The organism is Curtobacterium sp. MCPF17_002, assembly GCF_003234115.2.
Classification (GTDB): domain Bacteria; phylum Actinomycetota; class Actinomycetes; order Actinomycetales; family Microbacteriaceae; genus Curtobacterium.
Genome location: NZ_CP126251.1, coordinates 1,070,375 through 1,125,914, shown reverse-complemented (window position 1 = coordinate 1,125,914; position 55,540 = coordinate 1,070,375). Strand labels below are relative to the sequence as shown.

55 protein-coding genes, 2 tRNA genes and 1 riboswitch (2 of these 58 cut by a window edge) are annotated in these 55,540 nt (G+C 71.1%); of the genes, 27 read left to right on the top strand and 30 right to left on the bottom strand.

The window, feature by feature from the left end:
- Positions 1-374: the 5' end (the start) of a peptide ABC transporter substrate-binding protein gene (locus tag DEJ28_RS05410; RefSeq protein ID WP_258368034.1), read on the bottom strand. Its footprint begins 1,219 nt before the window's first position; only the first 374 of its 1,593 coding nucleotides appear in the window; the start codon lies at positions 372-374; its stop codon lies off the left edge, out of view.
- A gap of 177 nt (positions 375-551) precedes the next feature.
- Here DEJ28_RS05410 and DEJ28_RS05405 point away from each other — a divergent pair, with 177 nt between their 5' ends.
- Both DEJ28_RS05405 and DEJ28_RS05400 read left to right on the top strand, forming a co-directional pair.
- Entirely contained in the window at positions 552-1,205 is a 654-nt protein-coding gene (locus tag DEJ28_RS05405) for an FMN-binding negative transcriptional regulator (RefSeq protein ID WP_111115401.1), read from the top strand.
- Positions 1,202-2,695 carry an amidohydrolase gene (locus DEJ28_RS05400; protein ID WP_111115400.1) on the top strand — a complete coding sequence of 498 codons (1,494 nt, stop codon included), beginning with the start codon at positions 1,202-1,204 and terminating at the stop codon, positions 2,693-2,695. Before DEJ28_RS05405 ends, DEJ28_RS05400 begins: the two co-directional genes overlap by 4 nt.
- A 134-nt stretch (positions 2,696-2,829) precedes the next feature.
- Here the strand turns inward: DEJ28_RS05400 and DEJ28_RS05395 are convergent, their stop codons facing one another.
- From DEJ28_RS05395 to DEJ28_RS05385, 3 genes are read right to left on the bottom strand one after another with little or no spacing between them, the layout of a single operon-like run.
- Entirely contained in the window at positions 2,830-3,759 is a 930-nt protein-coding gene (locus tag DEJ28_RS05395) for an Fpg/Nei family DNA glycosylase (RefSeq protein ID WP_111115399.1), read from the bottom strand.
- 35 nt (positions 3,760-3,794) lie between these two features.
- The gene (locus tag DEJ28_RS05390) at positions 3,795-4,283 is read right to left on the bottom strand and encodes a ribose-5-phosphate isomerase (protein ID WP_111115398.1); all 489 of its coding nucleotides are present in this window, start codon (positions 4,281-4,283) and stop codon (positions 3,795-3,797) included.
- Between the two features lie 22 nt (positions 4,284-4,305).
- A complete protein-coding gene (locus DEJ28_RS05385; RefSeq protein ID WP_111115397.1) occupies positions 4,306-4,944 on the bottom strand; it encodes a helix-turn-helix domain-containing protein in 639 nt (212 codons plus the stop codon).
- Here DEJ28_RS05385 and DEJ28_RS05380 point away from each other — a divergent pair.
- Positions 4,943-5,470, top strand: a complete 528-nt coding sequence (locus DEJ28_RS05380; RefSeq protein ID WP_111115396.1) for a GNAT family N-acetyltransferase — start codon at positions 4,943-4,945, stop codon at positions 5,468-5,470. The two genes, DEJ28_RS05385 and DEJ28_RS05380, sit on opposite strands and share 2 nt — an antisense overlap.
- 142 nt (positions 5,471-5,612) lie before the next feature.
- On the opposite strand, the gene DEJ28_RS05375 is transcribed toward DEJ28_RS05380, so the two are convergent.
- The 5 genes from DEJ28_RS05375 to DEJ28_RS05355 all read right to left on the bottom strand — a co-directional run bounded on the left by DEJ28_RS05375 (position 5,613) and on the right by DEJ28_RS05355 (position 9,291).
- Positions 5,613-6,662 carry a hypothetical protein gene (locus DEJ28_RS05375; RefSeq protein WP_111115395.1) on the bottom strand — a complete coding sequence of 350 codons (1,050 nt, stop codon included), beginning with the start codon at positions 6,660-6,662 and terminating at the stop codon, positions 5,613-5,615.
- Positions 6,655-7,113, bottom strand: coding sequence for a hypothetical protein (locus DEJ28_RS05370; RefSeq protein ID WP_111115394.1), 459 nt, complete (start codon positions 7,111-7,113; stop codon positions 6,655-6,657). Before DEJ28_RS05370 ends, DEJ28_RS05375 begins: the two co-directional genes overlap by 8 nt.
- Entirely contained in the window at positions 7,110-8,318 is a 1,209-nt protein-coding gene (locus DEJ28_RS05365) for a hypothetical protein (RefSeq protein WP_146248840.1), read from the bottom strand. The genes DEJ28_RS05370 and DEJ28_RS05365 overlap by 4 nt, the downstream gene beginning before the upstream one ends.
- 8 nt (positions 8,319-8,326) lie before the next feature.
- The gene (locus DEJ28_RS05360; protein WP_146248839.1) at positions 8,327-8,539 is read right to left on the bottom strand and encodes a hypothetical protein; all 213 of its coding nucleotides are present in this window, start codon (positions 8,537-8,539) and stop codon (positions 8,327-8,329) included.
- A 191-nt stretch (positions 8,540-8,730) separates the two neighbouring features.
- Positions 8,731-9,291 carry a mycothiol-dependent nitroreductase Rv2466c family protein gene (locus DEJ28_RS05355; protein WP_111115466.1) on the bottom strand — a complete coding sequence of 187 codons (561 nt, stop codon included), beginning with the start codon at positions 9,289-9,291 and terminating at the stop codon, positions 8,731-8,733.
- 204 nt (positions 9,292-9,495) lie between these two features.
- Between DEJ28_RS05355 and pepN the strand changes: the two genes are divergently transcribed.
- The 3 genes from pepN (at position 9,496) to DEJ28_RS05340 (ending at position 13,741) form a co-directional block, all read left to right on the top strand.
- Positions 9,496-12,075 carry an aminopeptidase N gene (gene pepN / locus DEJ28_RS05350; RefSeq protein ID WP_111115391.1) on the top strand — a complete coding sequence of 860 codons (2,580 nt, stop codon included), beginning with the start codon at positions 9,496-9,498 and terminating at the stop codon, positions 12,073-12,075.
- A gap of 77 nt (positions 12,076-12,152) precedes the next feature.
- Complete coding sequence (locus DEJ28_RS05345) at positions 12,153-13,226, top strand: mechanosensitive ion channel family protein (RefSeq protein ID WP_111115390.1); 1,074 nt, start codon at positions 12,153-12,155, stop codon at positions 13,224-13,226.
- Positions 13,227-13,330: 104 nt separating this feature from the next.
- Positions 13,331-13,741, top strand: a complete 411-nt coding sequence (locus DEJ28_RS05340; RefSeq protein ID WP_111115465.1) for a globin — start codon at positions 13,331-13,333, stop codon at positions 13,739-13,741.
- A 132-nt stretch (positions 13,742-13,873) separates the two neighbouring features.
- Here DEJ28_RS05340 and DEJ28_RS05335 read toward each other — a convergent pair whose 3' ends face one another.
- Positions 13,874-14,575, bottom strand: coding sequence for a DUF8185 domain-containing protein (locus DEJ28_RS05335; RefSeq protein WP_111115389.1), 702 nt, complete (start codon positions 14,573-14,575; stop codon positions 13,874-13,876).
- A gap of 47 nt (positions 14,576-14,622) precedes the next feature.
- Here DEJ28_RS05335 and DEJ28_RS05330 point away from each other — a divergent pair, with 47 nt between their 5' ends.
- On the top strand, positions 14,623-15,480 hold the full coding sequence (locus DEJ28_RS05330) for an acyl-CoA thioesterase (RefSeq protein ID WP_111115388.1): 858 nt from the start codon (positions 14,623-14,625) through the stop codon (positions 15,478-15,480).
- 34 nt (positions 15,481-15,514) lie between these two features.
- On the opposite strand, the gene DEJ28_RS05325 is transcribed toward DEJ28_RS05330, so the two are convergent.
- Positions 15,515-15,970, bottom strand: coding sequence for an acyl-CoA thioesterase (locus DEJ28_RS05325; protein WP_258368033.1), 456 nt, complete (start codon positions 15,968-15,970; stop codon positions 15,515-15,517).
- Positions 15,971-15,999: 29 nt separating this feature from the next.
- Positions 16,000-17,685 (bottom strand): energy-dependent translational throttle protein EttA, encoded by a 1,686-nt coding sequence (ettA, locus tag DEJ28_RS05320; RefSeq protein ID WP_111115386.1) that lies wholly within the window; start codon positions 17,683-17,685, stop codon positions 16,000-16,002.
- Between the two features lie 133 nt (positions 17,686-17,818).
- Here ettA and DEJ28_RS05315 point away from each other — a divergent pair, with 133 nt between their 5' ends.
- Positions 17,819-18,541, top strand: a complete 723-nt coding sequence (locus DEJ28_RS05315; protein ID WP_146248838.1) for a hypothetical protein — start codon at positions 17,819-17,821, stop codon at positions 18,539-18,541.
- A gap of 29 nt (positions 18,542-18,570) precedes the next feature.
- On the opposite strand, the gene DEJ28_RS05310 is transcribed toward DEJ28_RS05315, so the two are convergent.
- The 3 genes from DEJ28_RS05310 to msrA all read right to left on the bottom strand — a co-directional run bounded on the left by DEJ28_RS05310 (position 18,571) and on the right by msrA (position 20,157).
- Positions 18,571-19,272, bottom strand: coding sequence for a single-stranded DNA-binding protein (locus DEJ28_RS05310; RefSeq protein ID WP_111115384.1), 702 nt, complete (start codon positions 19,270-19,272; stop codon positions 18,571-18,573).
- A 115-nt stretch (positions 19,273-19,387) separates the two neighbouring features.
- A complete protein-coding gene (locus DEJ28_RS05305; protein ID WP_111115464.1) occupies positions 19,388-19,591 on the bottom strand; it encodes a methyltransferase in 204 nt (67 codons plus the stop codon).
- Positions 19,592-19,629: 38 nt separating this feature from the next.
- Entirely contained in the window at positions 19,630-20,157 is a 528-nt protein-coding gene (msrA, locus tag DEJ28_RS05300) for a peptide-methionine (S)-S-oxide reductase MsrA (protein ID WP_111115383.1), read from the bottom strand.
- 162 nt (positions 20,158-20,319) lie between these two features.
- On the opposite strand from msrA, the gene DEJ28_RS05295 reads away from it, so the two are divergent.
- Positions 20,320-20,586 (top strand): hypothetical protein, encoded by a 267-nt coding sequence (locus tag DEJ28_RS05295; protein ID WP_181433687.1) that lies wholly within the window; start codon positions 20,320-20,322, stop codon positions 20,584-20,586.
- A gap of 121 nt (positions 20,587-20,707) precedes the next feature.
- Entirely contained in the window at positions 20,708-22,063 is a 1,356-nt protein-coding gene (locus DEJ28_RS05290; RefSeq protein WP_111115382.1) for a hypothetical protein, read from the top strand.
- Positions 22,064-22,190: 127 nt separating this feature from the next.
- Here DEJ28_RS05290 and DEJ28_RS05285 read toward each other — a convergent pair.
- Together DEJ28_RS05285 and DEJ28_RS05280 are read right to left on the bottom strand one after the other, a co-directional pair.
- Positions 22,191-22,263: transfer RNA gene (locus tag DEJ28_RS05285), tRNA-Arg, on the bottom strand.
- Positions 22,264-22,277: 14 nt separating this feature from the next.
- On the bottom strand, positions 22,278-22,838 hold the full coding sequence (locus DEJ28_RS05280; protein WP_111115381.1) for a P-loop NTPase family protein: 561 nt from the start codon (positions 22,836-22,838) through the stop codon (positions 22,278-22,280).
- A 107-nt stretch (positions 22,839-22,945) separates the two neighbouring features.
- Here DEJ28_RS05280 and DEJ28_RS05275 point away from each other — a divergent pair, with 107 nt between their 5' ends.
- The 3 genes from DEJ28_RS05275 (at position 22,946) to DEJ28_RS05265 (ending at position 26,141) form a co-directional block, all read left to right on the top strand.
- Positions 22,946-23,731 carry an acylneuraminate cytidylyltransferase family protein gene (locus DEJ28_RS05275; protein WP_111115380.1) on the top strand — a complete coding sequence of 262 codons (786 nt, stop codon included), beginning with the start codon at positions 22,946-22,948 and terminating at the stop codon, positions 23,729-23,731.
- Entirely contained in the window at positions 23,728-24,600 is an 873-nt protein-coding gene (locus tag DEJ28_RS05270; RefSeq protein ID WP_111115379.1) for an N-acetylneuraminate synthase family protein, read from the top strand. The genes DEJ28_RS05275 and DEJ28_RS05270 overlap by 4 nt, the downstream gene beginning before the upstream one ends.
- Positions 24,601-24,716: 116 nt before the next feature.
- Positions 24,717-26,141, top strand: coding sequence for a DUF6716 putative glycosyltransferase (locus DEJ28_RS05265; RefSeq protein WP_146248837.1), 1,425 nt, complete (start codon positions 24,717-24,719; stop codon positions 26,139-26,141).
- Here DEJ28_RS05265 and DEJ28_RS05260 read toward each other — a convergent pair.
- Together DEJ28_RS05260 and DEJ28_RS05255 are read right to left on the bottom strand one after the other, a co-directional pair.
- On the bottom strand, positions 26,085-26,357 hold the full coding sequence (locus tag DEJ28_RS05260; protein WP_349774945.1) for a thioredoxin family protein: 273 nt from the start codon (positions 26,355-26,357) through the stop codon (positions 26,085-26,087). The genes DEJ28_RS05265 and DEJ28_RS05260 overlap by 57 nt on opposite strands.
- A gap of 17 nt (positions 26,358-26,374) precedes the next feature.
- Entirely contained in the window at positions 26,375-26,665 is a 291-nt protein-coding gene (locus tag DEJ28_RS05255) for a hypothetical protein (protein ID WP_111115376.1), read from the bottom strand.
- A 61-nt stretch (positions 26,666-26,726) separates the two neighbouring features.
- On the opposite strand from DEJ28_RS05255, the gene DEJ28_RS05250 reads away from it, so the two are divergent.
- From DEJ28_RS05250 to DEJ28_RS05230, 5 genes are all read left to right on the top strand, one after another.
- A complete protein-coding gene (locus DEJ28_RS05250; RefSeq protein ID WP_111115375.1) occupies positions 26,727-27,209 on the top strand; it encodes a MarR family winged helix-turn-helix transcriptional regulator in 483 nt (160 codons plus the stop codon).
- A complete protein-coding gene (locus DEJ28_RS05245) occupies positions 27,206-28,444 on the top strand; it encodes an MFS transporter (RefSeq protein WP_111115374.1) in 1,239 nt (412 codons plus the stop codon). The genes DEJ28_RS05250 and DEJ28_RS05245 overlap by 4 nt, the downstream gene beginning before the upstream one ends.
- 532 nt (positions 28,445-28,976) lie before the next feature.
- Entirely contained in the window at positions 28,977-29,615 is a 639-nt protein-coding gene (orn, locus tag DEJ28_RS05240) for an oligoribonuclease (RefSeq protein WP_111115373.1), read from the top strand.
- A 75-nt stretch (positions 29,616-29,690) separates the two neighbouring features.
- Positions 29,691-29,766 (top strand) — tRNA-His (locus DEJ28_RS05235).
- A 180-nt stretch (positions 29,767-29,946) separates the two neighbouring features.
- Positions 29,947-30,291, top strand: coding sequence for a metallopeptidase family protein (locus DEJ28_RS05230; protein WP_111115372.1), 345 nt, complete (start codon positions 29,947-29,949; stop codon positions 30,289-30,291).
- A gap of 73 nt (positions 30,292-30,364) precedes the next feature.
- Here the strand turns inward: DEJ28_RS05230 and DEJ28_RS05225 are convergent, their stop codons facing one another.
- The gene (locus DEJ28_RS05225; protein WP_111115371.1) at positions 30,365-31,711 is read right to left on the bottom strand and encodes an acyl-CoA dehydrogenase family protein; all 1,347 of its coding nucleotides are present in this window, start codon (positions 31,709-31,711) and stop codon (positions 30,365-30,367) included.
- Positions 31,708-33,183: an LLM class flavin-dependent oxidoreductase gene (locus tag DEJ28_RS05220; protein WP_111115370.1), complete on the bottom strand. Its 1,476-nt coding sequence runs from the start codon at positions 33,181-33,183 to the stop codon at positions 31,708-31,710. Before DEJ28_RS05220 ends, DEJ28_RS05225 begins: the two co-directional genes overlap by 4 nt.
- Before the next feature lie 102 nt (positions 33,184-33,285).
- Between DEJ28_RS05220 and DEJ28_RS05215 the strand changes: the two genes are divergently transcribed.
- The gene (locus DEJ28_RS05215) at positions 33,286-34,677 is read left to right on the top strand and encodes an MFS transporter (RefSeq protein ID WP_111115369.1); all 1,392 of its coding nucleotides are present in this window, start codon (positions 33,286-33,288) and stop codon (positions 34,675-34,677) included.
- 138 nt (positions 34,678-34,815) lie between these two features.
- Here DEJ28_RS05215 and DEJ28_RS05210 read toward each other — a convergent pair whose 3' ends face one another.
- The 5 genes from DEJ28_RS05210 to DEJ28_RS05190 form a co-directional block, all read right to left on the bottom strand.
- On the bottom strand, positions 34,816-35,346 hold the full coding sequence (locus tag DEJ28_RS05210) for a nucleoside/nucleotide kinase family protein (RefSeq protein ID WP_111115368.1): 531 nt from the start codon (positions 35,344-35,346) through the stop codon (positions 34,816-34,818).
- Positions 35,339-36,067, bottom strand: coding sequence for an energy-coupling factor transporter transmembrane component T family protein (locus tag DEJ28_RS05205; protein ID WP_258368032.1), 729 nt, complete (start codon positions 36,065-36,067; stop codon positions 35,339-35,341). Before DEJ28_RS05205 ends, DEJ28_RS05210 begins: the two co-directional genes overlap by 8 nt.
- A gap of 92 nt (positions 36,068-36,159) precedes the next feature.
- Positions 36,160-38,025 (bottom strand): ABC transporter ATP-binding protein, encoded by a 1,866-nt coding sequence (locus DEJ28_RS05200; protein WP_284180772.1) that lies wholly within the window; start codon positions 38,023-38,025, stop codon positions 36,160-36,162.
- On the bottom strand, positions 38,022-38,660 hold the full coding sequence (locus DEJ28_RS05195; RefSeq protein ID WP_111117057.1) for an ECF transporter S component: 639 nt from the start codon (positions 38,658-38,660) through the stop codon (positions 38,022-38,024). Before DEJ28_RS05195 ends, DEJ28_RS05200 begins: the two co-directional genes overlap by 4 nt.
- Positions 38,657-38,766: riboswitch (TPP riboswitch) on the bottom strand. Its footprint overlaps the gene before it by 4 nt.
- A gap of 100 nt (positions 38,767-38,866) precedes the next feature.
- A complete protein-coding gene (locus DEJ28_RS05190) occupies positions 38,867-39,190 on the bottom strand; it encodes a hypothetical protein (RefSeq protein WP_111117058.1) in 324 nt (107 codons plus the stop codon).
- A 128-nt stretch (positions 39,191-39,318) separates the two neighbouring features.
- Between DEJ28_RS05190 and glgX the strand changes: the two genes are divergently transcribed.
- Genes glgX through treZ form a run of 3 tightly spaced genes read left to right on the top strand, consistent with a single transcriptional unit; the run spans position 39,319 to position 45,724 of the window.
- A complete protein-coding gene (gene glgX, locus DEJ28_RS05185; protein WP_111117059.1) occupies positions 39,319-41,556 on the top strand; it encodes a glycogen debranching protein GlgX in 2,238 nt (745 codons plus the stop codon).
- Positions 41,553-43,973: a malto-oligosyltrehalose synthase gene (gene treY / locus DEJ28_RS05180; RefSeq protein ID WP_111117060.1), complete on the top strand. Its 2,421-nt coding sequence runs from the start codon at positions 41,553-41,555 to the stop codon at positions 43,971-43,973. The genes glgX and treY overlap by 4 nt, the downstream gene beginning before the upstream one ends.
- The gene (gene treZ / locus DEJ28_RS05175) at positions 43,970-45,724 is read left to right on the top strand and encodes a malto-oligosyltrehalose trehalohydrolase (protein WP_111117061.1); all 1,755 of its coding nucleotides are present in this window, start codon (positions 43,970-43,972) and stop codon (positions 45,722-45,724) included. Before treY ends, treZ begins: the two co-directional genes overlap by 4 nt.
- Before the next feature lie 138 nt (positions 45,725-45,862).
- On the opposite strand, the gene DEJ28_RS05170 is transcribed toward treZ, so the two are convergent.
- Positions 45,863-46,654 (bottom strand): polyprenol monophosphomannose synthase, encoded by a 792-nt coding sequence (locus DEJ28_RS05170; RefSeq protein WP_111117062.1) that lies wholly within the window; start codon positions 46,652-46,654, stop codon positions 45,863-45,865.
- Positions 46,655-46,861: 207 nt separating this feature from the next.
- Positions 46,862-47,866, bottom strand: a complete 1,005-nt coding sequence (locus tag DEJ28_RS05165; RefSeq protein WP_111117063.1) for an aldo/keto reductase family protein — start codon at positions 47,864-47,866, stop codon at positions 46,862-46,864.
- Between the two features lie 552 nt (positions 47,867-48,418).
- Between DEJ28_RS05165 and DEJ28_RS05160 the strand changes: the two genes are divergently transcribed.
- The 4 genes from DEJ28_RS05160 to DEJ28_RS05145 all read left to right on the top strand — a co-directional run bounded on the left by DEJ28_RS05160 (position 48,419) and on the right by DEJ28_RS05145 (position 52,155).
- Positions 48,419-49,351 carry a putative endonuclease domain-containing protein gene (locus tag DEJ28_RS05160; RefSeq protein WP_146248917.1) on the top strand — a complete coding sequence of 311 codons (933 nt, stop codon included), beginning with the start codon at positions 48,419-48,421 and terminating at the stop codon, positions 49,349-49,351.
- A 125-nt stretch (positions 49,352-49,476) separates the two neighbouring features.
- Entirely contained in the window at positions 49,477-50,037 is a 561-nt protein-coding gene (locus tag DEJ28_RS05155; RefSeq protein WP_111117065.1) for a YceI family protein, read from the top strand.
- A 541-nt stretch (positions 50,038-50,578) separates the two neighbouring features.
- The gene (locus tag DEJ28_RS05150) at positions 50,579-51,145 is read left to right on the top strand and encodes a TIGR03086 family metal-binding protein (RefSeq protein ID WP_111117066.1); all 567 of its coding nucleotides are present in this window, start codon (positions 50,579-50,581) and stop codon (positions 51,143-51,145) included.
- Positions 51,142-52,155 (top strand): aldo/keto reductase, encoded by a 1,014-nt coding sequence (locus DEJ28_RS05145; RefSeq protein WP_111117067.1) that lies wholly within the window; start codon positions 51,142-51,144, stop codon positions 52,153-52,155. The genes DEJ28_RS05150 and DEJ28_RS05145 overlap by 4 nt, the downstream gene beginning before the upstream one ends.
- A gap of 57 nt (positions 52,156-52,212) precedes the next feature.
- On the opposite strand, the gene DEJ28_RS05140 is transcribed toward DEJ28_RS05145, so the two are convergent.
- Positions 52,213-53,163 carry an oxygenase MpaB family protein gene (locus tag DEJ28_RS05140; protein ID WP_111117068.1) on the bottom strand — a complete coding sequence of 317 codons (951 nt, stop codon included), beginning with the start codon at positions 53,161-53,163 and terminating at the stop codon, positions 52,213-52,215.
- 108 nt (positions 53,164-53,271) lie between these two features.
- Here DEJ28_RS05140 and DEJ28_RS05135 point away from each other — a divergent pair, with 108 nt between their 5' ends.
- Entirely contained in the window at positions 53,272-54,954 is a 1,683-nt protein-coding gene (locus tag DEJ28_RS05135; protein ID WP_111117069.1) for a long-chain-fatty-acid--CoA ligase, read from the top strand.
- 53 nt (positions 54,955-55,007) lie between these two features.
- Here DEJ28_RS05135 and DEJ28_RS05130 read toward each other — a convergent pair whose 3' ends face one another.
- Positions 55,008-55,540, bottom strand: the 3' portion of a protein-coding gene (locus tag DEJ28_RS05130; RefSeq protein WP_111117070.1) for a DMT family transporter. 526 nt of this gene lie beyond the right edge of the window; the window shows 533 of its 1,059 coding nt (coding positions 527-1,059); the start codon falls outside the window, past its right edge; its stop codon occupies positions 55,008-55,010.

Genomic DNA, 55,540 nt, shown 5'->3' with positions numbered 1-55,540 from the left:
TTCGGGCCGTACGCGGTCTGGTTCCACGCCTTGACGTAGCTCTCCGGCGTCACCGCTTCGCCGTTCTGGAACTCCCACCCGTCGCGGAGCGTGATCGTCCACGTGACGTTGTCATCGCTCTCGACGCTCTTCGCCGCGACGTCGTGGAGCTTCCCCTTCGAGTCGGTCTGCGTCAACGGTGCGAACAGGCTCATCACCTGGTCGAAGGCGACGGTCTGCCGTCCGGGGGTCAGGTGGTCGGGCTCGCCCGTGGCGTAGACCAGGCTGCCGCCCGATCCGGAGGCCGTGTCGGCGGTGCCGCTCGCCGAGCATCCCGCTGCCACCAGCGCCACCGTTGCCGCCGCGGCCAGCGCGGCGATCGTCCTGCGTCGCATGATCTCTCCTCGATCCCTGCGCCCGGGTCCGGCCCGGCCGTCGTTGGAGTGAAGCTAGGCCCGTCGGATTCCCCACCACAAGACTTCTTTCAATGAACTCTGAAACTTTTACCGATCTGAAACACTCGGGAAACGGCAGCCGTCGCGCCGCCGGACCCGGTGTGCCACGCTCGACGCATGCGACACACACCGCACTTCCTCATGACGGACGTCGACGAGGTGAAACGCCTCGTCGCCGGCAACCCGTGGGCGACGATCGTGTCGCACACCGACGCCGGGCTCGTCGCGTCGCACTACCCCTTCCTGCTCGAGTCGTCCGCTCCGGGGACGCCCGACGACGAGATCGTCCTCGTGTCGCACGTCGGCCGTCCCGACGAGCAGGCGCACGAACTCGGCCGCCACGAGGTGCTCGTCGTCGTGCAGGGCCCGCACGGCTACGTCTCCCCCGCCTGGTACCCGCCGGAGCAGTTCGTGCCGACCTGGAACCACGTCACGGCGCACCTCTGGGGCACCCCGGAGATCCTGTCCGACGAGGAGAACTTCCGCGTCCTCGGCGAACTCGTCGACCACTTCGAACGGGTCATGCCGTCGCCGGTCTCGCTCGAGGTCGACGAGGAGACCGCCCGCCGGATGGCCAAGGGCACCGTCGGGATCCGCATCCGGGTCACCCGGTTCGACGCCCGCGCGAAGCTGTCGCAGAACAAGGCGCCCGAGGTCGTGGACCGGATCGTCGCGGGGCTCCGCGGGGACGGGCCGTACGCGTCGCCGGCGCTCGCCGACGAGATGGAACGAGCACACGCGCTGCGTGTCGACGGCCTGGAGGCGCAGTGAACGAGGTCCTGCTCCGCACCGTCCGCCGGGTGGGCACGTCCGGTGCCCCCGCCGACGTGCGCATCGTCGACGGCCGGGTCACCGAGATCGCCCCGGCGCACACGCTCGACGCCTCCGACGTCGACACCGACGTCGTCGAGGCCGCCGGCGCCTGGCTCGCCCCCGGACTGGTCGACCACCACGTGCACTTCGACCAGTGGGCGCTCGTCCGCCGTCGTGTCGACGTCGCCGGCTGCGACTCCGCGGAGACCACCGCCGCCCTCGTGGCGGAGGTGGCGCGCACCGGCGTGGCGGACCGTGTCCTGGTCGCACACGGCTACCGCGACGGGTTGTGGCCGACCCCCGCCCGACGCGAGCTGCTCGACGAGGCCGCACCGCGCCTCCCGGTCGTCGTCATCAGCGCGGACCTGCACGCCGTCTGGTGCAACGCGCTGGCGCTCACCCACTTCTCGGCGATCGTCGGTCGCCCGCTCGACGCGGGTGCGGACGGGGTCCTGCGCGAGCAGGACGCCTTCGACGTGACCGCCGCGCTCTCCCGCGTGCCGGACGACGTGCTCGACGGGTACGTCGCCGACGCCGTCGAGGCGGCGAGCGCCCGCGGCGTGACCCGCATCGTGGACCTCGAGATGCGGTTCGGCCTCGACCGTTGGGCACGACGGATCCACACCGGGACGGACGGCCTCCGGGTGTCGTCGGGCGTGTACCCGCTCGAGCTCGACGCCGTGCTCGACCGCGGGCTCCGGACGGGCGACGTCGTCGACGGAACGCGCGGGCTGCTCACGATGGGGCCGTTCAAGGTCATCACCGACGGGTCGCTCGGCACCAGGACGGCCGCCGTCGTCGATGCGTACGACGGACTCGGTGGGCACGGCGTGCTGACGTGGCCGCTCGACGAGGTCGTGCCGATCGTGCGCCGCGCGGTCGCCGCCGGACTCGTGCCGGCGATCCACGCCATCGGGGACCGGGCGAACACCCTCGCGCTCGACGTGTTCGAGGCCGTCGGCGCCCGCGGCACCATCGAGCACGCGCAGCTCGTCGCGGAGGACGACTTCGAACGCTTCGCGCGGCTCGGGGTCGCGGCGTCGGTGCAGCCGGAGCACGCCATGGACGACCGGGACATCGCCGACCGCTACTGGGCGGGACACACCGACCGGGCGTTCGCGTTCGCCTCGCTCGACCGAGCCGGAGCGCGACTGCTGCTCGGGTCGGACGCCCCGGTCGCGCCGCTCGACCCGTGGGTCTCGATGGCCGCGGCCGTCGGGCGTGACCGGGACGGCCGCGATCCGTGGCACCCGGACGAACGCGTCTCGGCGCTGACCGCGTGGCGGGGCTCGACGGACGGTCGGGTCGGTGTGTCGGTCGGGGACGTCGCCGACTTCGTGCTCGTCGAATCCGATCCGCTGGCGCCCGGGGTCTCGTCGTCAGCGCTCCGCGGGATGCGGGTGCTCGCCACCGCGATCGAGGGGCGGTTCACCCACCGCGAGGTGTGACGCGGCGGGTGCGAGCCGTTCGGTGCGAGGTTCCGGACTCCGTGCGGCGCGGCGATCGTCCCACCGTGTCCGGATCCTCGCACCAGCCGAACCAGCGAACCGCCGCGCCCTGCGTTCCGCCTTCGTGACTGACGCTACTTCTGGTCCTTCGGGCACCAGTAGAGCTTCCGGCCGGCCATGTCCGCCATCCGGATCTCGGTGCCGCAGACCCGGCAGGGCTCACCCTGGCGGTGGTACACCCAGTGCCGGTCCTTCCGGGAGCGCTTCGCCTTCTTCAGCTCGGCTTCGGACAGGCCGTCCATCGTCAGCATGAGTCCGTCGCGGACGCCGTCGTGCAGGAGCTTCGACCAGTCCGCCCACAGCGCCTTCGCCTGCTTGACAGTGATCTTCTTGCCCGGCTTGTACGGGTCGATGCGCTGCCGGAACAGCAGCTCGGCGCGGTAGATGTTGCCGATGCCAGCCACCACGGACTGGTCCATCAACAGCTGGCCGATCGCCACGTTGCGCTTCCGGACGTTGTCGACGAAGGCCTTCTCGGCCTCGGGTCCGTCGTCGTTCATCGGATCCGGGCCGAGCTTGTCAAGCGCCTGCTGCACCTCGGCCGGAGTCTCCACGACGCAGGCCGTCGGACCACGGAGGTCGGCGACGGTGTCCTCGGTGAGGAGCCGCACACGCACCTGGCCGACCGGGTCCGGCGGGAAGGACTCGATCGGGTCCTCGACCTTCTCCTGCTCGGCCATCCGGTACCGGGCCAGCCGGGGCGCTCCGATCGAGGTGAGGGACTCCTCGCCGTCGGCGTCCGCCGCAAGCGCGGTGGCGGTGGAGAGATCACCCGCGAAGTCCCACGCGCCGTACAGGCCGAGGTGGACGCGTAAGAACAGGTCGCCCTCGAACTCGAGGAACATCTGCTTCGCCACCGCGCGGGCGGCGATCATCTTCTTGCCGTCGAGCTGCGCGGCGCCGGCAGCGAACCGGCCCTGCGGACTGGAGACCTCGCAGCGCTTGCCGACGAAGTGCTGGGAGAACTGGTTGGCGATGCGGTGGACGGAGTGACCCTCGGGCATGGCTCCCGTTCTACCCGGTACCCCTGACGGAGGGCCTACGCGTCGATCTGCCGACCGGCGATGCGCCCGGTGGTCTCGTACTCGGCGAGCTGCGCGATGCGGCGCGCGTGACGCTCCTCGCCGGAGAACGGCTCGGCGATGAAGAGGTCCACGAAGCGGATCGCCTCGTCCTCGGTGTGCTGGCGGGCGCCGATCGAGATGACGTTGGCGTCGTTGTGCTGACGGGCCAGGAGCGCCGTGGACTCGTTCCACACGAGCGCCGCCCGGATGCCCTCGACCTTGTTCGCGGCGATCTGCTCGCCGTTGCCGGAGCCGCCGAAGACGACGCCGAGCGACTGCACGCCCGCACGCTGGTCCTGCACCACGGCGTGCGCGGCGTTGATGCAGAACGAGGGGTAGTCGTCGAGCGCGTCGTACTCGGTCGGACCGTGGTCCACGACCTCGTGCCCGGCTTCGGTGAGGTGGGCGTTGAGGGTCTTGTTGAACTCGAGGCCGGCGTGGTCCGTTCCGAGGTGGATGCGCATGGAACCGATCCTATTCCTGCGCCTACTGCCCTCGGACCACGACGACGACGTACCGCACCGGGTCCTCGCCGGGGTTCCGGTAGACGACGTCGGCGGGCTCGCCGAGCTCGATCCGGTCCCCCGCGCCGAGGCGCGTCGTCTCGTCGCCGACGACCACCTCGAGCACGCCGTCGACCACCCAGATGCAGTGCCGCAGGAACGCGTACGCCGACGCCGGGTAGGCCACCTCGCGGCCGGCCGGGAGGCGCACCTCGGTGACGTCAGCGGGGAAGGACGCGCTCGAGACGGGACGGCGTCGGTACCCGGTCTCGGGATCGGTCCACGAATCGGCGGTCGCGCCGCGTTGGACACCGCGTGCTTCCTCGGGGTCGGCTCCCCGCGGCACCTCGTGGTCGAGGGCGTCGTCGAGGAGCTGCGAGACGGTCAGACCGAAGGCACCGGAGAGCCGACCGAGGATCGTCGCGGTCGGGCTGGACACACCGCGCTCGACGCGGTTGATCATCGCGCGGGAGACCCCGGACTCCTCGGCGAGCTCGGTGAGGCTCCACTTTCGCTCGGTGCGGAGTCGCTGCAGGCGTTCCCCGAGGCGCCGCTGGTCGGCGTCGTCCGGGTGTTCCCCGGTTTCCGCTTCCAGCGCTGCATCGTCTACGATCTGAGACATGGCGACAGCATATGCGACGAACTCGGACGCCCCGGTCATCGTGCGGGACTGCGAGCCGCGTGACCTCGACGTCGTCCACGCGCTGCACGTCGACGCCGTGCTGCACTCCACCGCCATCTGGCAGGAGGAGCCGCACCCGCGATCGTACTTCGACGCCTGGCTCGCCGAGCGCCGCGCCGACGGGTACCCCGTGATCGTCGCCGAGGTGGGCGGGCGGGTCGCCGGGTACGCCACGTACTCGCAGTGGCGGCCGCACCAGGGGTACCGGCTGACCGTCGAGCACAGCGTCTACGTCGTCGAGGAGTTCCGCGGCCGGGGCATCGCGACGACCCTGATGGACGCCCTGATCGCGCGGGCCACGGCCGAGGGCCGGCACGTGATGATCGCCGGGATCTGCAGCACGAACACGGGGTCGATCGCCCTGCACGAGCGACTCGGGTTCACCACCGTGGCGGTCGTGCCCGAGGTCGGTCGGAAGTTCGACCGGTGGCTCGACCTGACGCTCATGCGGCTGCCGCTGGCCTGACCTGCGCCGGCTGCGGCGGCGGTGGCGGCCGCGTGCCTGCCGTTTGCGCTTCGCACAACCGAAGTCCCTGGGAACCGCGCAATTCCGTGGTTCGCGCACACTTCGGTTGTGCGGTGAGTCGCGGAGCTGTGGCAGTCCGCGCTCAGTCGCCGCTCGGCATCGGGATCTCGAGCGGCGTCGGGGACGGTCGGAACGGCGGAGCGGTGTCACCGTGCGCGATCGGACGGTGATCCGCGAACCAGGCGTACGCGACCGCTTCGTCGGCCTCGGCCGGGCTCTCGTCGAGGCAGTCGTTGCACCGCACGTGCCACCCGTCGTCGTCGTGCCACCGGTGCGGGTGCCCCTTCGCGACCCAGTCCGGGGACCACTGCACGTCGAAGGCGTACACGATCTCCGCGGCGATCCCCCACGCGATGTTCTTGAGCGCCGCGTCCTCGATGCCCTTGTCCCACGAGAGCCAGCCGTTGCGGAGTTCCTCGAAGACGTTGTCCGCGAGCAGCTCGTGGTTCTTGTCGTCCCACTCGTCGCTCGAGGACCGTACGACGACCGCGGGCGCGCTCGGGGTCGTCGTCGGCCCGGCATCGCTCGCTTGGTCATGCCTGACCGGGTCGGCGCTGTGCGTCCGCGCGTACCGCTCGCCGTCCGTCGTGTTCATCAGCCAGACCGAGTTCGCGAGGTCACCGTCGGACTCGCCGGCCTGGGGTGCGCTGACGTAGCGTTCCCGAATGGTCGAGATCCGGTCCGCGACGCTCCGCTCGGGTTCGACGAACGCGAACTCCGAACCGGCACGGACGAACATCCCGCTCGTCAGGAGGCCCCGACGGATGCCGATCTCGACCGACCGCAGCGCCATCGCCCGGGCTCGGGTGCCGTCGATCTCGTGGTCGGTTCGCACCATGCGGTGCAGCGCGCGGAGGTCGGTGGCGCACCCGTTCCGGTTGAACTCCGTGAGGTCGAGGAGCAGCTGTTCCTCGGGCGTCCGTGGCGCTGGTTCGGTGCTCGGCGCGAGACCGTCGTCGTGGCGGACGCTCCGTCGCTGCACGCGCGGGTCCTCGGCGTCAGCGGGCGGGACGACGTCGATGTACGCCTCGTACCCGGGCAGCGGTTCCCGCATCGCCGCGATCGAGCCGTCCGGCATCGCGCGGACTTCCTCGGCGGGGAACGGGACGTACTCGAGGCCGCCGTCAGACAACGATCTCGTCCCCGTGCGGCTCGATGACGTTGCCGTCTGCGTCCCAGATCCCGTCATCCCCCGCGAAGGGATCAAGGCCGACCGCGATCCGTCGGCCGCGCTCCGCTTCGAACAGGGCATCTCCCTTCGGCGTGTCCATGATGTAGCAATCCCAGAAGGGAACCTCGACGTCGCCCGTCTCGAGGGTGTAGATCGCAGCGACTCGTTCGACGATCTCGTCAGGCGTGCCCTGCCACTCGTCCCAGCCGGCGCGTCCGGGCCCGTCCGGTCGGTAGGTGCCGACCGACACGAGTCCCTCGGCGAGGAGCTGGCGAAGGTTGTCGAGTACCCATTCGCGCGTTTCCTCGCGGGGACGACGTCGTTCGATCTCAAAGACCGCTTTCCAGCCCCAGAGGTTCTCGCCCGTTCCGTTGTAGGTCGTCGCAAGGACGTAGTAAGTGAGTTCGTTCATTTCAATCCATCTGGCTTTGCGTCATCGGGCAAATCGTGGGGGTCGGCTCCCTTGGGCATGTGCAGCTTGAGCGGCTTCGCGCCGTTGGCCTGCACTTCGACGACCGGACCACCGGACTTACTGTCTCGTCGGTACTGGACGCGCGTTCCGTCCGGGAGTACCACTGCGATGCGTTCTGGAGTGGAGTCCGCCGTGACCTTTCCCCCGCGGCTGAGATCCCGCCAGGCCTGCACGACCTCTTCAGGCGTGTCCACCTCTCGATGAGGAGGGCTGTCGCCGAGCCGCCCGCGGGAGCGAATGTCCTTGTCCGCCTGCGGACCGGTCATCGGCCCGACGACGTCCGTCATGATGCCAGCACCACCAGCCACCTCACGCGGCTTGCCGGTGAGTGGGTCGTGCGTCCACGCCCACGCGTCCTGGTCGGCCTGCGCCATCCGCTGCCGCATGGCATCGGCTGGGGTCTGCTGCTTCGTGTCCCCACTGAGGCCGAACAGGATGCCCAGCAATCCCAGCGCCGACAGCCCGCCGACGGCACTGCCGGAGCCGGCCGCGGTCCCGCCAGCAGCGCCGAGCCACGGCCACGGGAACTGGAAGGGCGTGGAGGGGAAGCCCGGAAGCGGCATGGGAGCCACGAGGCTCGCGGTGTGCACGTCGGTCGCGTCAGCTGCAAGGCCCGCGGTCGAGTCCCCACCGGTGATGGCTCGGATCTGCGAAGCGAGTCGCTGCTGCCAGTCTCGCCACTGTTCGTTCCAGTCGGAGACCGCCGCCCGGAGCGCCGCGTCCTCGGCGGCGAGGCCGGGGACGCGGTCCCACGACGTGCTCGAATCCGGAGGCTCGGGCAACGCAGCATCGTGACGCTCGACCGCGGCCTGGACCCCGCCGGCGAACGACGCGATCCGCTCGGCCAGTGCGGCCCGTCGCGTCTGGAGCTCGGCGAAGTCGAAGGACGCCCGATCGACGAGCTCGTGCAGGCGCTCGGCACTCTCGGCGAGCTCGGTCGCGACGGCGGTGGACCGGTGCGTCAGGGCGGGCATGGCAGCGCTCACGCCGGCCATCTCGAACACTGCCGGCATGGTGGACCAGGAGTGCGCGCCGTCCGATGCAGCGCTCCGCACGTCGCCAGCGGCAGCACGGAGATCATCGGCGGCGGCCGCCACCGCACTCATGTCGAGACGGATCTCGTCGAGCGACGCGGCCGAGACCACACCACTCGTCATTGCGCCGCCGTGCGGGCGATGCTCGCCATCTGATCGTCCGCCTCGTCGACGGCGGCGAGTGCGATCGTCCCGACCGCGCTGACCGCCTGCAGGTGCGTGCCGATCCTCGTCGCTGTCTCGTTGCGCTCCGACACGAACGACCGAAGCGCCGCTGCGATCTCCGGCGATCCGCTCGCCGCTTCGGCGAGCGCGTCGAGCGCTCGCGTCAAGTCGTCCGCACGTCGGCTCACGTCGGACGCGGCCGTGCGAACGTTCGCGACGGCCCTCGCTGACGCGGCGCGGTCGACGCGGTACGACTCCCCCATGGATCCCCATCCCCCTGATACTTCACCGGCTGGAAGTGACCATATCAGGGCCTGGAGGCACGCTGCCAGCCCGCACCGCGCCTCCAGTCAGTCCGTCAATCCGTGGTGTCGAAGACCGGGCCGACCGTGCGCGAACGCTTCAGCTCGAAGAAGCCCGGGTACCGGGCGGCGGCGACGACGCCGTCCCACAGGTCGAGGGCCTGCTGGCCCTTCGGGGCCGGCGAGATGACGGGGCCGAAGAAGGCGGTTCCCTCGACGGCGATGACCGGCGTGCCGACGTCCTGCCCGACACGGTCGATGCCGTCCTGGTGGCTGGCGCGCACGGCCTCGTCGACCTCGTCGGTCCAGGCGTACTCGAGCAGGTCCGCGTCGAGGCCGAGCTCGGCGAGCACGGCGGGCACGACCTGCTCGGGATCCTTCTCCTGGCGGTGGTGGATGTGCTCGCCGAGCGCGTCGTAGAGCGGCTTGACGACGTCCTGCCCGAGCCGGAGCTTCGCGGCCGTGACGATCCGCGGGTAGACCTGGCCGGCGTGCAGGCGCTCCTTGTAGTCGGCAGGGACGTCCTGGTCCTCGTTGAGGACGAAGAGGCTCATCACCTTCCAGGTGACGTCGAGGTCGCGGTGCTGCGCGACCTCGCCGACCCACCGGCTCGTCATCCAGGCCCAGGGGCAGTTCGGGTCGAACCAGAACTCCACAGTGGTGCGCTCATCGGTCGTCTTGTCCACAGTCGTGTCCGTCACGCTGCGACCCTACGCCTCGTCGCTAGGCTGGTCGCATCGTCCCGCCGGTGCACGACGCCGTGCCGGGACTCCCCCACGCGGACACCGATCGTCCGTGTCCCCAGCGAAGATGGAGCGTCCGTGCCCGGAGAGAACCTCACCCGAATCGAAGCCCAGGAACGTGCCGCGATCGTCGACGTGCAGACGTACGACGTCGAGCTCGACCTGACCCGCGGCGCCGAGACGTTCGGCAGCACCACACGCGTGCGCTTCACCGCGACGCCCGGCGCCTCGACCTTCATCGACGCGATCACGAAGACCGTGCACGCGATCACGCTGAACGGCACGGCGCTCGACGTCGCGGCGGTCAACGACGGCGTCCGCATCCAGCTCGACGGGCTGCAGGAGCAGAACGAGCTCGTCGTCGTCGCCGACGCGCTCTACACGAACACGGGCGAGGGCCTGCACCGCTTCGTGGACCCCGTCGACGACGAGGTCTACCTGTACTCCCAGTTCGAGGTCCCCGACTCGCGCCGCATGTTCGCGGTGTTCGAGCAGCCCGACCTCAAGGCCGAGTTCAGCTTCACCGTGACGGCGCCGTCGCGCTGGCAGGTCGTCTCGAACTCCCCCACACCCGAGCCGCACGTCGACGGCGACCTCGCCACGTGGTCGTTCGCCCCCACCGCGAAGATCTCCAGCTACATCACCGCGCTCGTGGCCGGCCCGTACGAGGTCGTGCGCGACGAGCTGACGAGCCGTGACGGACGGACCATCCCGCTCGGGGTGTTCGCCCGCAAGTCGCTCGCCGAGTACCTCGACCCCGAGTACGTCTTCGACATCACGAAGAAGGGCTTCGCCTACTACGAGGAGAAGTTCGACGTCGCGTACCCGTTCGAGAAGTACGACCAGTTGTTCGTGCCGGAGTTCAACGCCGGCGCGATGGAGAACGCCGGCGCGGTGACCTTCACCGAGACGTACGTCTTCCGGTCGAAGGTCACGGACGCCATCAAGGAGCGCCGGGTCGTCACGATCCTGCACGAGCTCGCGCACATGTGGTTCGGCGACCTCGTCACGATGAAGTGGTGGAACGACCTCTGGCTCAACGAGTCCTTCGCCGAGTGGGCCTCCACGATCGCCACGGCCGAGGCCACCGAGTGGACCGAGGCGTGGACCACGTTCCAGGCGATGGAGAAGTCCTGGGCCTACCGCCAGGACCAGCTGCCCTCGACGCACCCGATCGTCGCGACGATCAACGACCTCGAGGACGTCCAGGTCAACTTCGACGGCATCACCTACGCGAAGGGCGGCTCGGTCCTCAAGCAGCTCGTGGCATGGGTGGGCTTCGGCGCGTTCTTCGCCGGTGTCTCCGCGTACTTCAAGAAGCACCACCACTCGAACACCGAGCTCCGTGACCTGCTGGTCGAGCTCGAGGCGACGAGCGGCCGTGACCTCTCCGACTGGTCGAAGCTGTGGCTCGAGACCGCCGGTGTGAACACGCTCCGCCCGGAGATCGAGGTCGACGAGTCCGGCGTCATCACGTCGTTCGCCGTCCTGCAGGAAGCCCCGGCCGACCACCCGACGCTGCGCCCGCACCGTCTGGCGATCGGCGTCTACGCGTTCACGACCGACGCGGACGCCCCGTTCGGCGCGGACACCGCGTCCTCCGGCGGCAAGCTCGAGCGCGCGCACCGTGTCGAGATCGACGTCGACGGCCCCCGGACCGAGGTCCCCGAGCTCGTCGGTGTGCACCGCGGCGACCTCGTGCTCCTCAACGACGACGACCTGGCGTACGCCAAGATCCGTCTCGACGAGCACTCCCGGCGCACCGCAATCGAGCACCTCGCCTCGATCGCGAACCCGCTCGCCCGCTCCATCGTGTGGGGCGCGATGTGGGACGCCACCCGCGACGCCGAGTCCCCCGCGAGCGACTACGTCCGCCTCGTGCTCGGCAACATCGCGACCGAGACCGAGTCGACGACCATCCGGACGACGCTCTCGCAGCTGCTCCTGACGTCGCGCAACTACGTGGCCCCGGCGAAGGCGGACGCCACCGTCCGCACGGTGGGCGAGACGCTCTGGCAGCTCGCGAGCTCGGCCGAGGCCGGGTCCGACGCGCAGTTCCAGTTCGTGAAGTTCTTCGCCCAGGTCGCGTCGACGCCCGAGCACATCGCCACGCTCGCCGGGCTGCGCGACGGCTCGGTGACGCTCAGCGGGCTCGAGATCGACACGGACCTCCGCTGGGAGCTGCTCGAGGGCCTCGTGCTCGCGGGTGCCGCGACCGGCACCGACGTCGACACCGAACTCGCCGCGGACAAGACCGCGTCGGGCGAGCAGGCGGCAGCGCGTGCCCGTGCGACCATCCCCACGGCCGAGGGCAAGCTCGCCGCGTTCTCGTCGCTCGTCGACTCCTCGGAGCTGCCGAACGCGATCGTGCGGCAGACCACGATCGGCTACCAGCACGTGAACAGCCCGGTCGTGCTCGAGGGCCTCGTGCCGAAGTACTTCGAGGTGCTCACCCGCATCTGGGCCGAGCGCAGCTACCACATCGCCGACACCATCGTCACGGGCCTCTACCCGGCGCCGCTCGCGTCGGTCGAACTCCGGGACGCGGCGCTCGCGTGGCTCGAGGCGCACCCGGAGACCCCGGCGCTCCGTCGCATCGTGTCCGAGGGCCTGGCCGGCACCGAACGTGCCCTCCGGGTGCAGGCGGCCGACGCCTGAGCCCCGGATGACCATCGGCGGGGTCCCGGCGTTCCTCCAGGGACGCCGAGGCCCCGCCCTTTAGCATCGACCGGATCATGATCTTGGTTGCAGCCCCGTCCCCGACCCCGACCGATGCCGCCCAGGCCGTCACGCAGACGTTCGGTGAGTTCGTCGACACCTGGCACGTCCCGATCACGATCGTCATCACGGTCCTCGCCGCGATCGTGCTGCGGGTCATCCTGCGGCACTCGATCAAGGGCGTCGTCGACCGGGTGGTGAACGGTGTGAAGAAGCGTCAGGGCGCGACGGACACCCAGGCCCTGATCGCCTCGCCGATCCAGACCGCTCGGGTCGTCCAGCGCACCCGGACCCTCGGCAGCGTGCTCGAGAACCTCGCGACGGTGATCGTCGTCGTGCTCGCACTCGTCGTGATCATCCCGCTGGTGATCCCGAACGCCGCGGTCGGCATCGTCGGCGGGGCCTCCCTCGTCGCGGCCGGCTTGGCCGTCGGCGCGCAGAGCATCGTGCGCGACCTGCTGTCCGGCATCTTCATGATCCTCGAGGACCAGGCCGGCGTCGGCGACGTCGTCGACACCGGACAGGCGACCGGCGTGGTCGAGAACGTCGGGCTGCGCGTCATGCAGATCCGCGACGTGAACGGCATCCTCTGGTTCGTCCCGAACGGCCAGATCCTCCGTGTCGGGAACCTGTCCCAAGGCTGGTCCCGCGTCCTCGTCGACATCACCGTGCCCTACGACACCGACATCGACGCCGTGCAGGACGCGCTGCTGAAGGCGGCGGTCGCGATGTCGCAGGAGCCCCGGTGGCGCCAACGCATCGTCGAGAAGCCGGAGATCTGGGGGCTGCAGTCCATCTCCGACACCGGCATGGTGTTCCGGCTCGTCGTGAAGACCAGGGCCTCCGAACTCGACGTCGTCGGCCGTGAGCTCCGCCTGCGGCTGAAGCGCTCCGTCGACGAGATCGGGGTGACCCTGCCCGCGATGGCGATGATCATGCCCGAGGGATGGGAGAACGCCACGTCGATCAACGGCCTGCGGACCGTCCGAACCCAGCCGACGCCGGCACCGACGAAGCCCCGCCGCCGGAAGAACATCCTCGGTCAGCCCATCCGGAGCGACGACCACGACGCCGGGAAGGACCCGCAGTGACCGACCCCACCCCATCCGCCGGCAGCGGCGTGCCCGCAGCCAGCAGCGGCGTGCCCGCAGCCGGCAGCGTGCCCGCACCCGGCGGCGGCGTGCCCGCGCAGCCGATCACGCTCCGGGTCGGTGAGCACGGCGTCTCCGCGACCGGCTCGCTGTACGACCGCATCGGCGGCGCACCCACGTTCGACCGGCTCGTCCGCCGCTTCTACGAGGGCGTCCAGCAGGACGACGTCATCTGGCCGATGTACCCGGCCGAGGACCTCGAGGGCGCGATCTGGCGGCTCTCCGCCTTCCTCCAGCAGTACTGGGGCGGCCCGGGCACCTACAGCGAGGAGCGCGGGCACCCCCGGCTCCGCATGCGCCACATGCCGTTCCGCGTCACGCCCGAGGCGCGCGAACGCTGGCTGCACCACATGCGCGAGGCCGTCGAGTCGCTCGGCCTCGCGCCGCTCGACGAGGCCGAGCTCTGGGCCTACCTCGACCGCGCAGCCCACGCGATGACCAACTCCTTCGACTGACGGACGTCCGGCTCACGTCGTCGACGTGACCAGTCGACGGCCTGGAGGCGCGGGGCGGCGCCGCCCCGCGCCTCCAGGCCGCCTTCCGGTCGCGTCAGCGGACGTTCCGTCCGTCGGCTCCGGACGACGGCGCTACGGGTTGAGGGTCCAGGCGCGACGCTTGACGAGGACGTGGCCGCGCGACGTCGTCAGACGGCTCCACGGACCGGTCTCGAACAACCGGACCGGGTCGTGCCCGAGGAACCCGAGGCTCTCCCCCGCGAACCCGGCGCCGGCCGGAACGTGCTCGATGCCCGCGACCGGACGGCCCCACACCTCGGACCGGACCTTGCGGACGATCGCCTCGCCCGCGTTCGTCGGGACGGCGTCGGCGACCTCCGCGATGCCGTCACGGGTCGCCCGGCGGAGGAGCTCCGGCGAGATGTCCGGCAGCGGCACCCATCCGCCACGGGGCGGGGAGATCGCCGCCCACGTGACGGTGTGGACCTCGTGCGGGAGCTCCACCTCGATCGGGGTCGCGCGCGTCGGATCGGCGCCCTCATCGCGTTCGGCATCCTGCGTCTCGGCCAGCAGCCGCAGCCGCTCCTGCAGCGAGGCCAGCGGCACGACGGCATCGATCGTGGCGGGCTCCGTCAGCGAGAACGTGCGGAGGCCGAGCACGGTCGGGAGCTCGTCGAGCAGACCGAGCGGGTAGAGGATCGCCGTGTAGACCGCGAGGACCCCGGAGTCGGCGATGAGGCGGACGGAACCGTCCTCGATGCGGGCGGCCCGTCCGAGGTAGGTGCGGAGGTCCCCGAGGGAGGCTGCGTCGGGAAGCGTGAAGGAGGTGCCCATGTCACCACGGATCCTACCGACGCCGACTGTGTTCGTAGACTGCCGGTGTGAACGGTGAACCGGACTTCCTGCGGACCCTCCGACTCGAGGACACGGGTGCGAGCACCGGCGAGACGATCCTCACCGGGGCGAGCCACTGGTCGCCCGGAGGCCGCGTGTTCGGCGGCCAGGTCCTCGCCCAGTGCATCGTCGCCGCCCAGGCCACCATCGAGGACCGCAACATCCACTCGATGCACGGGTACTTCCTCCGCCCCGGGGACATCGACCTGCCCATCACCTTCGCCGTCGAACGCATCCACGACGGCCGCTCCTTCGCCGCCCGACGCGTGCAGGCGTACCAGCGCGGCGTCCCGATCTTCTCGATGATCGCCTCGTTCCAGCGACCGGACACCGGGGCTGAACACCAGGACCCCTTCCCGGTCGACACCCCGTCGCCGGAGTCCCTGCCGTCGGCCGCGTCGATCCTGTCCGCGATCGACCACCCCGTCGCCCGGGCGTGGGCCGAACGCTCGATCGACCTCCGGCACGTGGAGGGACCGGTCTTCGTGGACGTCCAGGGCGAGCACATCCCGCACCAGGCCGTGTGGTTCCGCGTCGACGGGGACCTGCCGGAGGACCCCGCCCTGCACCGCGCGATCCTCGGGTACGCGAGCGACCTGTCGATCCTCGAACCGATCATGCGTCGGCACGGGGTCGCCTGGGGCACGCCGGGCCTGAAGAGCGCGAGCCTCGACCACGCGATGTGGTGGCACCGCGACGGCCGGGCGGACGAGTGGATCCTGTACACGCAGGAGTCCCCGAGCGCGCAGGGCGGTCGGGGACTCGCGTTCGGGCGGATGTTCTCCGAGGACGGCCGGTTGCTGGCGTCGGTCGCGCAGGAGGGGATGATGCGCTTCCCGCGCTGATGTCGGTCAGGGGCTGCCCGTCAGGGGCGGGCCGTCAGGGGCGGGAGAACTGCACTGCCGGCTCGGTGTACCGCGCGCACGCTTCCCGCTCGGCCTCGGTGAGCCGCCGCGGGCGGTTGCTCGCCGCGTCCACCATCACGAGCGCCGTCGTCGCCCGCGTGTAGAGGACCGCGGGGTCGTGGCCGACGGGCGAGTACACCTCGTACGAGACGTCGATGCTCGCCCCACCGATCCGCCCGATCCACATCTGGATGTCGAGCGGCTGCCGGAAGTACGGGATCGACGCCAGGTACTCGAGGCGCTGCGCCGCGATGACCGTCATCGTGCCCGAACCCGGGCGGCCGTCGATGATCGGCTCCGGGATGGACCCGTCGGACTCGAGCTCCTCAGGATCGGGGCCCCAGAACCCCACGATGCGCGCCTCTTCGAGGAGGCGCAGCATCGCGGAGTTGTTGACGTGACCGTACGCGTCGATGTCGCTCCAGCGCATGCGGATCGGAGCGTGCAGTCGTGCCATCGTCAGTCGCGGGTGAGCTTGCGGTACGTCGCCCGACCGGGCTTCGCAGCGTCGGCCCCGAGGCGCTCGACCTTGTTCTCCTCGTAGGCCTCGAAGTTGCCCTCGAACCAGTACCAGTTGGGGGTGCCGTCCTCGTTCAGGCCCTCCCACGAGAGGATGTGCGTCGCGATGCGGTCGAGGAACCACCGGTCGTGCGTGATGACCACGGCACAGCCGGGGTACTCGAGCAGCGCGTTCTCGAGGCTGCCGAGGGTCTCGACGTCCAGGTCGTTCGTCGGCTCGTCGAGGAGCAGCAGGTTGCCGCCCTGCTTGAGCGTCAGCGCCAGGTTGAGACGGTTGCGCTCACCACCGGACAGGATGCCGGCACGCTTCTGCTGGTCCGGGCCCTTGAAGCCGAACTGCGACACGTACGCGCGGGACGGGATCTCGGTCTTGCCCACCTGGATGTAGTCGAGTCCGTCGGACACGACCTCCCACAGGTTCTTGTTCGGGTCGATGCCGCCACGGCTCTGGTCGACGTAGGAGATGTCGACCGTCTCACCGATCTTCAGCGTGCCGCCGTCGAGGGGTTCGAGCCCGACGATCGTCTTGAAGAGAGTCGTCTTGCCGACGCCGTTCGGGCCGATCACGCCGACGATGCCGTTCCGGGGCAGCGTGAACGAGAGGTCGTCGATGAGGACACGCTCGCCGAACTGCTTGTGCAGCTTCTCGGCGTCGATGACCTGTGAGCCGAGACGCGGGCCCACGGGGATCACGATCTCCTCGAAGTCGAGCTTGCGCGTGCGCTCGGCCTCGGTGACCATCTCCTCGTAGCGGGCGAGGCGGGCCTTCGACTTCGCCTGCCGGCCCTTGGTGTTGCTGCGGACCCAGTCGAGCTCCGACGACAGACGCTTCGCGAGCTTGGCGTCCTTCTTGCCCTGGACCTCGAGTCGGGCGCGCTTCTTCTCGAGGTAGGTCGAGTAGTTGCCCTCGTACGGGTAGAGACGACCGCGGTCGACCTCGGCGATCCACTGCGCGACGTGGTCGAGGAAGTACCGGTCGTGGGTCACGGCCAGGACGGCGCCGTGGTACTGCTGCAGGTGCTGCTCGAGCCACTGCACGCTCTCGGCGTCGAGGTGGTTGGTGGGCTCGTCGAGGAGGAGCAGGTCGGGCTTCTGGAGCAGGAGCTTGCAGAGCGCGACGCGGCGCTTCTCACCACCGGAGAGGTGCGTGACGAGTTCGTCCCCCGGGGGGCACTGGAGCGCGGCCATCGCCTGCTCGAGTTGCGAGTCGAGGTCCCACGCGTCGGCCGCGTCGATCTCTTCCTGCAGCGTCCCCATCTCGGCGAGGAGCGCGTCGAAGTCGGCGTCCGGCTCGGCCATCAGCGCGGAGATCTCGTTGAAGCGCACGACCTTGCCGTGGATCTCGCCCACGCCTTCCTGCACGTTCTCGAGGACGGTCTTCGACTCGTCGAGCTCCGGCTCCTGCATGAGGATGCCGACGCTGAAACCCGGGGTGAGCTTCGCCTCGCCGTTGGACGGCTGGTCGAGACCCGCCATGATCTTCAGGATCGTCGACTTGCCGGCGCCGTTCGGTCCGACGACGCCGATCTTGGCGCCGGGGAGGAACGACATCGTGACGTCGTCGAGGATCAGCTTGTCGCCGACCGCCTTGCGGGCGCGGACCATCTGGTAGATGTACTCAGCCATATCCCCCTGAGTCTACTGAAGGTGTCCCCTCGTCGGAACGCGCAAGGGGGTGTTGCACTCGCGTACTTCGACGTACCGTGGCCTGGCCCTCCACCAGGGCCTCGTCGTCCACACCGAGATCAGGATCAGGGACATGCCCAGAACACGCTTGCACCGGCTCGCACTCCCCTTCGTCGGCGCGATCGCACTCGCGGTCGGCCTCGTCGTCCCCACGGGCGCCACGGCGTCCGCATCCACCGTCGCCCCGCACGGCACGCCGCTCGTCGAGTACACGGCGAACATCACCGAGGGCGGCGCGGGCACGGGCTACTCGTCGTACATCAACGTGCACGACGCCTACAACAACGCCTTCTCGGTCGGGATCCAGTCCGACAAGGGATCGACGGTCAGCAAGGGCGCTCCGCGGTTCATCTGGGAGCGCGTGCAGAACGGCAAGTTCTCGTACGGCTACCTCGGTCCGGCCACCCACAACGTGACGCCCGTCGGGCTCCGCTTCTACCCGAACAGCGTCGGGACGTTCTTCGCGAACGGCCACACGATCGCCGCGGTCGGGCTGAACCTGAAGGGTCGGCTCTTCTTCAACGTCGAGGGCAACGGCCGTCTGAACGGCGACGTCGTCCACTCGTCGATGCGTGACGTGAAGATCACCGTGCGGAACAAGCCGGGCGTGAGCGGGCTGCAGGGCACCTGGAACCCGAACTTCTCGTTCCACGGGCTGAAGGCGCGGCAGACGAACTCGCCGGCGGTCCAGGGCGCGACCTTCTGGGTGGACGGCCGGGTCAGCGGGCTGCCGAAGGGCGGCAACTGGGACACCACCGAGGTCGCGGGCATCGCGATGATCACGCAGCGCTGGTGACCGTCCGGGGCTGACCCGGCGCCGACCCATCAGGCCGCCGCCTGGTCGCCCACGGCGGGGGCCGTCGGTACCGGCAGCGCGCCGCCGTGGTCCTCGGGTACACCGTCCTCGTCGGTGGGGGTCCCGAGGTCGACGCCCCAGTGGTCGTCGTCGTGCTCATGGTCGTGGTCGGCGTGGTCGGCGTGGTCGGCGTGGTCGTCGTGGTCGTGGTCGGCGTGGTCGTCGTGGTCGCGGCCGTCGTCGTGGTCGTCCGCCCCGACGATCGCCGGCGGTGTCCCCGTCCCGGTGATGCCGTGCACCTCTCCGGTACGGAGGTCGACGGTGTTCACCCGGCCCTGGGACGAGCCCGGGGCCGCGGCCGACTCAGAGGAGTGCCTCGGCACGCGGATCCAGTTGCTGATCCCCCACGCCAGGTCGTGGCCGAGGCCCTCGGCGTCGATCTCGATCGAGGTGCCGCCCCTGCCGTCACGCTCCCACGTGCGGATGCGGACCCGCCCGGTGACGACGATGCGGTCGCCCTTCTTGACGGACTTGTGGACGTTGGCGGCCAGGGTGCGGAACGCGGTGACGCTGTACCAGTTGGTCGCCCCGTTGGTCCAGGTCGACGTCGCACGGTCCCAGCGTCGCGATGGCGAGGCGAGACGCATGCTCGTGATGGCGATGCCGGTGTCGGTGACGAGGTGGCGCGGCTCGGTGGCGATGATCCCGCAGACGGTGATGGTGTCGTTCATGGGTCGATCGTGGATGAGCCCCGGGGCGCGCAAGCGCCCCGGGGCTCGATCTGTGACTGGATGTCTCGACGAGGCGGGCTGTGGAGGAGAAGTCCCCCGTGCCTCCAGGCCGTGACTAGTGCGCGCGGAACTCCGGCCGGTCGGCCAACGGACCGAGCGCGGCGTGGACCGCGCCCTTCGCGGACGCGAGCGACGGGTACGTCCCGCCGGAGCCGCTCCGGCCGTAGAGCTCGACGCGGAAGCCGCCGTCGGCGCGGTGGATGCTGCCCACCGCTCCTGCCGGTCCGACCGCGACCCAGGTCCCGGTGTTGTTCGTCATCGTTTCGACCACCTCCTTGTGGCCCCGACGCCCGAGTCTCAGGACGCCAGGATGTACTGACTGTAGGCCTTGCGGACCTTGTTCACCTTGGGCAGCGCCACCGCGAGGCAGTAGCCCTGTCCGGGGTTCTTCGCGAAGAAGTCCTGGTGGTACTCCTCCGCACGGTAGAACGTACTGAGTGGCTCGATCGTCGTCACGATGCCGCCGTCCCAGATGTCGGAAGCACGCTCGATCGCGTGCTCGAACAGCGCCCGCTGCTCGTCGTCGGCGGGGAACATCGCCGAGCGGTACGGGGTGCCGACATCGGCGCCCTGGCGGTTCAGCTGGCGCGGGTCGTGCAGCGTGAAGAACACGTCGAGGATCACGTCGGCCGGGATCACCGATTCGTCGAACGTGACCGCGACGGCCTCGGCGTGCCCGGTCGTGCCGGTGCAGACCAGTTCGTACGAGGGGCTCTCCACCCCGCCGCCGACGTAGCCGGACACCACGTCCTGAACGCCCTGCAGCGTTCGGTACACGGCGTCGAGACACCAGAAACACCCACCTGCGAGCACGAACGTCGTCATGGCAGCAACCTACCTCCCCGGGCTCGGAACGCGCCTCGTGGGGGCTTCTTCCTCCACAGCCGGGCTCCGGCGCACGGCCCTCCACAGTCGCCACCGTCCGCCCCGACGTGTCGGTGGTCGCCCGTACCGTCGACACCACACCGACCACCAGGAGGCACCACGATGCAGACGACGACCGAACCCGCACTGCGGATCCGCACCGTCCCCGTCGCACGCGCGCGCGGTGACCTCCGCATCCTCGACGTCCGCGACGACCTCAGCCGGGTGACGCGGGCGAACGGCGAGATCGTCGGCTACGTGGACCGTGTCGACGTCGCGGGCGGCACCGCGTACCGCGCCCGACGGTACGTCTCGACCGAACGCCGGTTCGTCGACCTCCCGAACGTGTGGTCCGCGGACGACGCCGTGGACTGCCTCCGCTGGGGGTGACCCTGGATCGTCGACCCCGCAGGACCGCATGATGTTCCACATTGGAATCATGTCCGGTCAGGTGAACGGAACGCCGTTCGGCCTCCCCGATGCCTGACCGTTTCGTGAGTAAGGTGCGCGCATGGACTGGTGGAACGACCTGACCGACTGGATCGCCTCGGACGACGGCTGGCGAGTGATCTCCGGCGCGATCATCCCCTTCGTCGCGATCATCGTGGCGGGGATCATCGCTGCCCTGATCGGCCGCGGAGCCACCAAGCGCGTCGTCTCGATGCAGGAGCGCGAGGCCCGCAACGCCGCCGTCGCCGGCATCGTGTCGGCAGCACGGAAGGCCGCTGCCTGGGGTTCGCTCGGGCACGACGAGCGTGCCTACGCCGACCACCTCGCCGAGGACTCCGACATCCGGCTCCGCCTGCTCCCGGTCACGGGGGCGCCGCTCGCCGCGAACTGGACGCAGCACGAGATCGCCGACATCAAGAAGAACTCGTCGACGTTCAGCTTCCAGGCCGAACAGTCCCTCGCCGAGTTCCGGGAGCGCCTGCTGGAGTGGCAGGCCCGCCCGAGCAAGGCCCGCAAGCTGTTCAAGAGCGACCTCGAGCGCTGGAAGTTCGACTCCCCCGACCCGGACGCCGAGCTCATCACCCGGCAGCAGGACTGGAACGCCGACCAGGCCAGTGGTGCGCGCACCGCAGACAGTTCAGCGGCGACGACCCCGGCTCCGGTCGCCGAGCGTCCCACCCCGACGACGACGTCCCTCCGTCCGGCAGCGCAGCGACCTGGAGGCACGCCCTCCTCCGCGACGTCGGCTTCGTCCGGCGCGGGCTCGACTTCGTCCGCCTCGGCTCCGTCCGCCTCGGCTCCGTCCGCCTCGGCTCCGTCCGGCGCAGGTTCCGCCGCGTCGTCCGCGGCTGGCGCCGCATCCGCACCCGCGGGAGCCGCTGCTGCGCAGGCGGCACGGTCTGGCTTCTCCGTGACCCGCGGCGGCTCGACCTCGGCCGACCAGAACGCCACCACCCCCATCTCGGACGAGAACGCGAACGCGACCACGCCGATCTCGAGCGCGAACACGACTCGGGCGTACGGCGACGGCGCAACGCGCTCCTACGGCGACGCGGCCGGTGCGCCGGTGCGCCCGACGCTCGGCTCGCCGACCTCGGCGAAGGACACCGACAACGCCGACGCGGTGGACGACACCCGCTCCGCCGGCAGCGCTTCCGCCTCGGGCCCTCGGTCGGGCTCGGCCGCGCCGTCTCCGGTCGCGACGCCGACCTCGGCCGACGCCCACGTCAACCGCTCCTCGGACGGTGACGGCGGCGGATCGGACGCGCCCCGGACGCCGAACACGACCTCGGTGCCGACCCGGATCACGGACGCTCCCGCCGAGCCGGCCGACGCGAACGAGACCTCGGAAGCGCCGTACACGCAGCCGATCAGTGCGAGCGAACTCCGGCGTCGTGCCGCGAATGACGACGAGTGACGGCACGACCGTCTGACTGCCGGACCGTCTGACTGCCAGATCGTCTGACCGTCTGACTGCCGGGCCGCCTGCCGGTCTCCAGCACGAACGAAGGCCGCCGTCCACGAGGACGGCGGCCTTCGACGTGTGCCCCCGGCAGGAATCGAACCCGCGACACGGTGGGTAGAAACCACCTGCTCTATCCACTGAGCTACGGAGGCGAACGGCCCCGATTCTATCCGCGGCCCCGGCCGAGGTGCTCCACGAACCGATCGACCTCCCGCTGCGAGCGGAGGTGCACGATGCGGAGGTGCGGAGCCTCCCGGACGAGCGACGGGATCCGGCGCCGGGTGGTGTTCCGGGTGCTGATCCCCCAGCGGAGGATGTGCTCCGGGTCGGTGAAGAACGTCCACAGTGACGGCTCGACGTTCCCGTTCCACAGCTCGATCCGCCGGAACCGTCGACGGAGGGTCCGGCGGACGAGGCGCCAGAGCGCGACGACGTTCGGCAGGTCGATCCAGACGAGGGTGTCCGCCCGCTCGGCGAGGAGCGCCCGCACAGAGGTGTACTGCCACTCCGTGACCCACGCGGGCGCGCTCGTGTACGCCTCGACGTCCGAGACGAAGGACTCCCGCGGCTCCCATCCGGGGCCGTGGTACAGCGCGTCGATCTCGGTGTGCGGGAGCCCGAGCACGGCTCCGATGCGGGCTGCCGTCGTGGTCTTGCCGACCCCGGTCGTGCCTGCGACGAGCACGCGGCGAGGGGTCGGATCGAGCGGGTCGTCGGCTCCGAGCATCCGTCGACCATAACGCTCACGCCGCGCGGAGGGGGTTCCGGAACGGTTCGGCACGCGTCTGCCTGGCGTTCGCTTCCGGGTCACCGGCGCTTCGTAGCGTCCCGGTCATGCGCTCCTCCGGTCACGTCGTCGCGGTCATCCCGGCGCGTGCGGGGTCGAAGGGCATCCCCGGCAAGAACCTCCACGCCGTCGCCGGCCGTTCCCTCGTCCGCCGAGCCGTGGAGACAGCACGCGACGCGGTGACGATCGACGCCGTCGTCGTCTCCACCGACGGCGACGCGATCGCAGCCGAAGCCCGTGCATCCGGCGCCCGGGTGGTCCGCCGTCCCGCTGCACTCGCGGGCGACGAGGCGTCGTCGGAGTCGGCGGTGCTGCACGTCCTCGACGAGCTGGCGGCCGCGGGCGAGGAGCCCGAGGTCGTCGTCTTCCTGCAGGCCACGTCGCCGTTCATCGACCCGGTGGACCTCGACGCCGCGGTCACGCGGGTGCAGGACGGGCGCGCGGACTCGGTCTTCGCGGCCGCCGCCTCGCACGCGTTCCTCTGGCGGATCGGCGACGACGGTGCGGCCCGCGCCGTGAACCACGACGCAGCGGTGCGCCCGCGGCGGCAGGACCGCGAGCCGGAGTTCCGCGAGACCGGCGCCTTCACGGTCTTCCGGACGTCCGGGTTCCGGCAGTACCGGCACCGGTTCCACGGGCGGGTGGAGCTCGTGGTCGTCGACGGCCGCGGCGCGATCGACATCGACGACCCGTCGGACCTCGCGCTCGCCGCCGCGCTCGCGCCGCAGCTCGACCGGCCCGACCGGCACGACCGGCACGACCGAGACCAGCACCAGCACGACCCCCGGGCGGCAACCGTGCCGCTCGTCCCCGCACCGAACGGAGCACCATGACCGTCAGCATCGGCACGTCCACCATCGGCGCCGGCCACCCCGCGTACCTCATCGGCGAGATCGGCCTCAACCACAACGGCGACGTCGACATCGCGAAGCGACTCATCGACGTCGCGGCGGACGCCGGGCTGCAGGCCGTGAAGTTCCAGAAGCGCACGCCGGCGATCTCGACCCCGGAGCACATGAAGTCGACGCAGCGGAGCACCCCGTGGGGTGAGATGACCTACCTGGAGTACCGCTACCGGGTCGAGTTCGACCGTGATCAGTACATCGAGATCGGCGACCACGCGACCCTCCGCGGACTGGACTGGTTCGCGTCCCCGTGGGATGAGCCGTCGGTCGACTTCCTCGAGGACCTGGCGGTCGTCGCGTACAAGATCGCCTCCGCGTCGGTGACCGACCTCGGCTTGCTCGCTGCGGTGGCCGCGACCGGCAAGCCCGTGATCCTGTCGACCGGCATGTCCACGCTCGAGCAGATCGACCGCGCCGTCGAGGTGCTCGGCACCGGCCGCCTGGTGCTCATGCACGCCACGTCGACGTACCCGCTCCCCGCGGAGGAGGCGAACCTCCGCATGATCGACACCCTCGCGAACCGCTACGCCGGGGTGCCGGTCGGGTACTCGGGTCACGAGCCCGGGCTGCAGATCTCGATCGCCGCCGTCGCGCTCGGGGCCACGGCGGTCGAGCGGCACATCACCCTCGACCGCACGATGTGGGGCTCCGACCACGCGGCATCCCTCGAACCGCACGGGCTGCAGACGCTCGCGCGCGACGTCCGCATCATCGAGACCGCGCTCGGCGACGGGGTCAAGCGGATCTTCCCGGGCGAGCGAGCGCCGCTCGCGAAGCTGCGCCGCGTCGGCGCGTGACCGGCAGCACAGGAGACGTGACGGGCCCCGCCCTGGACGGTTCCGGTGACGGGGGCGAGGCGACAGGCGGACGGGAGGCGCGCCTCCAGTCCGGTGCGTCACCACGCGTCCGACGCGTGGTCGGCCTGGTCGACACCGACTCGTTCGCGAAGTGGGGCGCGCACCTGCTCGCCACCGCACCCACTCACTGGCGCCTCGAACTGTGGACCGTCGCGACGCCCCGGTCGGCCAGCCGGGGACAGCTCCGGTCCGCGTTCCGCGGACTCGACGAGCGGTTGGCGCACCTCGCCACGGCTCCGCCGGAGCCGCTCGACGTCGACACGATCGTCGAGCAGCTGCGGCAGGATCCGCCGGATGCGGTCCTGGTGTCGTTGATCGGACCGGTCGCGGAACTCGTCATCGACGAGGTGCACCGTCGGGTCCCGCGGCGACCGGTGCTCGTGACGGGGCTGCCGGGCATCTCGTTCCCCGCGAAGTGGAAGGGTGTCTTCTTCCGCGCTCGCGCCGACCTGTTCGTGCTGCACAGCCACCGTGAGGTGCGCGCCTACGAGGAACTCGCCCGGGAGGGCGGTGTCGAACCGCACTTCACGCTCGCCACGCTGCCCTTCGCCCGGCCGGCTCCCGCGGCAGTGGGTGCTGGCACTGGCGCTGGCGCTCGTGCTCGTGCTGGCGCTCGGGCTCGCGTGCGCGACTCCGTCGTCTTCGCGGCGCAGCCGAGCGTGCCCGCGGAGCGAGCGGACCGTGCACGCGTCGTCGGTTGGCTGGTGGAGACCGCGCTGCGGCATCCGGAGTGGCGTGTCGTGATCAAGGGGCGTGCCGGGGCCGGCGAGCACCAGACGCACCGGGAGCAGCACCCGTACCCGGCACTCGTGCCGGCGGACGCTCCCGCGAACCTGGTCGTCGAGAGCGGACCGATGGCCGATCACCTCGAGCGCGCGGTCGCCCTCGTGACGATCAGCTCGACGGCGGTCCTCGAGGCCGCGGCCCGCGGCGTGCCGGCACTCACCCTCACGGACTTCGGCACCGGGCGGCAGCTCATCAACGAGGTGTTCGTCGGCAGCGGGCTCGAGGGTGACGCGATCGACCTGGTGGAGGGACGGTTCGGGACGGTGCGGCCGGAGTGGATGCACGACAACCACTTCCACCCCGACGCCGAGAACGACTGGGCGGGGCGCGTCGATGCGCTCATGGCAGAGCGCGATGCGGGCACGCTCGTCGACCGTCCGGCTGCCCGCCGGAGCCGCGGTGGGGAGCTCCGGCGTGCGTGGGAACGGAAGAACGCGCTCGGTCCTGGCGACCGCAGTGCGCTCGGGGCCGTCGCGACGGTGATCGGCGCGCCGGTGCGGGCCGTGAAGCGCGTCGGGCGTCAGGTCGTCCGGCTGGTGCGGCCGACGGAGACACCGGTGCTGCTGGCGCCGACGAACCAGCGCGGCGCGGGCGCGGGCGCTGGCGCTGGCGCTGGCGCTGGATCTGGCTCTGGGGCGTCAGATCGCCTTGGCGATCGCGAGCAGGAGCTGGTCGCGGGTGGGGACCCCCGGTGAACGGAAGACCTCGGCACCGTCGTCCCGACGCACGATGATCGTGGGGGTCGACCGGATGCCGAGGTCCTCTGCCCGGTCCGGGTGGTTCGCGACGTCGCGCTCGGTCACGTGCAGCCCGGGGACGAGCGTCGACGCCTCGGCCGAGACCCGGCGGGCGGCGGCACACGGCGCGCAGAACGCGGAGGTCCAGAGGTCGAGCTGCATGTGATCGTGCAACGCGGCGAGGGTGGGATCTACTCCCGGTCGAACTCGCCGCTGCGGTCGCCGCGGTCCTGCAGGTCGTCGACGGGGTCGGACTCCCCCGGGACGTACTCGAAGTCGGCGGAGATCTGGTCGAGCACCTGGTGGGACTTCGTCTTCCGGTAGGTGAACGCGGTCTGGAGGCCCTCGACGTCGGCGAACACCGTGACCTCGTCGTCCAGCGCGTCGCTCGTCGCGGTGCGGGTGTCGGTCGTGCCGTCGAAGGGACCGCCGTGGAGGATCGCGGTGTACTCGTCGCCTTCGTGGATGGTGATGTCGCTCATGCACCACTTCTACCAGGCCGCGGCTGTTGACTGATTCATAGCATGGCTATATAGTCCAGCTATGGAAACAAGCCGCGACCAGACCGTCGAGACGCTCCTCGTCTCGGTGAACCGTCTGATCCGCACGGCCGCACAGGCCGCGGGGAGCACGACGTCATCGGCGGTGTGGCGCACGCTCGGGATCCTCGAGACCGACCAGCCGCTCCGGCTCGGCGAACTCGCCGCGGCCTCGCGCGTGGCGCAGCCGACGATGACACGGCTCGTCGCGGGCATGCTCGCCGACGGCCTCATCTCGCGGACCGTCGACCCGGACGACTCCCGCGGGCAGCTCATCGAGATCACCGAAGCCGGGCACACCCGTCTCGTCGAGTGGCGCGCGACCCTCACCAGCACGGTCGGGCCGCTGTTCGCCGACCTCGACGATGACGCGTGGGACGTCCTGCACGAGGCGGCCGCCATCATCGCATCGCGTACGAGCACTCGCCCGACGGCTGCCGCCGCCACCACACACAGCACCACCACCGGAACGGAGATCACCGCGTGAACGCCCACGCACCAGCCCAGTCGGGCAGCATCCTCAAGCAGTCGTCCGCGGTCTGGGCGATCGCGTTCGCCTGCGTCGTCGCCTTCATGGGCATCGGCCTCGTCGACCCGATCCTCCCCGCGATCGCCGCATCCCTGAAGGCGACCCCGGCGCAGACCGAGCTGCTCTTCACGAGCTACCTCGCCGTCACCGGTGTCGCGATGTTCTTCACCAGCTGGGTCTCCAGCCGCATGGGTGCGAAGAACACGCTGCTCATCGGCCTCGCGCTCATCGTGCTCTTCTCCGTGCTCGCGGCGACCTCGAACAGCGTGTGGAGCATCATCGACTTCCGCGCCGGCTGGGGCCTCGGCAACGCGCTCTTCATCTCGACCGCACTCGCGACGATCGTCGGGGCAGCGTCCGGTGGCACCGCGTCCGCGATCATCCTGTACGAGGCGGCACTCGGCCTCGGCATCGCCGTCGGTCCGCTCGTCGGTGGCCTGCTCGGCTCCGTGAGCTGGCGCGGCCCGTTCTTCGGCGTCACCACCCTCATGGCGGTCGCGTTCATCGCGATCGTCTCGCTCCTCAAAACCAGGAACCTCGAGAAGCCGACCCCGACGAAGCTCTCGGCGCCGTTCCGTGCCCTCGGACGTCCCGCCCTCGCCGCCCTCGCCGCCACCGCGCTCTTCTACAACATCGGCTTCTTCGTCCTGCTCGCGTACACGCCGTTCCCGCTCGGCTTCGGCGCGCTCGGCATCGGGTTCACCTTCTTCGGTTGGGGCCTCGGCCTCGCGATCACCTCGGTGTGGGTCGCCCCGATGCTCACCGCCCGGATGCGCCGGACGTCCGTGCTCAAGATCGCGCTGCCGCTCCTCGCGCTCGACCTGTTCGCCGCGGCCCTGGTGGTCGACAGTCAGGCCGGTCTGATCGTCTGCGTCATCATCGGCGGCCTCGTGCTCGGTGTCCTCAACACCGTCCTCACCGAGTGCATCATGGAAGCCACCGACCTCCCCCGCTCCGTCGCCTCGAGCGCGTACTCCGCCGTCCGCTTCATCGGCGGCGCGATCGCTCCGCCGGTCGCCACCCTCCTCGCCGACGCCTACGCACCCTCGGCCGCGTACGTGTTCGCCGGGCTGTCCGTCGCCGTCGCGTTCGTGGTGGTGGTCTGCACCACGAAGGTGCTCCGCCGGGTCGACGACGGGGCCGAGCCGGAGCGCGTCGAGGCCGAGGCCATCTCCGCCGGCGAGATGTCCTAGCCCCGCCGCCCTCCCCCGCTCCACTTCCCTTCCGTTCCGTTCCGTTCCGTTCCGTTCCGTTCCCGCGAGCGGGCGAAATACCCGGGTGCGTCGCGAGACCACCAGGGCATTTCGCCCGCTCGCGCTCGCGTGTCCGGTGCCCCGCTCGCGCGCCGCACGCGTGAGCGGGCGAAATACCCGGGAGCGCCGAGCTGGGTGCCCTGGCATTTCGCCCGCTCGACCGCGCCCCACCGCGCGCCCGACCCCGCGCGTCCGCCCCGGCAGCATCCCGACGCGTGAGCGGGCGAAATACCCGGGTTCGCCGAGCGGGGCGCCCTGGCATTTCGCCCGCTCGCCCGCGCTCGACCCCGGGCGACCGTCCGAGCAGCATCCCGGCGCGTGAGCGGGCGAAATACCTTGGTACGCCGAGCGCACCACCCTGGCATTTCGCCCGCTCGGCCGCGCCTCGACCGCGCTCGGCCGCGACCCCGCCCGCGCGGCCGCGCGAGCGCCCGCGCCGGAGGCGACCGCGCCGCGGAATAGGATCGACGTCATGGCAACTGCGAACGACCGCCTCGTCTGGATCGACTGCGAGATGACGGGCCTCGACATCGAGGTCGACGAACTCGTCGAGGTGGCCGTGGTCATCACCGACTTCGACCTCGTCCCGGTGCACCCCGGCTTCGACATCGTCATCAAGCCCGACCAATCGGCGCTCGACAACATGAACGAGTTCGTGACGAACATGCACACGACCTCGGGGCTCATCGAGGAGATCCCGGACGGCGTTTCCCTCGCCGACGCCGAGTTCCAGGTGCTGGAGTACATCCTCCAGCACGTCCCCGCCGAGGGTTCCGCGCCGCTCGCGGGCAACACCATCGGGACCGACCGTGCGTTCCTGTCGAAGTACATGCCCCGCGTCGACGGGCACCTCCACTACCGGAGCGTCGACGTGTCGAGCATCAAGGAACTCTGCCGGCGCTGGTTCCCGCGCGTGTACTTCAACGCACCGGAGAAGCACGGCGGGCACCGGGCCCTCGCGGACATCCTCGAGTCGATCCGCGAGCTCGAGTACTACCGCCGCGCCGGGTTCGTCGCCGAGCCCGGTCCGAGCACCGACGACGTGCGTGCCGTCCAGGCCGAGGTCGTGGCGAAGTGGGAGCCCCGACTGGCGCAGCCCGCGGCCGAGTAGCGACACGCGTGGTCGGAACGGCGCTCGGCGTGTACTACTATTGAGTGGTCGCGCCGGTCGCCCGGTTCGTACATGGTGGATATAGCTCAGTTGGTAGAGCGCCTGGTTGTGGTCTAGGAGGTCGCGGGTTCGAGACCCGTTATTCACCCCAGTCGAGGGAGAGTCCTGTTGCGTGTGACGCAACCGGGGCTCTCCCTCAGTGTTTGTCCGGGCGCCTCCGGCGCCGTGCGGCTTCGCCGCGAGTGGTCAGCCGCGAGTGGTCAGCCGCAAGTCGTCAGCCGCGAGTGGTCAGCCGCGAGTGGTCAGCGCGGTGTGGGACGATCCCTGCGTGATGGAGATGTCCGCCGACGCGTTCGAGCAACTCGTGACCGACGAGCTCGACCTGCTCCCCGACGAGATGGTCGACGGGCTCGACAACGTGGCGTTCGTCGTCGAGGACGAACCCGAGGACGGCTCTGAACTGTTCGGCGTGTACGACGGCATCGCCGCGACCGAGCGCGGGCAGTACGGGTTCGGGGAGCTCCCGGACCGGATCATCGTGTTCCGGAAGCAGCACCTCGCGGAGTGCGACACCCTCGACGAACTCAAGGACGAGGTGCACACGACCCTCGTGCACGAGATCGGGCACTACTACGGCATCGACGACGAGCGCCTGCACGAACTCGGCTGGGCGTAGGCGCCGAGCGAACCAGGCCCGAGCCAGCCCGAACCCCCGAGGCAACCGACGCCCCCGAGGCCCCCGGCCCGCCTCAGAACCGCGTCGGCCCCACCTCGTGGTACTTCTCCCACGCGTGGACCGGCCCCCGCCCGTGCAGCACGTACTCCCCCACGAGCCGCTCCTTGTACACGGCCGGGTTGTGCGACGCCACGACCCGCGCGTTCCGCCAGTGCCGGTCGAGCGCCCGCGTCCGTTCGGCGGCTGACGCTCCGCCGACCTCGAACAACTCCGAGCACGACCGCAACACCCGCGGCCCGATCTCGACCTGCGCCTGGTAGACCGCGTTCTCCGCGGCGTCGAGCAAAGCACGGTCAACGCCAGCACCGCGGTCCACACCAGCACCGCGATCCACACCCACCCCGCGATCACCAGCACCGCGGTCCACGCCCGCCCCCGGCTCGTTCGTCTCCACCACCGAGTCGAGCAGCCCCGCCGCCGCCACGACGAGCGACCGCGCGGTGAAGGCCCCCGCGGACAGCCGGCCGAGGACGGCCAGCACCTGGGGGTCGTCGCCCGGACGAGCGGTGTTGGCGTGGATGTACGTCCGGGTCCGCGGCCGCACGAAGGCGACGGCGTCGTCGACGACCGCCTGCCCGATCCCGGCGAGGACCGCCAGCAGGTACAGCTGGTAGAAGGCCTGGATGTGCGACAGCGGGGCGTCCCGGTACGCGGAGACGACCGACGCGTCGACCGCCACGCCGTCGAACACCGTCGTGCCGGACGCCGTGAGCCGCTGCCCGAACCCGTCCCAGTCGTCGATGCTCGTCACGCCCGGTGCGGCAGCGTCGACGGCGAACGTGACGCGCTCCCCCGAGCGGTCAGCGGCCAGGTAGATCCAGTCCGCGTAGAGCGTGCCGGTCGAGTAGAACTTGCGACCGTCGAGACGGACGCCGCCGTCGGGAGCCGGCGTCACCGTGGTGGAGATGTCGGCGAGGGTGGTGCCGGTCTGCTCCGACGTGGCGTTGCCGACGATCGCGCCGCCGACGATGCGCTCGATCCACTCGTCGCGTCCCGCCGAGTCCGGTCGGAGCAGCACGAGTTCGGTGTACCCGAAGTGTCCCCGCCAGAGGTGCGCGATGTTCGAGTCCGCCGCCGCCAGGTCCGCCACGAGGTGCGCGAGTTCCACCAGGGTCACGCCGGACCCGCCGCGGTCCTCGGGGATGCGCAGGCGTCCGAACCCTGCGTCGGCGAGGGCACGCACCTCGTCGTGCGGCAACGGCCGGTCGCCGGGGGTCCCGGATGCCAGCTCACGGGCGACGGCACCCTCGCGGATGGTCGCGAACACGGGTGCGAAGTGCGCGCGCAGGTCCGTCAGACGGTCGCGTGTGCCGGCCTGGAGGCGCGGCTCGCCCCCGGTGGTCGCGGCGCCGTCCGTCATGCGGTCACCTCCACGGCGTCCGTGACGGACGACGGGTCGGCCGACGGAACAGCGGACGGCCCGGCAGCGGACGGTCCGGCGGCCGACGGCCCGGCGGCTCCGCCGGTGAACGCGCCGCGCCAGCGCCGTGCGGGGTGTGTGTCGGGCAGCTGCGGGTGGCCGAAGAGCTTCTCGCGGAGCGTCCCCTGCCGGTACTCGGACTGCATGAGTCCGCGTTCCTGCAGGGTCGGCGCGATGTGGTCGACGAACTCCTCGTACGAGCCGGGGAGCGTCCAGTTGATGACGTTCACGCCGTCGACCCCGGCGTCCTGCCAGTCGGCGAGCGCGTCGGCGATCTGCTCGGGTGTCCCGACGACACGGGCCCGCAGCTTCGCGGACAGCCGGGCGAGGTCGGCGATGGTCGGTTCGCGGTCGCCGGCGGCCTCCCGCAACCACTGCAGGTGCGACTGTCCGGCGTGCGTCCGGACCTCGGACAGCGGCGTCGCGGGGTCGAGCGCTTCGCCGGTGTCCGGGTCGAAGCCGAGGTTCGAGTGCACCAGGAAGCCGTCGGCCGCGAGGTACTCGTCGATCTCCGCTTCCTTCGCCTTCGCCTCCGCCTCGGTGGAGCCGGTGACGAACGTCAGGCCGAGGAAGAACGCGATGTCGTCCCGCCGGCGCCCGGCGGCCTCGGCGAGGTCGCGGGTCTCACGGATGAGCTGTTCGGTGGCGTCTCGGTTCGAGGTGAGGATGAACTGGGCCTCGGCGTTCCGTGCGGCGAAGGCCCGGCCGGCCGGCGAGGACCCCGCCTGGAACAGCACCGGCGTCCGCTGCGGCGAGGGCGCGGACAGGTGCGGGCCCTGCACGTCGTACCGCTTCCCGTGGTGGTCGATCCGGTGCACCTTCGACGGGTCCGCGTAGCCGAGCACCGGGTCCTTGAGGACGGCGCCGTCCTCCCACGAGCCCTCCCACAGCTTCGCGCAGACCTCCAGGTACTCCTCGGCCCAGACGTAGCGTTCGTCGTGCTCCTCGAGTCGGTCCTGGCCGAAGTTCCGGGCCGCGCTGTCGAGGGCGCTCGTGACGACGTTCCAGCCGATCCGACCCCGGGTGATGTGGTCGAGCGTGGACACCTTCCGGGCGAAGTCGAAGGGGTGCGACTGGATCACGCTCGACGTGAAGGCGAGGCCGAGGTGCTCCGTCGACACGGCGAGCGCGGAGAGCAGCACGGACGGGTCGTTCGAGGGGATCTGCAGCCCCTCGCGGAGGTTCGTCGCGTAGTCGCCGCGGGCCGGGCCGTACGTGCCGACGACGTCCGCGAAGAACATCGCGTCGAACTTGCCCCGCTCCAGCGTCTTCGCCAGGTCGGTCCAGAGCGTCACGTCGTCGAAGTCGGACTGCCGGGCGTCGGGGTGACGCCACAGGCCGTGCTGGATGTGCGACGTCGTGTTCATGACGAAGGCCGCGAAGCGCAGCGGACGGTTCGGTCGATCGCTCATGCGCTCCATGTTCCCCGCCGTCGCGTCATCGGAGGCAGTGACGTGACCCCGCGTTACGCGCGGTGTTCCGCGACGCCCTGGAGGCGACCATGCTCCTGAGGCATGCCGACCCCGACCACCGCTGCCGCGCCTCCAGGCCGTCCCGTCGCACCGTCCACCACCGCGACCCGTCGTCGTGTCGCCCTGGCGTCCTTCGTCGGGACGACCGTCGAGTACTACGACTTCTACCTCTACGCGACCGCGTCGGCCCTCGTCTTCGCGCCCACCTTCTTCCCGTCCGTGACGCCGGCCGTCGGCGTCATCGCGTCGTTCGCGACCTACGGTGTCGGCTTCGTCGCCCGGCCGCTCGGCGGGGTCATCGCCGGCCACCTCGGTGACCGGATCGGACGGAAGAAGCTCCTGGTCGCGTCGCTCGTGCTGATGGGCATCGCGTCGACACTCATCGGTGTGGTCCCGTCCGCGGCGACCATCGGTGTCGGCGCCGTCGTCGCGCTCGTGTTCCTGCGGCTGCTGCAGGGCGTCGCCGCCGGCGCGGAGTGGGGCGGGTCGGCGCTGCTGTCGGTCGAGCACGCGCCCGCACGGCACCGGGGCCTGTTCGGGGCGTTCACGCAGATGGGGTCGGCGGGTGGGATGCTCCTCGCGACCGGCGTGTTCACGCTCGTGCGGACGCTGCTCGGCAACGAGGCGTTCCTGGCGTGGGGCTGGCGGCTGCCGTTCCTGTTCTCCGCCGTGATCGTCGCCGTCGGGCTCGTGATCCGGCTCGGCGTGCAGGACGCGCCGGTGTTCCAGGAGCTGCGCGATTCCGGTCGGGTCGAGCGGTACCCGGTGTGGCAGGCGATCCGGCAGCACCCGCGATCGATCCTCGTGACGGCCGGGCTGCGGCTCGTGCAGCCGGCGCTGTACTCGATCCTGACGACGTACTCGCTGACGTACCTCGGCACCGTGCGAGGTCCGTCGGGGTCCTCGGCCGGGCTCCAGGCCGTGCTCGTGATCTCCGCCGTGTCGCTCGTGTCGACGCCGTTCTGGGGCTGGCTGTCCGACCGGGTGGGGCGGCGCGTGCTGACGATCTGGTCCGCGGTCGGGATCGCCGTGCTCATCTGGCCGTTCTTCGCGTTCCTCGACGCCGGGCCCCTCGTGCTGCTGCCGCTCGTGGCGCTCGTCGGGATGTCGGTGTTCCACGACAGCATCTACGGGCCGCAGGCGGCGTGGTTCGCGGAGCAGTTCCCGACCGGCCGGCGCTACTCGGGGATGTCGCTCGGGTACCAGATCGGGTCGATCTTCTCCGTCGGGCTCACTCCGCTGCTCGCGGCCGTGTTCGTGGAGGTGGGCGGGGGCTCGCCGTGGATCCTGTGCGCGTACCTCGGGGTGTACGCGGTGCTGAGCATCGTCGCAGCGGTGTTCGCGGTCGATCCGGTGGCGGATGCGCGGCGGGCGGCGCGGGGCAGGGGTGCCGGCGCGGGCGCTGGTGCGGCGGGCGCGGGCGCGGCGGGCTGACGTTTCGCGCTGGGCGACAGTTCTCGCCTTCCGGAGGCCGTGAGGTGTCGCTGAGCGCGAATCCTCGATGCTCGCCGCCGGCCTGCGGCGCGGGCCGCCGGCCGCCGCGGGGTGCGGGCCGCCGCGGTGCTGCGGCGTCTACGTCCGCAGGACCAGGTCGGCCAGGCCTGCCGGGTGCTCGGCAGCGATGAACGCCGCCTCCTGAGCGGCCCAGCGCTCCCACTCGCGCGCGAACACCTCGCCGTCCCGCCCGATCGCCCGCTGCCACCGAGTGTCGTCGTCGGCCTCGAGCCAGACCCGGAGGGACGCCAGCGCCGCCGAGGCCCGTGACAGCGCGCCGCACCCCTCGATCACGATCGGGGCGTCGGGGTCGAGCGGGACCCAGTCGGTCGGTGCGGAGGTCGTCCAGTCCCACCGCCGGTACCCGCTCGGGCCGCCGAGGACGTCGGTGACCACGGCCTCCGCGGCGGCGCGGAGGCCGTCCCACCCCGGGTAGAGGTCGTCGAGGTGCACGAGCTGCGCTCCGAGCCGGTCGGCGACGGCGTTCCCGAGGGTCGTCTTCCCCGTGCCGGACCGTCCGTCGACGAGCACCACGAGCCGATCCGCGCCCTCGCGCGCCGCGACTTCGTCGAGACACCGCACGACGTCGTGCCCGGCCTGCTCAGGCACGCCACGTCCCCGCGATCACCGCGGCCACGATCGACACGACCCCGATGCCGACGAGCACCGCGACCATCGCCCACTCCGGCCCCGCGAACCGCGCGGTCCGTGCCCAGGTCCTCCGTCCGGGAGCCCCGAACCCCCGCGACTCCATCGCCACCGCCAAGGTCGTCGCCCGCCGCAGCGCCAGCACGAGCAACGCGAACGCCATCGATGCGCCCCGTCGCAGCCGTCCGGTGTCCGCGACGCCACGTGCGCGTCTGGCCATCCCGAGCTGCCGCCAGTCGTCGCCGAGCAGGGTCATCATCCGGAGTGCGGCGAGCGCCCCGAGCACGAACCGTGCCGGCAGCCGCAGCAGCTGCGCGAGTCCGTCGGCCAGGTCGGTCGGGTCCACGCGGATGAACAACGCGACCGCGGGGATCCCCACCGCGAGCACGCGCAGCGCGGTCGCGAGGGCGAGCGTCAACGACCCGTCGGTCACGTGGGCGAACCCGAAGTCGAACCACTCCCGCCCGGAGGGCCGCCCGTACAACGCGATGCTCAACGCCGTCAGCGGCACCGCGACGAGCACGGGCGACGTCCGCAGCAGCAGGGTGCGCGGCGGCACGCGGAGGAACGGGAGGAGCAGGACCTCCAGCACCAACGCGACGGCGGCCGAGACCACGTCGAGGCTCAGGACGAGACACACTCCGAGCGCCATCACGCCCAGCAGCGAGGCGACCGGTTGCACCCCCCGCACACCGTGCGGTACCGAGACGGGTCCGGTCCCCCGGCCTGGAGGCGCGGATCGCCCCCGCGGGTCCGCCGACGTCCCCGGGGCGGTCACCGTTCCACCTCCGTGGTCGCATCGGGCAGGACGGGTGCGGTCGCTGCCCCCGCGTCCGCCGGGGTGTGCGTGACGGGAGCCGCGCCCGTGGTGCCGAGGACGACCTCGTCGGCGTCGAGCGCCCGCACGAGGTCCTGGTCGTGCGTGATCGCGACGATCGCGGTCCCGGCGTCGGCGAGCGCCCCGAGCCGGTCGACCACGGCCTGCCAGGTCGCACGGTCCTGCCCGGAGGTCGGTTCGTCGAGCACGACCACCGGCGGCCGCGAGGCGATCACGGTCCCGATCGCGAGTCGCCGCTGCTCCCCGCCGGACAGGGTGAAGGGGTTGGCGTCCGCGAGGTGCGCGAGGCCGAACGTCACGAGGAGGTCCTCGACCCGCTCGTCGACGTCGGGCAGGCCGAGGGCGTGCGGGCCGACGGCGAGCTCCTCGCGGACGGTGCGGGCGACGAACTGGTGCTCGGGGTCCTGGAACACGGTGCCGATGCGGGCGGCCAGCTGCCGGCTCGTCCACGCTGCCGGGAGGTCCCCGATGCCGTCGGCCAGCGCGGGCGTGGCCTGGAGCGTACCGTCGGCGGGGCGGAGGAGTCCGGCGAGCGTGAGGCCGAGCGTGGACTTGCCGACGCCGTTCGGACCCGTGACGGCGAGCACCCGGCCGGCCCGGACCTCGAGGTCGATCCCGCTGCCCACCCGATGGCGCTTCCCCCGCGCGGTCCCGAGCGCTCGCGCCTCGAGCAGCACGCCCCCGCTCCCCGCCCCGCCCGCCCGCTCGTCCGCCCCTTCGCCGACCCCCTCGCCCGCCCCCTCGTCGAGCGGGCGAAATGCCGCGGTCTCCCGATCGGAGGACCCGGGTATTTCGCCCGCTCGACCAGGCGAGCGGAGCGCACGGCCGAGCGGGCGAAATACCGCGGTCACCCGAACGGATGACCCGGGCATTTCGCCCGCTCGACCAGGCGAGCGGAGCGCACGGTCGAGCGGGCGAAATGCCACGGTCTCCCGAACGGAGGACCCGGGCATTTCGCCCGCTCGACCAGGCGAGCGGAGCGCCCGGGCGGAACCCCGAGCGGGCTCGGAGCCGGGCACCCACACGCCAGCGGCCGTCAACCTCGCACCGTGCGAGGTGAGCACCTCGTCCGGAGCACCGTCGGCCACGACTCCCCCGGCCGGCTCGACCAGTACCAGCCGGTCGACCAGGTCGAGCCACGTGCCGATCCGGTGCTCCACGACGAGCAGGGTCGCCCCGGTCTCGTCGAGGAGCGCGCGGACGGCATCGTGCACCTGCGACACCCCGGACGGGTCGAGGTTCGCGCAGGGCTCGTCGAGCACGATCGCTCCCGGCCGCATCGCGAGCACGCCGGCCAGGGCCAGCCGCTGCCGCTGCCCGCCGGAGAGCATCGTGGTCGACCGGTCGAGCGCCAGGTCGAGCCCGACGACGTCGAGTGCCGCCTGCACCCGTTCCCAGATCTCGGCGCGCGGGACGCCGGCGTTCTCGCACCCGAACGCCACGTCGTCACCGACGCGCGACATCACCGTGTGGGCCTCGGGGTCCTGCATGACGAGGCCGACTCGCCCGCGGACCGCGCGGGGGTCGGCGCCGTCGACCAGGACCGAGCCCTGCACCGAGGCAGCGGTGTCGTCGGTGTCGTCGGGTTCGTCGGGCAGCACGGCGGCGACGGCCCGCAGGAGCGTGGACTTGCCCGCTCCGGACGGGCCGACGATCGCGACGCGCTCGCCGGGTTCGACGGTCAGGTCGACGCCGCGGACCGCCCACGCCTCACGCTCGGCGTACCGCCAACCCCAGTCGCGGAAGACGATCTGCGCAGGGCCCGCGGTGCCCACGGCACCACGGGCATCCCCGGTGGTCACGCGACGGCGCGGGTCCCGCGCCTGGAGTGTTCACGGCCGGCGGCGAACGAGGACAGCACCCCGGTTGCGGCGAGCGCCCGCACGACGAGCCACGAGCCGAGGCCGGCGATCAGCGCGCCGGAGACGACCCCGGACACCACGTAGGCGGCCTTGAAGCCGGCGTCGAGCCCCGGGTACCAGAGCACGGTGTCGTTGATGCCCATCGCCAGCCCGGCCGCGGCACCGGCGAGCACGACGACCGGCAGGCGGTACACGCGGTACAGGAAGAGCGCGAGGACGATCTCGGCGCCGAGGCCCTGGACGAGCCCGGCCTCGAGCGTGAGCCATCCCCACTGGGTGCCGAGGAGTGCCTCGACCGAGGCCGCGACCATCTCGGCGTAGAGCGCGGCTCCGGGCTTCCGCACGATGATCGCCACGACGGGGCCGGCGAGCAGCCACACCCCACCGAAGAGCGCCTGCGTGCCGGGCAGCACGAGCGTCATCACGGCGCTGAGCGGCTCGTACCCGAACTCCCAGACCTTGAAGACGACCCCGATCGCGACGGCGAGGACGCTGGCGACGACGATGTCGACGACCCGCCAGCGGAGCGATCGCGTGACGGTGGACGGTACTGCTGGTGACGTGCGTACGGACATGGTCCTGGACTCCTCCCTGCGCCGGCATGATCCGGATCAGGTTCGACGGTCGGAGCGCGACTCGCTCCCTCTCAGCCCGGCGATCCCGGACTCCCGTGTGTGTCCCGTCAGTCTAGACGCGGCTGCGGCCGCGTGTCGGACGGTGACCGGTTGACGGCCTGGAGGCGCGTGACGGGGCCGCCACGCGCCTCCAGGCCGTCAGTTGGTCACTTCTTGAGCGCGCGGACCAGCTTGCGCAGGACGGTTCCGGTCACCCAGATGACGGGGATGCTGACCGCCATCAAGGAGATGAGGTTCGGCTCGAACTCGAGGTCCTTGCCCGGCCGGCGCACGTACGCGCCGATCGGGATCGAGGCGGCACCGCCGCCACCGCCACCGTTGTCGTCGCCGTCCCCGCCGCCTCCGAAGCCGAACCAGGCGAGGGACACCGGGATGAGGGTCTGGTCGCCGACCTCGACCGGCTCCCCGTAGTTGGTGGACACGCCCACGGGGCGCACCTTGTCTGCGATCTGCGTGACGATGTTGGCCATGCGCCGGAGGCTACTCGCCGGTTCCTCCACAGGCTGCGCCGCGCGGGAACCGTCCACGGCTGGGGCTTGTCTGCGGACGCGGACGGCCCCCGCCGATATCTTGGCGGCACCCACACCTGGAGGACTGCTTGCACACCTGGCCCGGCAACCCGTACCCGCTCGGGGCGACCTACGACGGAAGCGGCACGAACTTCGCGCTCTTCAGCGAGGTCGCCGAGCGCGTCGAACTCTGTCTCTTCGACGACGACGGCAACGAGACCTGCGTCCCCCTGCTCGAGGTGGACGCGTACGTCTGGCACGCATACCTCCCGAACGTCGGCCCCGGACAGCAGTACGGCTTCCGCGTCCACGGTCCGTACGACCCCACGAAGGGGCTCCGCACGAACCCGGCGAAGCTGCTGCTCGACCCGTACGCCAAGGCGACCAGCGGGGACATCGACTGGGACCAGTCGCTGTTCTCGTACACGTTCGGCGACCCCGACTCGACCAACGACGAGGACTCCGCCTCGCACATGATGAAGGGCGTCGTCATCAACCCGTTCTTCGACTGGCAGGGAGACCGCCCACCGCGGACTCCCTACGGCGAGACGGTCATCTACGAGGCGCACGTCAAGGGCCTCACCGAGACGCACCCCGACATCCCGGACGAGCAGCGCGGCACGTACGCCGGCGTCTCGCACCCGGCCGTCATCGAGCACCTCCAGCGCCTCGGCGTGACGACGCTCGAGCTCATGCCGGTGCACCAGTTCGTGAACGACTCGACCCTGCAGGACAAGGGACTGTCGAACTACTGGGGCTACAACACCATCGGCTTCTTCGCGCCGCACTCGCACTACTCGTCGTCCGGCGACCAGGGCCAGCAGGTGCAGGAGTTCAAGACGATGGTCCGCGAGCTCCACCGCGCGGGCATCGAGGTCGTCCTCGACGTCGTCTACAACCACACGGCAGAGGGCAACCACCTCGGCCCGACCCTGTCGTTCCGCGGCATCGACAACGCGGCGTACTACCGCCTCGTCGACGACGACCAGCGGTACTACATGGACTACACCGGCACCGGCAACTCGCTCAACGTCGGACACCCGCACTCGCTGCAGCTCATCATGGACTCGCTCCGCTACTGGGTGACCGAGATGCACGTCGACGGCTTCCGCTTCGACCTCGCCGCAGCGCTCGCCCGCGAGTTCTACGAGGTCGACCGGCTGTCGGCGTTCTTCGAGCTCGTGCAGCAGGACCCGATCGTGTCCCAGGTGAAGCTCATCGCCGAGCCGTGGGACGTCGGCCCCGGTGGCTACCAGGTCGGCAACTTCCCCCCGCAGTGGTCGGAGTGGAACGGCAAGTACCGCGACACCGTCCGCGACTTCTGGCGGGGCGAGCCCTCGACGCTCGGCGAGTTCGCCTCCCGGATCTCGGGCTCGGCCGACCTGTACGAGCACGACGGCCGCACCCCCAAGGCCAGCATCAACTTCATCACCGCGCACGACGGCTTCACGCTGTACGACCTCGTCGCCTACAACGAGAAGCACAACGACGCCAACGGTGAGGACAACAACGACGGCGAGAGCCACAACCGGTCGTGGAACTCCGGGGCCGAGGGACCGACCGACGACGAGGCCGTGAACGCGCTGCGGCTCCAGCGTCGCCGGAACTTCCTCGCGACCCTGCTCCTCAGCCAGGGTGTGCCGATGATCGCGCACGGCGACGAACTCGGCCGGTCGCAGTCCGGCAACAACAACGTCTACGCGCAGGACTCCGAGCTCAGCTGGATCGACTGGGACTCCGCGGACGACGAGCTCATCCAGTTCACGGCCGACGTCGTCAAGCTCCGGCACGACCACCCGACCTTCCGTCGCACCCGGTACTTCAACGGGCGTCCGGTCCGCCGCGGCCAGGACGAACCGCTGCCCGACGTGGTGTGGCTCACCCCGGCCGGCGACGCGATGGAGCCCGAGGACTGGGACTCCGGCTTCGGCAAGAGCGTCGGCATGTACCTCAACGGCAACGGCATCCGCGGGCGCGACTCCCGTGGTGAGCGCGTGACCGACGTCGGCTTCATCACGTACTTCAACGCCCACGACGACACCGTGACGTTCACGTTGCCGCCGGAGGAGTACTCGCCGGGGTGGACCGTCCGGATCGACACCGCCGAGCCGGGTGCCCGTGACGAGGTCCTCGAGGCCGGTACGCCGCTCGACGTCCCGGCTCGGTCGATGATCGTCCTCCGCGCCGAGCCGGACCACGAGGTCACGGTGACCCCGGTCGAGGTCGAGTTCACCGAACCGATCACGCCCGCCCCGCAGAACGCGGTCACCCCGGCCAACCCGGCGGGGTCGGCGGCTCCGTCCGGCACCACGGGCGGTCAGCAGTGACCACGCGTCGAGTCCCCACCAGCACCTACCGGCTGCAGGTCACGCCCGACTTCGACCTGGCGGCCGCGCAGGACGTCGTCGACTACGTGCGTGACCTCGGCGCGGACTGGCTCTACCTGTCGCCGGTGCTGCAGGCCGAGCCGGGGTCGCAGCACGGCTACGACGTCGTCGACCACACCCACGTCGACACGGAGCGCGGCGGCGACGACGCGCTCCGTGCCCTCGCCGAGGCCGCGCACGACGTCGGTCTCGGGGTCCTCGTCGACGTGGTGCCGAACCACGTCGGCGTGGCCACCCCGGCGGCGAACCCGTGGTGGTGGTCCCTGCTCGAACTCGGGCAGGGCTCCCCCGTCGCGTGGGCGTTCGACGTCGACTGGCAAGCGGGCGACGGCAAGCTCCGTGTGCCGGTGCTCGACGACCGGCTGCTCGACGCGGTCGAGCTGCGGGACGGCCGGCTGTACCTCGGTGACACCGCCTACCCGACCGCGCCCGGAACCGTGCAGGACGGCGACACGGTCGAGGCAGTGCACGCCCGGCAGCACTACGAGTTCGTGCACTGGAAGCGCGCCGACCACGAGCTGAACTACCGCCGGTTCTTCGCGGTGAACACGCTCGCGGCGATCCGGGTCGAGGAACCCGAGGTCTTCGCCGCGTCCCACGCGACGATCGGCTCCTGGTTCCGCGACGGACTGGTCGACGGTCTCCGCATCGACCACCCGGACGGTCTGTACGACCCGGCAGGGTACCTGCAGGACCTCGCCGGGCTGACCGGCGGCGCGTACACCCTCGTCGAGAAGATCCTCGAGCCGGGCGAAGCGCTGCCGTCGAGCTGGCCGGTGGACGGCACGACCGGGTACGACGCCCTCGGCGTGTTCGACCGGGTGTTCGTCGACCCCGCCGGCGAACGGACCCTCACGGCGGCCTCGGGAGCCGAACCAGCCGACTGGCAGCAGCTCACCCACGACACCCGTCGCGGCATCGCGGACGGCATCCTCGGCAGCGAGGTCGAGCGCCTCGCCCGGCTGCTGCGACCCGTCGCCGGCGACCTGCCGCACGAGCGGGTCGTCGACGCGGTGGCCGAGGTCGTCGCGTCCTTCGACGTGTACCGGACGTACCTGCCCGAGGGGGCGCACCACCTCATCGACGCGCTCGAGCGCGCCGCCGAGGCCCGCCCAGACCTCGACGACGTGATCGACCGGATCGCGCCGGCACTGGTCGACCCGGCGAACGCCGCGGCCGTGCGGCTCCAGCAGACCAGCGGCATGGTGATGGCGAAGGGTGTGGAGGACACGGCGTTCTACCGGACCTCCCGACTCACCAGCCTCAGCGAGGTCGGCGGTGACCCCAGCGTGTTCTCGGTGTCGGTGTCCGACTTCCACCAGGCGCAGCGCGACCGCGTCGGCAGCTGGCCGCACACCATGACGACCCTGACGACGCACGACACGAAGCGCAGCGAGGACACCCGCGCCCGCATCGCCGTCCTCGCCGAGATCGGCCACGAGTGGACGTCGGCCCTCGAACGGCTGCAGTCCCTCGTCCCGCTGCAGGACCGCGTGTTCGCGGACCTCCTCTGGCAGGCCATCGTCGGCGCGCGTCCGGCCAGCCGTGAACGGCTGCACGCGTACGCCGAGAAGGCCTCGCGCGAAGCGGGCGACAGCACCACGTGGACGGAGCCGGACGAGGACTTCGAGCGCCGCATGCACGCGATCGTGGACGCCGCGTTCGACGACCCCGCCGTGGTCGCGGTGCTCGACGCACTCGACGAGCGGATCGACGCCGCCGGGTGGTCGAACGGTCTCGCGCAGAAGCTCGTGCAGCTCACCGCGCCGGGTGTTCCCGATGTCTACCAGGGCACCGAGTTCTGGGACCGCTCCCTCGTCGACCCCGACAACCGCCGACCGGTGGACTACACCGAGCGCCGGCACGTCCTCGCCGAGCTCGACGGCCCCGACGACGACGGTCCGGAGCAGTTGCCGTCCGTCGGCCTCGACGCCGCCGCGAAGCTCCTCGTCACCAGCCGGGCACTGCGGGTCCGCCGCGACCACCCGGAGCTCTTCACGCGCTACCTCGCGCTCGAGTCGACGGGCAGCGCCGCCGACCACGTGCTCGCGTTCGACCGCGGTGGCGCGGTCACCGTCGCGACGCGTCTGCCGATCGGGCTGCGGCGCGTCGGCGGATGGGGCGACACCCTGGTGCACCCGGTGCCGCTCGACCGGGTCGACCTGCTGACCGGTCGGCGCTTCCCCGCGTCCCGGGGCATCGCGTTGTCCGAGGTGCTCGCCGACTTCCCGGTGGCGCTGCTCGTCCCGGCGCACGTCGTCGAGGCGACGGACCACGGGACCGAGGCGACCGGCGCCGGCGCAACCGACGAATCCGAGACGCAAGCCGAGATCGACATCCTGGAGGGGCACGCATGACCGTTCCCGACCGCTACGGCGTCTGGGCCCCCGCTCCCGAGCGGGTGCGCCTGGTCGTCGACGGCACCGAGTACCCGCTGACCCGCGGCGACGACGACTGGTGGACGACCAACGCGGTCCTGCCGCACGTCGGCGCCCGCTACGGGTTCCGGATCGGCGACGACGACGCCGTCCGGCCCGACCCCCGCAGCCGGTTCCAGCCGGAGGGGGTGCACGGCCCGTCCGAGGTCGTCGACCCCTCGCGGTTCTCCTGGACCGACGACGCCTGGACCGGCCGCCCCGCACGCGGCGGTGTCATCTACGAGATGCACATCGGCACCTACACGCCCGAGGGCACGCTCGACGCCGCCGCCGAGAAGCTCGACCACCTCGTCGAGCTCGGCGTGGAGTTCGTCGAGCTGCTCCCCGTCAACGCGGTGAACGGCGAGTGGAACTGGGGCTACGACGGTGTCGGCTGGTTCGCCGTGCACGCGCCCTACGGTGGGCCGGACGCCTACGACCGGTTCGTCGACCGGGCGCACGCGCTCGGGCTCGGCGTCATCCAGGACGTCGTCTACAACCACCTCGGCCCGAGCGGCAACTACCTGCCGCTGTACGGCCCGTACCTGCTGCAGGGACTCGGCAACACGTGGGGCGACTCCGTCAACGTCGAGCACCCCGAGGTCCGGCGCTACGTGCTCGACAACGTGCGGATGTGGTTCCGCGACCACCACGTCGACGGGCTCCGGCTCGATGCGGTGCACGCGATCCGGGACACCACCCGGCCGCACGTGCTGCAGGCGATGGCATCCGAGACCGATGCGTTCTCGGCGTTCGTCGGGCGTCCGCTGTCGCTCATCGCGGAGTCGGACCTCAACGACCCGATCATGTTCCGCCCGCAGGAGTCCGCCGGGTACGGGCTGGCCGGCCAGTGGTCCGACGACTTCCACCACGCGGTGCACGTCGCACTCACCGGTGAGACGAACGGCTACTACGCCGACTTCGCCCCGCTGTCGGCGCTCGCGAAGGTCCTCGAGCGCGGCTTCTTCCACGACGGCACGTGGTCGTCGTTCCGGCGGAAGCGGCACGGCCGGCCGATCGACCGCGGCACCTCGCCGGCGACGGCGCTGGTGGTGGCGAACCAGAACCACGACCAGATCGGCAACCGTGCGGCGGGCGACCGGCTCGCGGCGACCCTGACCGACGAGGGGCTCGTGATCGCCGCGGCGCTGACGCTGCTCGGACCGTTCACGCCGATGCTCTTCATGGGCGAGGAGTTCGCCGCGACCACACCGTGGCAGTTCTTCACCTCGCACCCGGAGCCCGAACTCGGCAAGGCGACGGCCGAGGGACGCATCGCGGAGTTCGCCGAGCACGGCTGGGACGAGTCCACCGTGCCGGACCCGCAGGACCCGTCGACGTTCACGAACTCGAAGCTCGACTGGGCCGACGTCGACTCCGAACGGGGCGCCGCGATCCTCCGGGCATACCGTGTGCTCGTCGCGCTCCGCCGGACGGACCAGGCCTTCGTCGACCCGCGCTACGAGGCGAACGCCGTCCGCTTCAGCGAGGACCGTCGCTGGCTCGTGCTCACGCGCGGCCTGCTCGGCCCGGATGTCACACCGGTGCACGTCGTGGTGAACTTCCTCGACGACGCGGCGGAGATCCCGGTGCCGGGTGCGACCGGCGAGGAGCTCTACCGCTTCGGCGAGGCCGACGTCGCGACGGACTGCGTCCGCTTCCGTGGCCGCGGGGTGGTCGTACTGCGGTAGGCCACGGTCCGGATCGGACCGCGCGACAGCGACAGAGACAGGTCCTCGTGGAATACCGCGGGGACCTGTCGCCGTCAGACGTGGTCGCCGCCAGACGATGCGGCCGTCAGACGTGGCCGCCGACAGACGATGCGGACGTCAGACGTGGTCGCCGACGGCGTGCGCGTTCGCCCGCACCGACGGCAGGCGACGGTGGTCCTTCACCAGCGAGCGCGCCTCGCGCAGCCGCCGGTCGATGCCCCACTTCGTGACGAGGGTCAGGCTCTCACGGACGATGTTCCCGCTCATCTTCGAGACACCGAACTCGCGTTCGGTGAAGGTGATCGGGGTCTCGACGACGCGGAGGCCCGCCTCGAGGGCACGCCAGCACAGGTCCACCTGGAAGCAGTACCCCTTTGACGCGACGCCGGCAAGGTCGATCCGCTCGAACGCGCGCGAGGTGAAGACCCGGAAGCCGCCGGTGGCGTCGCGCACGGCGATGCCGAGCGCGAGACGCGTGTAGAGGTTCCCGCCGCGGGAGAGCACCTCGCGGTACCAGGGCCAGTTCTCGACGTTGCCGCCGCTGATCCAGCGGGAGCCGAGGACGAGGTCGTTCGTGTCCGCGAGCTCGAGCATCCACGGCAGGTACTCGGGGTGGTGCGAGCCGTCCGCGTCCATCTCGACGAGCTTGTCGTAGCCGTGCTCGAGCCCCCAGGCGAACCCGGCGAGGTACGCACCGCCGAGGCCGTCCTTCACGGTGCGGTGCATGACCTGGACCCGGTCTGTCTGACGGGCGATCGCGTCGGCGATGTCGCCGGTGCCGTCCGGGGAGCCGTCGTCGACGACGAGCACGTGCACGGTGTCGTCGGTGGCGGCGAGCGTGCGCTCGACGATGGGACGGATGTTCTCCGCCTCGTCGTAGGTCGGGATGATGACCAGGGTCGTGCTCATGGTGCTCCTTGCGCGTCCCGTCGACGATATCGGGCAGCAGCTGCGCTGCTCCGAGGAGAGCTCTGCGAAGTCGATCAGCCTGCGCACGGAGTGGGCTGGGCCCCCGGTGTGCGCCGGCGGACACCGGTGTGCCCCAGCCGACCCCGTGACGGACGGGAGGCGCGGTGCCAGCTGGCACCGCGCCTCCAGTCAGAGGGTGGTCGCGTCTCAGGCGGGACGCTGCGCCGGGCTGACGTTCTTCGACGCGTCGCGCTCCGGGATGTCACCGAGCGCCTCGTCGATCGCCTTCAGGGCGTCGGCGTCGAGCTTCACGCCCGCGGCCTTCACGTTGTCGGTGACCTGCTGCGGACGGGACGCGCCGACGATCGCACTCGCGACGTTCTCGTTCTGGAGCGTCCACGCGATCGCGAGCTGCGCGAGCGTGAGGCCGGCCTGGTCGGCGACGGGCTGCAGGCGCTGGACGGCCTCGAGGACCTCGTCGCGCATGAACCGCTTGATCATGTCCGCGCCGCCCTTCTCGTCCGTGGCGCGGGAGCCCTCGGGCAGCGGCTGGCCCGGCTTGTACTTGCCGGTCAGCACGCCCTGCGCGATGGGCGACCAGACGATCTGGGACAGGCCGAGCTGCTTCGAGGCGGGGACGACCTCGCCCTCGATGACGCGCCACAGCATCGAGTACTGCGGCTGGTTCGAGATGAGCTGGAAGCCGAGCTCCTTCGCGAGCGCGGCGCCCGCACGGATCTGCTCGGCGTTCCACTCGCTGACGCCGATGTAGAGCGCCTTGCCCTGCCGGACCACGTCGGCGAAGGCCTGCATGGTCTCCTCGAGCGGGGTCTCGTGGTCGTAGCGGTGCGCCTGGTAGAGGTCGACGTAGTCGGTCTGGAGGCGCTCCAGCGAGCCGTTGATCGACTCCATGATGTGCTTGCGGGAGAGGCCGACGTCGTTGTGCTGCTTGGGGCCGGTCGGCCAGTAGACCTTCGTGAAGACCTCGAGGCCGGCGCGTCGCTCCCCCTTGAGCGCCTCGCCGAGGACCTTCTCGGCCGCCGTGTTGGCGTACGTGTCCGCCGTGTCGAACGTGGTGATGCCGGCGTCGAGCGCTGCCCGAACGCACTGGGTGGCGACGTCGTTCTCGACCTGCGAGCCGTGCGTCAGCCAGTTGCCGTAGGTGATCTCGGAGATCTTGAGTCCGGAGTTGCCCAGGTACCTGAATTCCATGGTGCTGACGTTATCGGGCTTCCGCTCGCCGTGAGGGGCCGTGCGAGTACCTGTGTACAGCCGGGGCGGGTCGGCGCGGGGAGGGGTGTGGGGATGCGTGAGGTGGTGCGGTTCGGGGGCCGCGTGGGTTGGCCGGGCGGCCCCAGCCCGGCCGCGGCACGCGAGCGGGTCCGGCCGCAGTGCGCGAGCGGGTCCGGCCGCAGTACGCGAGCGGGTCCGGCCGCAGTACGCGAGCGGGCCCGGCCGCAGTACGCGAGCGGGCGAAATACCCGGGTCCGCACGTCGCTCACCCTGGCATTTCGCCCGCTCGCCTCGACCGCCGTGCGGCTCCGCTCACGGACCACGCGCTCTCCGCACGCTCGCCCGCTCGCCCGCTCGCCCGCCACCCCACACCGCGAGCGGGCGAAATACCCGGCTCATCGAGGCGAATCACCCTGGCATTTCGCCCGCTCGGGTCGCGGCGACTCCTCCACAGACACGTCACGACCGCGTCCATCCACACTGGAGGCGCGACTCACCCCACGAAATCCGGCCCGGCCCGACGATGTGGAGATGACCGCCAGACGCCGACTCCCGTTGGTCCTCCGGGACGCCTCGTTCCGGGTGCGAGATGCCCTGCACCGTGGAGTGTCCCGCGGGCGGCTCGACGCGCGAGACCTCGTTCGGCCGTTCCACGGGATCCGTTCCGCCGCAACGCCGCAGACCGTCGATGAACGGGCACGCGCACTCGCTCCCCGCCTGCGTCACGACCAGGTGTTCAGTCACGTCACGGCCGCGGCGATCCTCGGCGTGCCACTCCCTCGGCGGGTCGAGCGCGATCCGCGGCTCCACGTCACCACGATCGGCGCTGACCAGGCGCTCCGGGTCCGTGGCGCGATCGGACACCGAGCGAAGTACGGCACGGTGCGGATGACGATGACCCGCGGCGTGCCCATCAGCGACCCAGCCGACACGTTCGTCTCGCTCGGGACGATGCTGACGCTGGACGAGCTCATCGTCGCGGGGGACGCCCTGGTCGGCACGCTCGGATGGGTCACGCTCGACGAGCTGATGGCGGCCGTCCGTCGCCGTCGACGCATCCGCGGCATCGTGAAGCTCCGTCTCGCCCTCGAGGAGATCCGCGGAGGCTCCCGCTCCCCGGGTGAGACCAGGACGCGCTTGGCACTCGTTCGCCGTGGGCTGCCCGAGCCGGCACTGAACCACGACGTCGTCGTCGACGGGCGGTGGATCGCCTGCGTGGACCTCGCCTACCCCGAGGCGCGCGTGGCGATCGAGTACGAGAGCGACCTGCACCGAACCGACCCAGCCGCCTTCAAGAAGGACCTCACCCGCGGCGAGCACCTCAAGGACGTCGACTGGTGGCTCGTCCGCGCCACGGCGGACGACATCGGCCCTGGCCTCGAACGCTTCGTCTGGCGGGTTCGACGCCTGGTGGACACCGGGCTCCGCGGCTCGCACGACACGCGCTTTGCGACACTTCAGTGAACAATGGTTGACGCTTCAACCAAAAGGGTGCACACTGGCGTAGCATCAACTTCGATGCGGGCGCATGGATCGGGGCTCCGGTTCGTCCGCGTCGCACACAGACTCTCGTTCGGAAGAAGGACATCATGACGCTCACCGCCGCAACCGTTCCCGGCTACAAGACCGGCACCTGGAAGATCGACCCGACCCACTCCGAGGTCACGTTCTCGGTTCGCCACCTCGCCATCAGCAAGGTCAAGGGCAAGTTCGAGAGCTTCGACGCCACCGTCGTCACCGCCGAGAACCCGCTCGAGTCGACCATCGAGGCCAACATCGACGTCGCGTCGATCAACACCGGCCAGGAGCAGCGCGACCAGCACCTCAAGACGAGCGACTTCTTCCTCACCGAGGAGCACCCGCAGCTCACCTTCCGTTCGACTGGCATCGAGGCCAAGGGCGACAACCTGCACATCGCGGGTGACCTGACCCTCCGTGGCGTCACGAAGCCGGTCGTCCTCAAGGCCGAGCTCGGCGGCTTCACGACCGACGGCTACGGCCAGGTCAAGTTCGGCGCCGAGGCGACGACGAAGATCGACCGCACTGAGTTCGGCGTGAACTGGAACGCGGCACTCGAGGCCGGTGGCTTCACCCTCGGCAACGACGTCACGATCAACCTCGACGTCCAGTTCGTCCTCCAGGCGGCCTGAGTCCCCACGGATTCGTCGCCCTGCTGAGGGCACCGAACAGCACTACCCGAACCCGAGACGAACGCCCCGGCTCCTCCCCCACGGAGCCGGGGCGTTCGTCGTACCCGTGGCCCGCCGCCGTCCCCGTCCCCGTGCACGGCATTCGCCCGCGCACGCGCAGCTCGAACGGGCGAAATACCCGCGTCCGCCCCAAGGGCACCAGCGGTATTTCGCCCGCTCAACTCCCGGGCGGCGCCCACACGTGAGCGTCCGGTACCCGCCCAGCTCGAACGGGCGAAACACCCGCGTCACGCCGGGATGCACGCGGGTATTTCGCCCGCTCGCGGGGGCGGCACGGGCGTAACGTTGCAGGGCGCGGCCCGCTCGGCGGCGCCGCGGGAATCCGGGAACGGCAGCGCCGGTTGCAGGCGAGCACGAGCAGCACGCGCCACACGACGAGCCGCGCACCAAGCACCACGAGCACGAGCAACACGAGCACGCGCACCACGCACCACGCACCACGAGCACGCACCCGAGCACCACGACGAACAGGAGCACCACCATGGCCACCGACTGGATCGCGCTGCAGGCCCTCGCGGCAGCCGAGTTCGGCCGCCGCGTCGCCGCCGTGACGGACTGGGACGCCTCGACCCCCGACTCCGAGTGGACGACCCGCGACCTCGTCCGTCACGTCGTGGACGAGCAGCGCTGGATCCCGAAGCTCCTCACGGGCTGCGACTACGCCCAGGCCGAGGCGGACCTCGAGGACATCGGCGACGACCTCCCGTCCGAGTGGCACCGCTTCGCCACCGCCGCGACCGAGGCCTGGCGGAACGCCCCCGAGGACACGCCCGTGCACCTCGCGACCGACGTGGTCCCCGCTGCCGAGTACCTCACCGAGCAGACCAGCGACATCACGATCCACACGTGGGACCTCGCCCGCGCCACCGGCAGCGACGAGTCCCTGCCGGACGAGCTCGTGCAGGCGGTGTGGGAGTACTTCGTGCCGCAGATCGAGGGCCTCGCCTCGACCGGCTTGTACGCCGCACCGGTCGAGGTCGACGAGGACGCCCCGCTGCAGGTCCGCCTGCTCGCCGTCACAGGCCGCGATGCCAGGGTGAAGGCATGAGCCCCGCAGACGCAGCAACAGCAACGGCCTCCACCACCCGCCTCGGCGCCACCGGCCTCGAGATCAGCAGCGTCATCCTCGGGATGATGTCCTACGGCGACCCCGACAGCGGCGCCCACGCGTGGAGCGTCGGCATCGACGAGGCCCGCCCCTTCGTCCGCCGGGCGTTCGAGCAGGGCATCACCACCTTCGACACGGCGAACGTGTACTCCGCGGGCAGCAGCGAGGAGATCACGGGCGCACTCCTCAAGGAGCTCGCCCCGCGCGAGGAGGTCCAGGTCTTCACGAAGGTCTTCAACCGGATGCGTCCGGGCCGGAACGGCGCGGGCCTGTCGCGCGCGGCGATCATGCACGAGATCGACGCGTCGCTGACCCGCCTCGGCACGGACTACGTCGACCTGTACCAGATCCACCGCTTCGACCCGCAGACCCCCGTCGAGGAGACGATGGAGGCGCTGCACGACGTCGTGAAGTCGGGCAAGGCCCGCTACATCGGCGCCTCGAGCATGTGGGCGTGGCAGTTCGCCGAGATGCAGCACGTCGCCGAGCGGCACGGCTGGACGAAGTTCGTCGCGATGCAGGACCAGTACAACCTCCTCGAACGCGAGGAGGAGCGCGAGATGCACCCGTTCTGCGCCCACACCGGCGTCGGCGTGATCCCGTGGAGCCCCCTCGCCCGCGGCAAGCTGACGCGACCGTGGGACGCGAGCGGGTCCGGCTCGCGCGCGGACACCGACGAGTTCGGCAAGACCCTCTACCGCCAGGACGAGGACGCCAACCGAGCGATCGTCGACGCCGTGCAGTCCGTGGCGGACGAGCGCGGGGTCCCGATGGCGCAGATCGCGCTGGCCTGGGCGGCCGGCAAGGCCGCGGTGTCCGCGCCGATCGTGGGGGCGACGAAGGAGCACCACATCGACGACGCGGTGTCCGCGACGTCGATCACGCTCACCGAGGACGAGGTGACGCGGCTCGAGTCCGCGTACACGCCCCGGGTGCCGTCCGGTTTCTGACGAGACCGGTCGACGGCCTGGAGGCGCGGTGCCAGCTGGCACCGCGCCTCCAGGCCCTCAGACCGTTGCGTCCACGTCGCCGGACGCGCGTCGCTCGTCGTCCTCACGTCGGAGCCGCGCGATGCGCGTGAGCGCTGCGCGCTCCGTCCCCGGCTGGTGCCCGAGCACCGCGCCGATGCCGTCGAGCACGAGTCCCGCGGTCTGTCGCACCGGGAACTCGATCGGTCCGACGGCGGGCGTCCGCAGCCCGAGCATCGAGCGGTGCGCGGGGTCCAGCGAGGCGACCGCGCCGCCGAACAGCGCGCGGTAGCCGGGTCGCAGCAGCCGGGCCACGGGCGGGTCCTTGATGAAGCGGACGACGTCCTTCGTCCGGGCGGTGACGGCGAGTTCGCCGCGGTCGAGGTAGCCGTTCATCTGTGCGCGGAGGTCGGCGTCCGACTCGGGCGCGTCCTCGACGCCCATCAGCCGGCCGGCGATCGCCCACTCGCGGACGTACGCGTCGGGGCCGCCGGGGATCGGCTCGCCCCAGAGCTGCGCGCTCCGGAGGAACGCGTCGGTGAAGGCGAGGTGCACCCACCGCGCCAGGTCGGGGTCGTTCGCCGCGTACGGCCGGGTGACGCCGTGCCCGTCGACGTACTCGCCGCGGACCCGCTCGTGCAGCCGCCGCACCCACTGGCTGGCGCTCGTGGCCGCGGCGGTGTCGCCGTGGGACACCGTGTAGATCCAGCGGATCGTGCCGGCGAGACGTCCGAAGGGGTCCTCGCGGTAGCGCGAGTGGTCGGCGACACCCGCGAGCGCTCCGGGGTGCAGCGCCTGGACGAGCAGTGCGCGGACCCCGGCGAGGATCGTCTGCCTGCCGCCGTGCACGGACCAGGTGGCGGATCCGGGGCCGAAGAACCCGGCGTCGGTGCCCTGTTCGAGCTCGTCGATCCAGGCCGGGCGTTCCGTGGCACCGCCCGTGAACGTGTCGTTGAGACGGGAGCGGAAGGCGTCGGCGACGGAGGGCATGTCGCCATCGTCCGTCCCGCCGCTGACAACTCGCTCGGCGTCCGGCGGAGCAGCACGGTGCGCGGTGCCTCCCAGCCCGTGCCCGGGTGGCCCGCTAGGTTGGTGCGCGTGAGCATCGACACGCCTCGTCCCTGGCTTGCCTCGTACGCACCGGGGGTCCCACACGACATCGAGGAGCCCACCGGGTCCCTCTCCGACATCGTGGAGGAGTCGGCACGGCGCTTCCCGAAGCACGTCGCCCTCGAGTTCTTCGGCCGGACGACGACGTACGCCGAGCTCGAGGAGCAGATCCTCCGCGCGGCGAACGGCCTCCGGAAGCTCGGTGTCTCCGCCGGGGACCGCGTGGCGATCGTCCTGCCGAACTGCCCCCAGCACATCGTGGCGTTCTACGCGGTGCTCCGGCTCGGGGCGATCGTCGTCGAGCACAACCCGCTGTACACGCCGCGGGAGCTCCGCCACCAGTTCGAGGACCACGGCGCCACGGTCGCCATCGTGTGGGACAAGTCCGTCGCGACGCTCCAGGACTTCCCCGCGGACGTGCGGCTCGACGCCATCGTCTCCGTCGACCTGACGCGGGCGATGCCCCGTGCCACCCGTGTCGCCCTCGCCCTGCCCATCACGAAGGCCCGGGAGTCCCGCGCGAAGCTGACGACGAAGGTCCGCGGCACGACGAAGTGGGACGACCTGGCGTCGAGCCGGAAGCTGTCGAAGCGGCACCCGCGTCCCGCCACCGAGGACATCGCCCTCATCCAGTACACGTCCGGCACGACCGGGGTGCCGAAGGGGGCCGTGCTGAGCCACCGCAACCTGCTGGCGAACGCCACGCAGGCCCGACTCTGGGTGCCGCAGATCCGTCGCGGCGACAACGTCGTGTACGCGGTCCTGCCCATGTTCCACGCGTACGGCCTGACGCTGTGCCTGACCTTCGCGATGAGCATGGCCTCGCGGCTGGTGCTGTTCCCGGCGTTCGACCCGGCGCTCGTCCTCAAGGCGATGAAGAAGCACCCGCCGACGTTCCTGCCCGCCGTGCCGCCGATCTACACGCGGCTGCAGCACGCCGCGGACTCGGCGAAGGTCTCCCTCGAGGGGATCGAGATCGGCATCTCCGGCGCGATGCCCCTCTCGCAGGACGTCGTCGAACCGTGGGAGGCCCGCACCGGCGGCTACCTCGTCGAGGGCTACGGCCTGTCCGAGTGCTCCCCCGTGCTCATCGCGAACCCGGTGTCCCCGGCCCGCCGTCTCGGTGCGATCGGCCTGCCGCTGTCCTCCACCGAGGCGCGGGTCGTCGATCCGGACGACTCGACGAAGGTGCTCGGCACGGACGAAGCCGGCGAGCTGCAGGTGCGCGGTCCCCAGGTGTTCCGCGGCTACTGGGGCAAGGCCGAGGCGACCGACGAGGTCTTCACGCCCGACGGCTGGTTCCGCACCGGCGACGTCGTGTCCATCGACGCCGACGGCTACGTGAAGATCGTCGACCGGCTCAAGGAGCTCATCATCACCGGCGGCTTCAACGTGTCGCCGTCCGAGGTCGAGGACGCTCTCCTCAAGCACCCCAGCGTGCGCGAGGTCGCCGTCGTCGGGATCACCCAGGCCGGCAACGAGCAGGTGGTGGCCGCGGTGGTGCCGAAGGACCCGGCGACCTTCGACGCCGAGGCGCTGCGGACCTGGTCGCGCGAGCACCTCGCGGCGTACAAGGTCCCGCGGCGGATCGTCGTGGTGGAGGACCTGCCCCGCTCGATGATCGGCAAGGTGCTGCGCCGGAAGGTGCGCGACCAGATCCTCGGCGAGTAGCGGCGGCAGCGCGCAGCGCAGCAGCGCAGCAGCGCAGCAGCGCAGCAGCGCAGCTAGCGTCGCCGCGCGCGACCGGGCAGCGCCAGCAGCGCCAGCCCGGCGACCACCAGCGCGATGCCGGTCCCGCCGACCAGGCCGAGGTGCTCCCCCACGACGAGGACGGCGAGGACCGCGGCCACGACGGGCTCGAGCAGCGACAGCAGCGTCGCGACCGAGGCGCTCACGCTCCGGAGCCCGACGGCGTAGAGCGAGTGCCCGAGCACCGTCGGCACGAGCGCGAGGTAGAGGAAGACCGGCCAGTGGGCCGGCACGCCGAGGTGGTCGTGTCCGCCCACGACGGCGAGGACGACGAGCGGGACCGCCGCGATGCCGAACACCGCGCCGACGAGTCCCCGCCCGTTCGGCTGCGCCGACGCCGACGCGGACGTCGCGGCCGACGCGGACGCCGAGGCCGACGCCGACGCCGCCGCCGACGCCGCCGCCGGCCCCGGCCCGCCGGGGAACGTGACGAGCCCGGACACCGCCTGCATGCCCCGCGACACCGCCCACGAGTACAGCGCGTAGGTGAGCCCCGCGAGGAGCGCGC

Bases quoted from the DNA above. Each gene is read 5' to 3' on its own strand.
- DEJ28_RS05405 (WP_111115401.1), top strand. From the start codon at position 552: ATGCGACACACACCGCACTTCCTCATGACGGACGTCGACGAGGTGAAA.
- DEJ28_RS05395 (WP_111115399.1), bottom strand. From the start codon at position 3,759: ATGCCCGAGGGTCACTCCGTCCACCGCATCGCCAACCAGTTCTCCCAG.
- DEJ28_RS05390 (WP_111115398.1), bottom strand. From the start codon at position 4,283: ATGCGCATCCACCTCGGAACGGACCACGCCGGCCTCGAGTTCAACAAG.
- DEJ28_RS05380 (WP_111115396.1), top strand. From the start codon at position 4,943: ATGGCGACAGCATATGCGACGAACTCGGACGCCCCGGTCATCGTGCGG.
- DEJ28_RS05385 (WP_111115397.1), bottom strand. From the start codon at position 4,944: ATGTCTCAGATCGTAGACGATGCAGCGCTGGAAGCGGAAACCGGGGAA.
- DEJ28_RS05370 (WP_111115394.1), bottom strand. From the start codon at position 7,113: ATGAACGAACTCACTTACTACGTCCTTGCGACGACCTACAACGGAACG.
- DEJ28_RS05355 (WP_111115466.1), bottom strand. From the start codon at position 9,291: ATGACGAGCCGGTGGGTCGGCGAGGTCGCGCAGCACCGCGACCTCGAC.
- DEJ28_RS05345 (WP_111115390.1), top strand. From the start codon at position 12,153: ATGATCTTGGTTGCAGCCCCGTCCCCGACCCCGACCGATGCCGCCCAG.
- DEJ28_RS05335 (WP_111115389.1), bottom strand. From the start codon at position 14,575: ATGGGCACCTCCTTCACGCTTCCCGACGCAGCCTCCCTCGGGGACCTC.
- DEJ28_RS05325 (WP_258368033.1), bottom strand. From the start codon at position 15,970: ATGCGCTGGAGCGACATCGACGCGTACGGTCACGTCAACAACTCCGCG.
- ettA (WP_111115386.1), bottom strand. From the start codon at position 17,685: ATGGCTGAGTACATCTACCAGATGGTCCGCGCCCGCAAGGCGGTCGGC.
- DEJ28_RS05315 (WP_146248838.1), top strand. From the start codon at position 17,819: ATGCCCAGAACACGCTTGCACCGGCTCGCACTCCCCTTCGTCGGCGCG.
- DEJ28_RS05310 (WP_111115384.1), bottom strand. From the start codon at position 19,272: ATGAACGACACCATCACCGTCTGCGGGATCATCGCCACCGAGCCGCGC.
- DEJ28_RS05305 (WP_111115464.1), bottom strand. From the start codon at position 19,591: ATGACGAACAACACCGGGACCTGGGTCGCGGTCGGACCGGCAGGAGCG.
- msrA (WP_111115383.1), bottom strand. From the start codon at position 20,157: ATGACGACGTTCGTGCTCGCAGGTGGGTGTTTCTGGTGTCTCGACGCC.
- DEJ28_RS05295 (WP_181433687.1), top strand. From the start codon at position 20,320: ATGCAGACGACGACCGAACCCGCACTGCGGATCCGCACCGTCCCCGTC.
- DEJ28_RS05290 (WP_111115382.1), top strand. From the start codon at position 20,708: ATGGACTGGTGGAACGACCTGACCGACTGGATCGCCTCGGACGACGGC.
- DEJ28_RS05280 (WP_111115381.1), bottom strand. From the start codon at position 22,838: ATGCTCGGAGCCGACGACCCGCTCGATCCGACCCCTCGCCGCGTGCTC.
- DEJ28_RS05275 (WP_111115380.1), top strand. From the start codon at position 22,946: ATGCGCTCCTCCGGTCACGTCGTCGCGGTCATCCCGGCGCGTGCGGGG.
- DEJ28_RS05270 (WP_111115379.1), top strand. From the start codon at position 23,728: ATGACCGTCAGCATCGGCACGTCCACCATCGGCGCCGGCCACCCCGCG.
- DEJ28_RS05255 (WP_111115376.1), bottom strand. From the start codon at position 26,665: ATGAGCGACATCACCATCCACGAAGGCGACGAGTACACCGCGATCCTC.
- DEJ28_RS05250 (WP_111115375.1), top strand. From the start codon at position 26,727: ATGGAAACAAGCCGCGACCAGACCGTCGAGACGCTCCTCGTCTCGGTG.
- orn (WP_111115373.1), top strand. From the start codon at position 28,977: ATGGCAACTGCGAACGACCGCCTCGTCTGGATCGACTGCGAGATGACG.
- DEJ28_RS05230 (WP_111115372.1), top strand. From the start codon at position 29,947: ATGGAGATGTCCGCCGACGCGTTCGAGCAACTCGTGACCGACGAGCTC.
- DEJ28_RS05225 (WP_111115371.1), bottom strand. From the start codon at position 31,711: ATGACGGACGGCGCCGCGACCACCGGGGGCGAGCCGCGCCTCCAGGCC.
- DEJ28_RS05220 (WP_111115370.1), bottom strand. From the start codon at position 33,183: ATGAGCGATCGACCGAACCGTCCGCTGCGCTTCGCGGCCTTCGTCATG.
- DEJ28_RS05215 (WP_111115369.1), top strand. From the start codon at position 33,286: ATGCCGACCCCGACCACCGCTGCCGCGCCTCCAGGCCGTCCCGTCGCA.
- DEJ28_RS05195 (WP_111117057.1), bottom strand. From the start codon at position 38,660: ATGTCCGTACGCACGTCACCAGCAGTACCGTCCACCGTCACGCGATCG.
- DEJ28_RS05190 (WP_111117058.1), bottom strand. From the start codon at position 39,190: ATGGCCAACATCGTCACGCAGATCGCAGACAAGGTGCGCCCCGTGGGC.
- treZ (WP_111117061.1), top strand. From the start codon at position 43,970: ATGACCGTTCCCGACCGCTACGGCGTCTGGGCCCCCGCTCCCGAGCGG.
- DEJ28_RS05170 (WP_111117062.1), bottom strand. From the start codon at position 46,654: ATGAGCACGACCCTGGTCATCATCCCGACCTACGACGAGGCGGAGAAC.
- DEJ28_RS05165 (WP_111117063.1), bottom strand. From the start codon at position 47,866: ATGGAATTCAGGTACCTGGGCAACTCCGGACTCAAGATCTCCGAGATC.
- DEJ28_RS05160 (WP_146248917.1), top strand. From the start codon at position 48,419: ATGACCGCCAGACGCCGACTCCCGTTGGTCCTCCGGGACGCCTCGTTC.
- DEJ28_RS05155 (WP_111117065.1), top strand. From the start codon at position 49,477: ATGACGCTCACCGCCGCAACCGTTCCCGGCTACAAGACCGGCACCTGG.
- DEJ28_RS05150 (WP_111117066.1), top strand. From the start codon at position 50,579: ATGGCCACCGACTGGATCGCGCTGCAGGCCCTCGCGGCAGCCGAGTTC.
- DEJ28_RS05145 (WP_111117067.1), top strand. From the start codon at position 51,142: ATGAGCCCCGCAGACGCAGCAACAGCAACGGCCTCCACCACCCGCCTC.
- DEJ28_RS05140 (WP_111117068.1), bottom strand. From the start codon at position 53,163: ATGCCCTCCGTCGCCGACGCCTTCCGCTCCCGTCTCAACGACACGTTC.